This is a genomic window from Streptomyces sp. A1277 (assembly GCF_004795015.1).
Taxonomy (GTDB): domain Bacteria; phylum Actinomycetota; class Actinomycetes; order Streptomycetales; family Streptomycetaceae; genus Streptomyces.
The window spans coordinates 57318-114548 of sequence record NZ_SSBI01000003.1; the positions used below are offsets into that span (position 1 = coordinate 57318).

General features: G+C 72.6%; 51 protein-coding genes, 1 pseudogene and 1 riboswitch (2 of these 53 running past the window's edge). Of the genes and pseudogenes, 32 read left to right on the forward strand and 20 right to left on the reverse strand.

Going from position 1 to position 57231, the window contains the following annotated elements; all coding sequences use genetic code 11:
* On the reverse strand, positions 1-1192 hold the 5' portion of the coding sequence (locus E6R18_RS02960; RefSeq protein ID WP_136315248.1) for an AMP-dependent synthetase/ligase. Its footprint begins 605 nt before the window's first position; the window shows 1192 of its 1797 coding nt (coding positions 1-1192); it begins with the start codon at positions 1190-1192; the stop codon falls past the left edge of the window.
* Positions 1193-1469: 277 nt separating this feature from the next.
* Here E6R18_RS02960 and E6R18_RS02965 point away from each other — a divergent pair, with 277 nt between their 5' ends.
* From E6R18_RS02965 to E6R18_RS02990, 6 genes are all read left to right on the forward strand, one after another.
* The gene (locus E6R18_RS02965; protein ID WP_136315249.1) at positions 1470-2276 is read left to right on the forward strand and encodes a metallophosphoesterase; all 807 of its coding nucleotides are present in this window, start codon (positions 1470-1472) and stop codon (positions 2274-2276) included.
* A 117-nt stretch (positions 2277-2393) separates the two neighbouring features.
* The gene (locus E6R18_RS02970; protein ID WP_018518637.1) at positions 2394-2843 is read left to right on the forward strand and encodes an SRPBCC family protein; all 450 of its coding nucleotides are present in this window, start codon (positions 2394-2396) and stop codon (positions 2841-2843) included.
* Between the two features lie 4 nt (positions 2844-2847).
* Positions 2848-4056, forward strand: a complete 1209-nt coding sequence (locus E6R18_RS02975; RefSeq protein WP_136315250.1) for an ArsA-related P-loop ATPase — start codon at positions 2848-2850, stop codon at positions 4054-4056.
* Between the two features lie 80 nt (positions 4057-4136).
* Positions 4137-4595: a DUF5304 domain-containing protein gene (locus tag E6R18_RS02980; RefSeq protein ID WP_136315251.1), complete on the forward strand. Its 459-nt coding sequence runs from the start codon at positions 4137-4139 to the stop codon at positions 4593-4595.
* Positions 4596-4668: 73 nt separating this feature from the next.
* Entirely contained in the window at positions 4669-5610 is a 942-nt protein-coding gene (locus tag E6R18_RS02985) for an ROK family glucokinase (RefSeq protein WP_136315252.1), read from the forward strand.
* A 79-nt stretch (positions 5611-5689) separates the two neighbouring features.
* Positions 5690-6451: an endonuclease/exonuclease/phosphatase family protein gene (locus E6R18_RS02990; protein WP_136315253.1), complete on the forward strand. Its 762-nt coding sequence runs from the start codon at positions 5690-5692 to the stop codon at positions 6449-6451.
* A 10-nt stretch (positions 6452-6461) separates the two neighbouring features.
* On the opposite strand, the gene E6R18_RS02995 is transcribed toward E6R18_RS02990, so the two are convergent.
* Both E6R18_RS02995 and E6R18_RS03000 read right to left on the reverse strand, forming a co-directional pair.
* On the reverse strand, positions 6462-7124 hold the full coding sequence (locus E6R18_RS02995; RefSeq protein ID WP_136315254.1) for a hypothetical protein: 663 nt from the start codon (positions 7122-7124) through the stop codon (positions 6462-6464).
* Entirely contained in the window at positions 7117-7893 is a 777-nt protein-coding gene (locus E6R18_RS03000; protein WP_136315255.1) for an alpha/beta fold hydrolase, read from the reverse strand. The genes E6R18_RS02995 and E6R18_RS03000 overlap by 8 nt, the downstream gene beginning before the upstream one ends.
* Before the next feature lie 193 nt (positions 7894-8086).
* Between E6R18_RS03000 and E6R18_RS03005 the strand changes: the two genes are divergently transcribed.
* From E6R18_RS03005 to E6R18_RS03020, 4 genes are all read left to right on the forward strand, one after another.
* Positions 8087-8839, forward strand: coding sequence for a lysophospholipid acyltransferase family protein (locus E6R18_RS03005; RefSeq protein ID WP_240799575.1), 753 nt, complete (start codon positions 8087-8089; stop codon positions 8837-8839).
* Between the two features lie 36 nt (positions 8840-8875).
* Positions 8876-10108, forward strand: a complete 1233-nt coding sequence (locus tag E6R18_RS03010; protein ID WP_136315256.1) for a DUF5931 domain-containing protein — start codon at positions 8876-8878, stop codon at positions 10106-10108.
* Positions 10105-10797 (forward strand): response regulator transcription factor, encoded by a 693-nt coding sequence (locus E6R18_RS03015; protein WP_136315257.1) that lies wholly within the window; start codon positions 10105-10107, stop codon positions 10795-10797. The genes E6R18_RS03010 and E6R18_RS03015 overlap by 4 nt, the downstream gene beginning before the upstream one ends.
* 69 nt (positions 10798-10866) lie before the next feature.
* Positions 10867-11871 (forward strand): 2-hydroxyacid dehydrogenase, encoded by a 1005-nt coding sequence (locus E6R18_RS03020; RefSeq protein WP_136315258.1) that lies wholly within the window; start codon positions 10867-10869, stop codon positions 11869-11871.
* A 31-nt stretch (positions 11872-11902) separates the two neighbouring features.
* Here the strand turns inward: E6R18_RS03020 and E6R18_RS03025 are convergent, their stop codons facing one another.
* Positions 11903-13771: an anthranilate synthase family protein gene (locus tag E6R18_RS03025; RefSeq protein WP_136315259.1), complete on the reverse strand. Its 1869-nt coding sequence runs from the start codon at positions 13769-13771 to the stop codon at positions 11903-11905.
* A 250-nt stretch (positions 13772-14021) separates the two neighbouring features.
* Entirely contained in the window at positions 14022-16802 is a 2781-nt protein-coding gene (locus E6R18_RS03035; RefSeq protein WP_206308201.1) for an N-acetylmuramoyl-L-alanine amidase, read from the reverse strand.
* 151 nt (positions 16803-16953) lie between these two features.
* Here E6R18_RS03035 and E6R18_RS03040 point away from each other — a divergent pair, with 151 nt between their 5' ends.
* Entirely contained in the window at positions 16954-18306 is a 1353-nt protein-coding gene (locus tag E6R18_RS03040; RefSeq protein WP_136315261.1) for a 3-deoxy-7-phosphoheptulonate synthase class II, read from the forward strand.
* A 171-nt stretch (positions 18307-18477) separates the two neighbouring features.
* Complete coding sequence (locus E6R18_RS03045) at positions 18478-18738, forward strand: (2Fe-2S)-binding protein (protein WP_136315262.1); 261 nt, start codon at positions 18478-18480, stop codon at positions 18736-18738.
* A gap of 25 nt (positions 18739-18763) precedes the next feature.
* Here the strand turns inward: E6R18_RS03045 and bfr are convergent, their stop codons facing one another.
* Positions 18764-19243: a bacterioferritin gene (bfr, locus tag E6R18_RS03050; protein ID WP_136207094.1), complete on the reverse strand. Its 480-nt coding sequence runs from the start codon at positions 19241-19243 to the stop codon at positions 18764-18766.
* Between the two features lie 154 nt (positions 19244-19397).
* On the opposite strand from bfr, the gene E6R18_RS03055 reads away from it, so the two are divergent.
* On the forward strand, positions 19398-20030 hold the full coding sequence (locus E6R18_RS03055) for a sulfite oxidase-like oxidoreductase (protein WP_136315263.1): 633 nt from the start codon (positions 19398-19400) through the stop codon (positions 20028-20030).
* Here the strand turns inward: E6R18_RS03055 and E6R18_RS03060 are convergent.
* From E6R18_RS03060 to thiO, 5 genes are all read right to left on the reverse strand, one after another.
* Positions 19994-20965, reverse strand: coding sequence for a deoxyribonuclease IV (locus tag E6R18_RS03060; RefSeq protein WP_240799576.1), 972 nt, complete (start codon positions 20963-20965; stop codon positions 19994-19996). The two genes, E6R18_RS03055 and E6R18_RS03060, sit on opposite strands and share 37 nt — an antisense overlap.
* Before the next feature lie 6 nt (positions 20966-20971).
* Positions 20972-22918, reverse strand: coding sequence for a Stk1 family PASTA domain-containing Ser/Thr kinase (pknB, locus tag E6R18_RS03065; protein ID WP_136315264.1), 1947 nt, complete (start codon positions 22916-22918; stop codon positions 20972-20974).
* A gap of 171 nt (positions 22919-23089) precedes the next feature.
* Positions 23090-23884: a thiazole synthase gene (locus tag E6R18_RS03070; protein WP_136315265.1), complete on the reverse strand. Its 795-nt coding sequence runs from the start codon at positions 23882-23884 to the stop codon at positions 23090-23092.
* Between the two features lie 2 nt (positions 23885-23886).
* Positions 23887-24105: a sulfur carrier protein ThiS gene (gene thiS, locus E6R18_RS03075; protein ID WP_136315266.1), complete on the reverse strand. Its 219-nt coding sequence runs from the start codon at positions 24103-24105 to the stop codon at positions 23887-23889.
* Positions 24102-25280, reverse strand: a complete 1179-nt coding sequence (thiO, locus tag E6R18_RS03080; protein WP_136315267.1) for a glycine oxidase ThiO — start codon at positions 25278-25280, stop codon at positions 24102-24104. Before thiO ends, thiS begins: the two co-directional genes overlap by 4 nt.
* A riboswitch (TPP riboswitch) is annotated at positions 25278-25389 on the reverse strand. (Overlaps the previous gene by 3 nt.)
* 100 nt (positions 25390-25489) lie before the next feature.
* Between thiO and E6R18_RS03085 the strand changes: the two genes are divergently transcribed.
* From E6R18_RS03085 to E6R18_RS03105, 5 genes are all read left to right on the forward strand, one after another.
* A complete protein-coding gene (locus E6R18_RS03085) occupies positions 25490-26791 on the forward strand; it encodes an FAD-dependent oxidoreductase (protein ID WP_136315268.1) in 1302 nt (433 codons plus the stop codon).
* A gap of 65 nt (positions 26792-26856) precedes the next feature.
* Positions 26857-27222 carry an Rv2175c family DNA-binding protein gene (locus E6R18_RS03090; protein ID WP_018555504.1) on the forward strand — a complete coding sequence of 122 codons (366 nt, stop codon included), beginning with the start codon at positions 26857-26859 and terminating at the stop codon, positions 27220-27222.
* Positions 27223-27326: 104 nt separating this feature from the next.
* Positions 27327-27980 (forward strand): thiamine phosphate synthase, encoded by a 654-nt coding sequence (gene thiE, locus E6R18_RS03095; protein WP_136315269.1) that lies wholly within the window; start codon positions 27327-27329, stop codon positions 27978-27980.
* 128 nt (positions 27981-28108) lie between these two features.
* Positions 28109-29026, forward strand: a complete 918-nt coding sequence (gene metF / locus E6R18_RS03100) for a methylenetetrahydrofolate reductase [NAD(P)H] (RefSeq protein ID WP_136315270.1) — start codon at positions 28109-28111, stop codon at positions 29024-29026.
* 50 nt (positions 29027-29076) lie between these two features.
* Complete coding sequence (locus E6R18_RS03105; protein WP_136315271.1) at positions 29077-29946, forward strand: hypothetical protein; 870 nt, start codon at positions 29077-29079, stop codon at positions 29944-29946.
* A 19-nt stretch (positions 29947-29965) separates the two neighbouring features.
* On the opposite strand, the gene E6R18_RS03110 is transcribed toward E6R18_RS03105, so the two are convergent.
* The 5 genes from E6R18_RS03110 to E6R18_RS03130 form a co-directional block, all read right to left on the reverse strand.
* Complete coding sequence (locus tag E6R18_RS03110; RefSeq protein ID WP_240799577.1) at positions 29966-31483, reverse strand: NAD(P)/FAD-dependent oxidoreductase; 1518 nt, start codon at positions 31481-31483, stop codon at positions 29966-29968.
* Positions 31484-31521: 38 nt separating this feature from the next.
* Positions 31522-32139, reverse strand: coding sequence for a DUF4126 domain-containing protein (locus E6R18_RS03115; protein WP_206308202.1), 618 nt, complete (start codon positions 32137-32139; stop codon positions 31522-31524).
* 355 nt (positions 32140-32494) lie between these two features.
* Positions 32495-33106 (reverse strand): TetR/AcrR family transcriptional regulator, encoded by a 612-nt coding sequence (locus E6R18_RS03120; RefSeq protein WP_136315273.1) that lies wholly within the window; start codon positions 33104-33106, stop codon positions 32495-32497.
* Between the two features lie 29 nt (positions 33107-33135).
* A complete protein-coding gene (locus tag E6R18_RS03125; RefSeq protein WP_136315274.1) occupies positions 33136-35223 on the reverse strand; it encodes a YhgE/Pip domain-containing protein in 2088 nt (695 codons plus the stop codon).
* Positions 35195-36013, reverse strand: coding sequence for an ATP-binding cassette domain-containing protein (locus E6R18_RS03130; protein WP_136315275.1), 819 nt, complete (start codon positions 36011-36013; stop codon positions 35195-35197). The genes E6R18_RS03125 and E6R18_RS03130 overlap by 29 nt, the downstream gene beginning before the upstream one ends.
* Before the next feature lie 178 nt (positions 36014-36191).
* Here E6R18_RS03130 and E6R18_RS03135 point away from each other — a divergent pair, with 178 nt between their 5' ends.
* The 3 genes from E6R18_RS03135 to E6R18_RS03145 all read left to right on the forward strand — a co-directional run bounded on the left by E6R18_RS03135 (position 36192) and on the right by E6R18_RS03145 (position 38261).
* Complete coding sequence (locus E6R18_RS03135; protein WP_136315276.1) at positions 36192-36719, forward strand: SAV_6107 family HEPN domain-containing protein; 528 nt, start codon at positions 36192-36194, stop codon at positions 36717-36719.
* Between the two features lie 99 nt (positions 36720-36818).
* A complete protein-coding gene (locus tag E6R18_RS03140) occupies positions 36819-37577 on the forward strand; it encodes a methyltransferase (RefSeq protein WP_136315277.1) in 759 nt (252 codons plus the stop codon).
* A gap of 285 nt (positions 37578-37862) precedes the next feature.
* Complete coding sequence (locus E6R18_RS03145) at positions 37863-38261, forward strand: DUF3040 domain-containing protein (protein ID WP_136315278.1); 399 nt, start codon at positions 37863-37865, stop codon at positions 38259-38261.
* Between the two features lie 169 nt (positions 38262-38430).
* Here E6R18_RS03145 and E6R18_RS03150 read toward each other — a convergent pair whose 3' ends face one another.
* From E6R18_RS03150 to E6R18_RS03165, 4 genes are all read right to left on the reverse strand, one after another.
* Complete coding sequence (locus E6R18_RS03150) at positions 38431-40713, reverse strand: DUF3488 and transglutaminase-like domain-containing protein (RefSeq protein WP_136315279.1); 2283 nt, start codon at positions 40711-40713, stop codon at positions 38431-38433.
* Between the two features lie 10 nt (positions 40714-40723).
* Complete coding sequence (locus E6R18_RS03155; RefSeq protein ID WP_136315280.1) at positions 40724-42085, reverse strand: DUF58 domain-containing protein; 1362 nt, start codon at positions 42083-42085, stop codon at positions 40724-40726.
* Positions 42085-43134, reverse strand: coding sequence for a MoxR family ATPase (locus E6R18_RS03160; protein WP_136315281.1), 1050 nt, complete (start codon positions 43132-43134; stop codon positions 42085-42087). The genes E6R18_RS03155 and E6R18_RS03160 overlap by 1 nt, the downstream gene beginning before the upstream one ends.
* A 274-nt stretch (positions 43135-43408) precedes the next feature.
* The gene (locus E6R18_RS03165) at positions 43409-43957 is read right to left on the reverse strand and encodes a carbonic anhydrase (protein ID WP_136315282.1); all 549 of its coding nucleotides are present in this window, start codon (positions 43955-43957) and stop codon (positions 43409-43411) included.
* 378 nt (positions 43958-44335) lie between these two features.
* Between E6R18_RS03165 and rsmH the strand changes: the two genes are divergently transcribed.
* The 11 genes and pseudogenes from rsmH to ftsZ all read left to right on the forward strand — a co-directional run.
* Positions 44336-45301: a 16S rRNA (cytosine(1402)-N(4))-methyltransferase RsmH gene (gene rsmH, locus E6R18_RS03170; protein ID WP_136315283.1), complete on the forward strand. Its 966-nt coding sequence runs from the start codon at positions 44336-44338 to the stop codon at positions 45299-45301.
* Between the two features lie 97 nt (positions 45302-45398).
* Positions 45399-45902 carry a cell division protein FtsL gene (locus E6R18_RS03175; RefSeq protein ID WP_136315403.1) on the forward strand — a complete coding sequence of 168 codons (504 nt, stop codon included), beginning with the start codon at positions 45399-45401 and terminating at the stop codon, positions 45900-45902.
* A 4-nt stretch (positions 45903-45906) separates the two neighbouring features.
* Positions 45907-47839 (forward strand): annotated as a pseudogene (locus E6R18_RS03180) (penicillin-binding protein 2).
* Between the two features lie 164 nt (positions 47840-48003).
* Positions 48004-49575, forward strand: coding sequence for a UDP-N-acetylmuramoyl-L-alanyl-D-glutamate--2,6-diaminopimelate ligase (locus E6R18_RS03185; RefSeq protein WP_206308208.1), 1572 nt, complete (start codon positions 48004-48006; stop codon positions 49573-49575).
* 4 nt (positions 49576-49579) lie between these two features.
* Positions 49580-50986, forward strand: a complete 1407-nt coding sequence (gene murF, locus E6R18_RS03190) for a UDP-N-acetylmuramoyl-tripeptide--D-alanyl-D-alanine ligase (protein WP_136315286.1) — start codon at positions 49580-49582, stop codon at positions 50984-50986.
* Positions 50983-52053, forward strand: coding sequence for a phospho-N-acetylmuramoyl-pentapeptide-transferase (gene mraY, locus E6R18_RS03195; protein WP_136315287.1), 1071 nt, complete (start codon positions 50983-50985; stop codon positions 52051-52053). Before murF ends, mraY begins: the two co-directional genes overlap by 4 nt.
* On the forward strand, positions 52050-53477 hold the full coding sequence (murD, locus tag E6R18_RS03200; protein WP_136315404.1) for a UDP-N-acetylmuramoyl-L-alanine--D-glutamate ligase: 1428 nt from the start codon (positions 52050-52052) through the stop codon (positions 53475-53477). Before mraY ends, murD begins: the two co-directional genes overlap by 4 nt.
* A 112-nt stretch (positions 53478-53589) precedes the next feature.
* Positions 53590-54921, forward strand: a complete 1332-nt coding sequence (gene ftsW, locus E6R18_RS03205) for a putative lipid II flippase FtsW (RefSeq protein ID WP_136315288.1) — start codon at positions 53590-53592, stop codon at positions 54919-54921.
* 6 nt (positions 54922-54927) lie between these two features.
* Positions 54928-56022, forward strand: a complete 1095-nt coding sequence (gene murG, locus E6R18_RS03210; protein ID WP_136315289.1) for an undecaprenyldiphospho-muramoylpentapeptide beta-N-acetylglucosaminyltransferase — start codon at positions 54928-54930, stop codon at positions 56020-56022.
* Positions 56023-56073: 51 nt separating this feature from the next.
* Positions 56074-56868 (forward strand): FtsQ-type POTRA domain-containing protein, encoded by a 795-nt coding sequence (locus tag E6R18_RS03215; RefSeq protein ID WP_136315290.1) that lies wholly within the window; start codon positions 56074-56076, stop codon positions 56866-56868.
* Positions 56869-57144: 276 nt separating this feature from the next.
* A protein-coding gene (ftsZ, locus tag E6R18_RS03220; RefSeq protein ID WP_136315291.1) for a cell division protein FtsZ crosses the window boundary here: on the forward strand, positions 57145-57231 show its beginning. It continues 1131 nt past the right edge of the window; 87 of the gene's 1218 nt are visible here — the first part of the coding sequence; the start codon lies at positions 57145-57147; its stop codon lies off the right edge, out of view.

The following is a 57231-nucleotide window of genomic DNA, read 5'->3' on the forward strand; positions in this document are numbered from 1 at the left end:
GGCCGACCGTACCGATCTTCTGCCGGTCCCAGGGGTTGAAGGCGGTCGCCGCGCAGGTCTCGGTCAGGCCGTAGCCCTCCAGGACGGTGAAGCCGATGCCCCGGTAGAAGTGGCCAAGACGCTCGCCGAGCGGGGCGCCGCCGGAGATCGCGTACTCGCCGCGCCCGCCGAGCACCGCCCGCAGCTTGCCGTAGACCAGCCGGTCGAAGACCTTGTGCCTGACCTTCAGGCCGATCGACGGGCCCTGCGGGGTGCCCAGCGCGCGGCTGTAGGCGATCGCCGTGTTCGCGGCCCGGTCGAAGATCTTGCCCTTGCCGTCGGCCTGCGCCTTGGCGCGCGCCGCGTTGTAGACCTTCTCGAAGACGCGCGGCACACCGAGGACCAGGGTCGGCCGGAACGCGGCCAGTTCGTCGGTGAGGTTCTTGATGTCCGGGACGCAGCCGAGCTTGATCGGGGCCATCACCGAGGCCACCTCGACCAGGCGTCCGAAGACGTGGGCGGCGGGCAGGAAGAGCAGGACGGAGCACTCGCCGGTCCGGAACAGGGGCTTGAGCCGCTCCACCACGTTGCCGCACTCCGCGAAGAAGCTGCGGTGCGTCAGCACACAGCCCTTGGGGCGGCCCGTGGTGCCCGAGGTGTAGACGATGGTCGCCGGGTCGTCCGCCTTGGCCGCCGCGCTGCGCAGGTCCACGGTCTCCTCGGAGACCTCCGCGCCCTGCGTCCGGAGCGCGTCGACGGCGCCCTTCTCGATCTGCCAGACGTGGCGCAGCAGGGGCAGCCGGTCGCGCACGGAGGCGACGGCGTCGGCGTGCGCGTCGCTCTCCACCAGCACCGCGACGGCCCCCGAGTCGCCGAGGATCCACTGCACCTGCTCGGGGGAGCTGGTCTCGTAGACCGGGACGGTGACCGCGCCCGCGCTCCAGATCGCGAAGTCCAGCAGCACCCACTCGTAACGGGTACGCGACATCAGGGCCACCCGGTCACCGGGCTCGACGCCCGCCGCGATCAGGCCCTTGGCGGCCGTCCGGACCTCGGCCAGGAACTGCGTGGCGGTGACGTCGGTCCAGACACCGGCCACTTTGCGGCTCATCACCGCGACATCGGGATGCTGAGCGGCATTGCGGCGGATGAGATCCGTCAGGTTGCCGTCCGAGGGAACCTCGTACAGGGCCGGAAGGCTGAACTCGCGCAAGACTGCTGCTCCTCATCGGGCTCCGGTGCCACGACTCTGTGTGATGCACCGGCGCGGTCCAAGATGGCGGGTGCTCAGTGGGGTGAGCACGACTGGACTGCCCGGACGTTACCCACCAGTACTCGATTCCGGATAGGGGGGTCCGGCCAGATGTCTTATGCGTCACACATATCGGTCGTCCTTTCGCGCACAGTAGTCCACCCGTGCACACACCCGGAAGTAACCGCAGGTCCGGGGCCTCTACCCAGGTGAGAGCGGTCGTCCTAGGCTGATCTTCATGCGAGCAGGAGACAACAGCCGGGGGGCCGCCGCCGGGCGGCGCACCCGCGTTCACGTGGTCAGCGACGTACACGGCAACACGGAGGCGCTGGCCCGCGCCGGGGAGGGCGCGGACGCCCTGATCTGCCTCGGTGACCTGGTCCTCTTCCTCGACTACGCCGACCATTCGCGCGGCATCTTCCCCGACCTCTTCGGCGTCGGGAACGCCGACCGGATCGTCGCCCTGCGCACCGAGCGCCGCTTCGACGAGGCCCGCGACTTCGGCCGCGCCCTGTGGCAGGGCATGGACCGCGACGCCGCGATCACCGGGGCGGTGCGCAAGCAGTACGCCGAGATGTTCGCCGCGCTGCCCACCCCGACGTACGCCACCTACGGCAACGTCGACATCCCCGCCCTGTGGCCCGAGTACGCCGGCCCCGGCACCACCGTCCTGGACGGCGAGCGCGTCGAGATCGGCGGCCGCGTCTTCGGCTTCGTCGGCGGCGGCCTGCGCACCCCGATGCGCACCCCGCACGAGATCGACGACGAGGAGTACGCCGCCAAGATCGAGGCGATCGGCGAGGTGGACGTGGTCTGCACCCACATCCCGCCCGAGGTGCCGGAGCTGGTCTACGACACCGTCGCGCGCCGCTTCGAGCGCGGCAGCCGGGCCCTGCTCGACGCCATCCGCCGCACCCGCCCGCGCTACGCGCTTTTCGGCCACGTCCACCAGCCGCTGGCCCGGCGGATGCGGATCGGCGCCACCGAGTGCGTGAACGTCGGCCACTTCGCCTCCACCGGCCGGCCCTGGGCGCTGGAGTGGTGAGGGTCCGCCCCGGCATCGCGGGCCGGGCCCTGGGACGGGCCGCCGGGTACACGCGATAGCCTTCTGGCGGCAGGCTTCTGCCGATGGACCGGTACACCGCACTGGAGGGCCACAGCGATGGCTGAACACACCAGCTCGAGCATCACGATCGAGGCGGCGCCGGCCGACGTCATGGGTGTGATCGCCGACTTCGAGCGCTATCCGGAATGGACCGGAGAGGTCAAGGAGGCCGAGGTCCTCGGCACCGACGAGCGCGGCCGCGCCGAGAAGGTCCGCCTCGTCCTGGACGCCGGCGCGATCAAGGACGACCACACCCTCGCCTACACCTGGATCGGCGACTACGAGGTCAGCTGGACCCTGGTCAAGTCGCAGATGCTCCGCGCCATCGACGGCTCCTACGCGCTCGCGCCGCTCGGCGACGGCGACCGCACCGAGGTCACCTACCGGCTCACCGTCGACGTCAAGATCCCGATGCTCGGCATGATCAAGCGCAAGGCGGAGAAGGTCATCATCGACCGAGCGCTGGCCGGTCTCAAGAAGCGCGTCGAGTCCGTCCCGAAGGGCTGAGCCCGTGCGTACGGTCCTGGTCACCGGACCCGGCGGAGCCGGCCGTACCACGCTCGCCGCGGCGACCGCGCTGGCCGCCGCCCGCGACGGCGCCCGCACCCTGCTGATCTCCGCCGACCCCGTACCCGGCTTCCCCACCGCCACCGCGCCCACCCGGGTCACCGAGGGCCTGTGGTCCGTCCGGCTCGACTCCGGCGCCCACTTCCGCAGCGAACTGACCGCCCTCCAGCAGCAGTTGTCCGGGATGCTCGAACTGCTCGGCGGCAACCCGCTGGACGGCGAGGAGCTGACCGAACTCCCCGGCAGCGCCGAACTCGCCCTCCTGCACGCGCTGCGCCGCGCCGCCCACGGCGACTGGTCCCGCGAGGCGTACGACCTCCTCGTCGTCGACCTGCCGCCCCTGCGCGAGGCCCTCGCCCTGCTCGTCCTGCCCGAGCAGCTGCGCCGCTACCTGCGCCGGCTGCTGCCCCAGGAGCGCCAGGCGGCCCGCGCCCTGCGCCCGATGCTGGCCCAGCTGGCCGGCGTGCCCATGCCCGCCCAGTGGCTGTACGAGGCCGCCGCCCGGCGCGACGCCGAGCTGGCCCAGGTCCAGGCGCTGGTCGAGGACCGCGCCACCACCCTCCGGCTGGTCGCCGAACCGGGTCCGGCCGCCGAGGACGCCCTGCGCACCGCCCGCACCGGACTCGCCCTGCACGGGCTGCGCACCGACGCGCTGGTGGCCAACCGGGTGCTCCCCGGCGACTCCCCCGACCCGTTCTTCGCCGCGCTCGCCGCCCAGCAGGAGAAGGTCATCGGCCGCTGGGGCGAGGAGGGGCCCGCCCCGGTCCGGGTGGCGCACCTCGGCCGCGACCCGCAGGGCCCCGGCGACCTCCTGGCCCTCGCCGGGCCGGACGGCGCGCTGACCGTCTCCCGTACCGGCCACGAGTCGGGCAGGGCCGAGGACCCCTGGTGGATCGAGGAGGCCGGCGCCCCGGAGGAAGCGGACGGGGGCGGGGTACTCGTCTGGTGCCTGCCGCTGCCCGGCGCGGCCAAGAAGGACCTCCAGCTGGTCCGGCGCGGCGGCGAACTCCTGCTGACCGTCGGCCCTTTCCACCGCATCGTCCCGCTGGAGCCCGCGCTGCGCCGCTGCACCGTCACCGGCGCCGCGCTCACCGACGGGGTGCTGCGGGTCCGTTTCACGCCCGACCCCGCGCTGTGGCCCCGGACGGGCTGAAGGCCGTACCACCGTTCGGGTACCGTCGAAGGTACGTGTCCGGAATGCCGGGCCGGCCGTCCCTGCCGCAGGAGTCCGCCATGAGCGAAGCCACCGATCGTCCCGCCGACGACGACGCGTGGGCCCATGCCTGCGCCGAGGACCTGGCCGCCGAGAAGGCCCGCCGCCGCGCCGCGTACGGGCCGCCGCCCGGCTCCGCCGCCGAGGAGCTGCGCAAACTGGTGGACGCGGTCGCCGACAAGCTCGGATCGCTCCAGACGCCCCTGCTCGGCCTCGCCGCCCAGGGCGCCGTGCAGCAGGTCATCCAGCAGGCCAAGGCCGCCGTGGAGCCCGTGATCGAGCGCAATCCGGACGTTTTCGATCACATCGCGGCAGCCGGCAGCGAACTGCTCGCCGCCTACCGCTCGGCGGTCCAGGGCCAGGAAGGCCGCTGGACCCAGGGCGCGGGGGACCCCGCAGGCACCGAAAAGAAGGCGGATGACCCCGCCGACCCCCGCGACGAGGGGTCCGGAGCCGGCGAACACATCGACCTGGACTGACCGGCGCCGACAGGACGGGGCCCGGCCTCGGGTACGGTTGGCTCAGCGGGGCTCGACCGAAACTGAGGGATTCATGGGACTCACCATCGGCGTCGATATCGGCGGCACGAAGATCGCAGCTGGAGTGGTCGACGAAGAGGGCCAGATCCTCTCGACCTTCAAGGTGCCGACCCCGCCGACGGCCGAAGGCATCGTGGACGCGATCGCGGCGGCGGTGTCCGGCGCGAGCGAGGGGCACCCGGTCGAGGCGGTCGGCATCGGCGCGGCCGGATACGTCGACGACAAGCGGGCCACGGTGCTCTTCGCACCCAACATCAACTGGCGCCACGAGCCGCTCAAGGACAAGGTCGAGCAGCGCGTCGGCCTCCCCGTCGTCGTCGAGAACGACGCCAACGCGGCGGCCTGGGGCGAATACCGCTTCGGCGCCGGCCAGGGCCACGACGACGTCATCTGCATCACGCTGGGCACCGGCCTCGGCGGCGGCGTCATCATCGGCAACAAGCTGCGCCGCGGACGCTTCGGCGTGGCCGCCGAGTTCGGCCACATCCGGGTCGTCCCGGACGGTCTGCTCTGCGGCTGCGGCAGCCAGGGCTGCTGGGAGCAGTACGCCTCCGGCCGCGCCCTCGTGCGGTACGCGAAGCAGCGCGCCAACGCCACCCCGGAGAACGCCACGATCCTGCTGGCGCTCGGTGACGGCACCGTCGAGGGCATCGAGGGCAAGCACATCAGCGAGGCCGCCCGCCAGGGCTGCCCGGTGGCCGTCGACTCGTTCCGCGAGCTGGCCCGCTGGGCCGGCGCCGGACTGGCCGACCTCGCCTCGCTGTTCGACCCGTCCGCGTTCATCGTCGGCGGCGGCGTCTCGGACGAGGGCGAACTCGTCCTCGACCCGATCCGCAAGTCGTTCCGACGCTGGCTGATCGGCGGCGAGTGGCGCCCGCACGCCCAGGTGCTCGCGGCCCAACTGGGCGGCAAGGCAGGGCTCGTCGGCGCGGCGGACCTGGCCCGCCAGGGCTGAGCCGCCGGCACACACCGAAACGCCGGACGCCCGTCGTGCCCCCTCGGGGGACGGCGGGCGTCCGCCGTATCGTGAGGGCATGGCCACGATGTCGCTGCCCGATTCCCGCACCGAGCAGGACGGCACCGCCGTCATCAGGGTGCTCAGCTACAACATCCGGTCGATGCGCGACGACCGCGCGGCCCTCGCCCGGGTCATCCGCGCCTGCGCCCCCGATCTGGTCCTGGTCCAGGAGGCGCCGCGGTTCTTCCGCTGGCGCAAGTACGCCGCCCGGCTCGCCGCCGCCACCGACCTGGTGGTACTCGGCGGGGGCGCCACCGCCGCCGGGCCGCTGCTGCTGTGCTCGCTGCGGGCCACGGTGGAGCGCACCGAGGACGTCCTGCTGCCGCGCACCCCGGGGCTGCACCGGCGGGGTTTCGCCACCGCCGTCGTCCGGTTCGCGGGCGCCCGGCTCGGGGTGGCGAGCTGCCACCTGAGCCTCCAGCGGCAGGAGCGGCTGGCCCAGGCGGAGCGGCTGGTGGAGACCGTGGAGGCGCTGGGCGTGGAGCACGCCGTGGTCGCCGGCGACCTCAACGACGTACCCAGCGGGCGGGCCTTCCGGAAGCTGGCCGGGCGCTACCAGGACTGCTGGGAGGCGCGGCCGCAGGGCGGCGAGTACACCTTCCCCGCGCACGACCCGCGCCGGCGGCTCGACGCCGTCTTCGCGACCGACGGCGTCGAGGTGCTCGGCTGCGGGGTCCCGAGCGGGCTCCCCGGCGTACTCGCCACCGACCTGCGGGCCGCGACCGACCACCTGCCGGTGCTGGCCGCGCTCCGGGTGCCGGCGGCGCGGGCCGTCTGAACCGGCCGGCTCAGACCACCGCGCCGCGGCCGGGGTCGTCGTCGTCCTCGTCGTCGGACTCCATCCGCGCCACCAGCGTCACGAATCCGCCCAGGAAGCCGCCGACGCAGACCGTCGTCAGCCACCAGGTCATCTCCCAGGACAGCAGCACCGCGAGCAGCATCAGCACCGGCCCGCCGACCACCGCGAGCCAGGCGAACTTCGCCGTGACGTCGGCCTCCGGCAGCGGCGGCGGCTCCGGCGGCACGAAGTGCCCCTCGTCCCCGCTGCCCTCGGCGTCGGGATCGGCCGGTGTGAAGTCGCGCGGGCCGACGCCGGGCGCGAACACCACGGAGCTGCCGAGCGGCCGGTCCGGCTCCGGCTTGGGCGGCTTCTTGCCGAAACCCTTGTCCGGGTCCAGGGCGGTCAGCGGCCCGTCGTCCGGCAGCGCCAGGTCCTCGATCGAACGGAACGGCCGGGAGCCCGGCGGGTCCGGCGGCTCCTGGCCGTACCCCGCGACGATGGCCCGCCAGGCGGCCTCCTCGTCCAGTTGCTTCTCCCCCTCGCCGCCGGCCGCCGGGGCCGGGGCGTCGGGCACCGCGGCACCGCCGTCGTCGGGGACGGCCGCCCCCTCGGCGGGGAGCGGCTCGCGCTCCTCCTCGCTGCCCGCGCGTTCCGCGTCGTGCTCAGCCACCGGACGTGCTCCCCTTCTTCCCGGTCGGAGCGAGGCGGCCGATGAACGCATGGCTCTCGTCGAAGATCCGCTTCGCATCATGGTCCAACGTCGCCACGTGGTAGCTCTGTTCCAGCAGGACCTCCCGGACATCCGTCGAGGAGACCCGGCTCAGGATGCGGGCCGAGTCGGCGGGTGACACCACGTGGTCCTGCGGGCTGTGCAGCAGCAGGAGCGGCTGGGTGACCTGCGGCAGTTCGCCGTCGACCAGCCGGAAGAACCTGCGCACCGAGTGAGCCGCGTGCAGCGGGACCCGGTCGTAGCCCACCTCCTTCGAGCCCTCCAGCGCGATGTCGCTGACCAGCCCCTTCGTCGTCGGCACCAGATGGCGGACCACCGGCAGCGCGTGCGCCGAGAGGCCGTGCACCTTGTTGGCCGGGTTGACCAGGACCAGGCCGCTGACCGCGTCCCCGTGCTTCGCCGCCAGCCGCAGCGCCAGCGCGCCGCCCATGGACAGCCCGAAGACGAACACCCGCTCGCAGCGCTCCAGCAGTCCGCGCAGCTCCCGGTCCACCTCCGCGTACCAGTCCTGCCACCCGGTCACCTGCATGTCCTGCCAGCGGGTGCCGTGCCCGGGCAGCAGCGGGAGCGAGACCGTGAGACCGCGCTCGGCCAGATACCCGGCCCAGGGGCGCAGCGACTGCGGGGTACCGGTGAATCCGTGACAGAGGAGGACGCCGACCTCTCCGCCCTCGTGGCGGAACGGCTCGGCTCCGGGAAGGACCGGCACCGGGGTCTCCTGTTCGTGAGGCTCGCGGGGAGCGAAAGGGGGGAGTGCGCAAGGATTACTTCACCGTACGCGACCGGGCCGACACCGACCAGGGCCGTCACCGGCCGAGGCGCGGGCACCCCGCACGTGCCGGGAGGGAAGAGGAGGCACATCGGGTTAAGGTCTGTCGGACAGCACACAGGAGGCAACCGAGTTGATCTACGGCGCTATGAAGTTCTCCATCGGCGGCTCTCTGAAGCTCGCCTTCAGGCCGTGGGTGGAGGGCCTGGAGAACATCCCCGCGCGCGGGCCCGCGATCCTCGCCAGCAACCACCTGTCGTTCTCCGACTCCTTCTTCCTGCCGGCCGTCCTGGACCGCAAGGTCACCTTCATCGCGAAGGCCGAGTACTTCACCGCGCCCGGCGTCAAGGGCAGGCTCACCGCCGCGTTCTTCAAGGGCGTCGGCCAGCTCCCCGTGGACCGCTCCGGCGCGCGCGGCGCCGGCGAGGCGGCGATCCGGGCGGGCATCCAGGTCATCGAGAGCGGCGGCCTCTTCGGCATCTACCCCGAGGGCACCCGGTCGCCCGACGGCCGGCTCTACCGGGGCAAGCCCGGCGGGCTCGCCCGGGTCGCGCTCGCCACCGGGGCGCCGGTCATCCCCGTCGCGATGATCGACACGGAGAAGATCCAGCCGCCCGGCCAGGTGATGCCCAAGCTGATGCGCCCGGGCATCCGCATCGGCAAGCCACTCGACTTCAGCCGCTACCACGGCATGGAGGGCGACCGCTTCATCCTGCGCTCGGTCACCGACGAGGTGATGTACGAGATCATGAAGCTCTCGGGCCAGGAGTACGTCGACATCTACGCGACCGCCGCCAAGCGGCAGATCGCCGACGAGGCCAAGCGGCGGGCCGAGGCGGCGAAGAAGACGCCGTCGGGCACGGAAGCGGACCACGACGGCGCCTGACGGCGCGGCGGTCCGCCGGGGGTGGGGGAGAACAGCATGGTCAAGCGCGTACGCGTGGTACGGATGTCGGTCGAGCAGCCGCTGTGGCGCGCCCTGACGGCGTACCGCGTCCTGACGATGCTCTACGCGGTCCTGCTCGCCGCCTTCGCCCGGCACGACTACGAGCGGCCCTGGATAGCGATCACCTTCCTGTCGCTGATGGTCCTCTGGACGCTGGTCACCCTGCCCAAGGTGGGCAGCGCCGCCGCCTGCACCAAGCGCTTCCTCGGCGCGGACCTGGCCATCGCCCTCACCGGCATCATCGTCACCCCGCTCGCCGACCTCCAGGCCCAGCACGTCGACGGGCCGACCCTGCCGTCCATCTGGACCGCCGGTTCCGTCCTGGCCTTCGCGATCAAGGGCGGCTGGCGCTGGGCCGGCTTCGCCTCCAGCCTCGTCGCCGTCGCCAACCTCATCGAGCGCGGCGAGCCCAGCCGCGACACCCTGCACAACGTGATGCTGGTCTGGGTCGCCTCCATCGCCATCGGATACGTCGTGGAGGTGGCCCGCGCCAGTGAGCGCACCCTCGCCCGCGCCCTGGAGATCGAGGCCGCCACCCGCGAACGGGAACGGCTGGCCCGGGACATCCACGACGGCGTGCTCCAGGTCCTCGCGATGGTGCAGCGGCGGGGCGCCGCGCTCGGCGGGGAGGCGGCGGAGCTGGGCCGGATGGCCGGGGAGCAGGAGGTCGCCCTGCGCACCCTGGTCTCCAGCGGCCTGGTCCCCCCGACCCGGGTCTCCGAGGACGCCTCCGAGGGCGCCGTCGTACGGACCGTCGACACGGACGACGACGAGCCGGGCGACGCGGACGGCGGCGAGCGGGATCTGCGTACGCTCCTCACCCCGCACGCCGGCTCCCGGGTCAGCTTCGCGGAGCCCGGCGCCCCGGTGCTGCTCCCGGCCCCGGCGGCCGCGGAACTGGCGGCGGCCGTCGGCGCGGCCCTGGACAATGTCCGGGTGCACGCGGGGGAGGGCGCCCAGGCGTGGATCCTGCTGGAGGACTGGCCGGACGAGGTGATCGTGACGGTCCGGGACGACGGCCCAGGCATCCCGGAGGGGCGCCTCGCGCAGGCCGAGGGCGAGGGACGGCTCGGCGTCGCCCTGTCGATCCGCGGGCGGCTGCGCGACCTGGGCGGCACGGCAGAACTGATCTCGGTGCCCGGCCAGGGCACCGAGGTCGAATTGAAGGTTCCGAAGGTTTCACGGGGGAAGGCGGGTTCGGTCCGATGAGCGCGACACACGAAGAGGGCACCGGGCAGCGGGCGATCAGGGTGATGGTGGTCGACGACCATCCGATGTGGCGCGACGCCGTGGCCCGCGACCTCGCCGAGGCCGGCTTCGACGTGGTGGCGACCGCCGGCGACGGGCCGCAGGCCGTCCGCCGGGCCGGTGCCGTCACGCCCGACGTCCTGGTCCTCGACCTCAACCTGCCCGGCATGCCCGGGGTCCAGGTCTGCAAGACCCTCGTCGGCGCGCAGCCCGGGCTGCGGGTGCTGGTCCTCTCGGCCAGCGGTGAGCACGCCGACGTCCTGGAGGCGGTCAAGTCCGGCGCCACCGGCTATCTGATGAAGTCGGCGAGCACCCAGGAGCTGACCGACGCAGTCCGCCGCACCGCCGCCGGCGACGCGGTCTTCACGCCGGGCCTCGCCGGTCTGGTGCTCGGCGAGTACCGCAGGCTCGCCTCCGAACCGGCACCGGTCGCCTCCGACGAGCCGAAGGCCCCCGAACTCACCGACCGGGAGACCGAGGTGCTGCGGCTGGTCGCCAAGGGGCTCTCGTACAAGCAGATCGCCGAACGGCTCGTCATCTCGCACCGCACCGTCCAGAACCACGTCCAGAACACCCTGGGCAAGCTCCAGCTGCACAACCGGGTCGAGCTGGTGCGGTACGCCATAGAGCGCGGCCTGGACGACGCCTGAGCGGCACGGCGGGGCACTCCGCCGTATATTCGCGGTGACCGGCCACGCGCAGAGAGCAGGGGAGACGTCGTGGAGATCCTGGCCTTCGGAGTGCAGTCCGACGAGAAGCCGCTGATCGAGAAGGCATTCGCCGGCAAGCACGACGTCCGGTGCCTGGACGTCTTCCTGAACCGGGACACCGCGCCCATCGCGGCCGGCTACGAGATCATCTCCACCAGCGTCAACGCCGACCTGGGCGGCGGCGTGCTGCAGACCCTCGCGGCCGGCGGCACGCAGATGATCGCCCAGCGCTCCACCGGCTTCAACAACATCGACCTGGACGTCGCCGAGCGCCTCGCCCTGCGCGTCTCCCGGGTCTCCTACTACTCCCCTTACTCGGTCGCCGAGTTCGCCTGGACGCTCGCCATGGCGGTCAACCGCCGGGTGATCCGGGCCGCCGGACGCACCCGCGACTTCGACTTCCGGCTCGACGGGCTCCTCGGCCGCGACATGCACGGCCGCACGGCCGGCGTCATCGGCACGGGCAAGATCGGCGAGGCGTTCACCCGGATCGCCCGCGGCTTCGGCATGAAGCTGCTCGGCTGGGACGTCGCCGAGAACCCGGCCTGCGTCGAACTCGGCATGCGCTACGTCGACAAGGAGCAGCTGCTCGCCGAGTCCGACCTGATCAGCCTGCACGTGCCGCTGCTGCCCTCGACCCACCACCTCATCGACGAGGCCGCGCTCGCCCGGATGAAGGACGACGCGATCCTGGTCAACTCCAGCCGGGGCGGCCTCGTCGACACCTCGGCCCTGGTCGGTGAGCTGCGCGCGGGCCGGTTCCTGGGCGTCGGGCTCGACGTGTACGAGGCGGAGGCCGGGCTCTTCTTCCTCGACAAGTCCCTGGAGGGCGTGGACGACGACACCCTGGCCCGGCTCGTCACCTTCCCGAACGTCATCGTCACCTCGCACCAGGCGTACTACACCGAGGACGCGGTGGGCCAGATCATCGACGCCACCGTGCGGAACGTCGACGACTACCTGGCCGGCCGCCACGGCGACAACGTCCTGGTGCCCGCGCGCCCCGGGCCCTGACCCCGCCCGGCCAGGACCCGGGGGCCGCGCCTCAGCCGTGCACCGGCAGCCCCGCCAGCAGCTCCGACACGATCGCCGACCCGCGCAGCGTCAGCACCGACTCCGGGTGGAACTGCACCGAGGCGAAACCGCCCCCGCGCAGCGCGTGCAGCTCCCCGCTCGCCGCGTCCCGGCTCGCCTCGATGCCCCGCGCCGCCAGCCCGGCCGCCCCCGAGTCGTCGCAGCGCGCGGTGAAGCTGTTGTAGAAGCCGACCGTCTCCGGCCGCCCGAACAGATCGATACGGGTCTGCGCACCCTGGTACGGCACCGCCTTGCGGACGATCTCCAGGCCCAGTTCCGCCGCGATCAGCTCATGGCCCAGGCACACCCCGAGCAGCCCGTGCCGGTGCTCCCGCACCAGCTCGGCGGCCATCGCCCGCAGCAGCCGCATCTTCGGGTCGGCCGCGTCACCCGGATTCCCGGGGCCGGGGCCGAGCACCACGGGCCCCTCGTGCGCCCGCACCGCTTCGCGCAGCCCCGGCTCGTCGTAGCGGCGCACGGTGACGTCGAGCCCCGAGGCACGCAGCAGGTGCCCCAGCATCGCCGTGAACGTGTCCTCCCCGTCCACCACCAGTGCATGGCCCAGGTGTTCGGCGGTGCGCTCCTGCATCCGCAGCCAGAACGGGGCGAGCCCGTCCCGCCGGGCGTCCAGAGCGGCCCGCACCCGCGGATCGGCGGCCAGCCGGGGCCGCTCCCGCTCCGAGTCGGGCCGGGCCGGCCGCACGCCCAGCGCGGCCAGCACCCCGGCCGCCTTCGCATGGGTCTCGGCGACCTCGCCGTCCGGGTCGGAGTGGCGCACCAGCGTCGCCCCGACGGGCACGCGCAGCCCGCCGTCGGCCGCGATGTCGGCGGTGCGGATCAGGATCGGCGAGTCCAGGGTCTGCGTGCCGTCCGGCGCCCGGCGCAGCAGGGCCAGCGCGCCCGCGTAGTAGCCGCGCCCGCCGGCCTCGTACCGCTCGATGACCCGGCAGGCGTTCTGCACGGGGGAGCCGGTGACGGTCGCCGCGAACATGGTCTCCTTCAGCACCTCGCGTACGTCCAGCGAGGAGCGCCCGCGCAACTCGTACTCGGTGTGCGCGAGATGGGCCATCTCCTTGAGGCGGGGGCCGATCACCACCCCGCCCATGTCGCCGACCGTGCACATCATCTTCAGCTCCTCGTCGACCACCATGGAGAGCTCCTCGGTCTCCTTGCGGTCGCCGAGGAAGGCGAGCAGGTCCTCGGCGGTCGGCCCCTCGACGGGGTAGCGGTAGGTGCCGCTGATCGGATTCATCACGACGGTCCCGCCGGACATCCGCACATGCACCTCGGGGCTCGCGCCGACCAGCGTCCTGGTCCCGGTGTGCACGACGAACGTCCAGTACGCCCCGCGCTCCCCGGCCAGCAGCCGCCGGAACAGGGCCAGCGCGTCCGCCCGGCCGAACCCCTCGATCCGTCCCCGGAACGTCCGCCGGATCACGAAGTTCGCGCCCTCGCCCCGGCCGATCTCGTCCTCGATGACCCGCCGCACGGTCCCGGCGTACTCCTCGTCGCTGACGTCGAACTCCCCGTCCGCCACGTGGACTTCATGGCGCGGAAGCCGCTCCAGTGCCTCGTCGAGGGGCAGGGTGTACGACTCGTCGGCGACCAGGACGGACAGCGGTGTGCCGTCGTCGCGTACGTCGAAGCCGCGTTCCGCGATCTGCCGGAACGGCACCAGCGCCAGCGAGGGCCGCTCACCGACGGGGATCTCGGCGAGCCGGTCCGCCTCGTGCACCCGGCCGATCAGCACCTCGACGGTGTCGTGGTCGTGGCCGGGGGTGCGGCGGCGCAGCAGGGCGAAGGGCGGGCAGTCGTCGCTCAGGAGTCTGTCGATGCTCATGGGGTTCGGTTCCTTCCAGGGGGATCAGCTGGGAGGAACGGCCCGCGGACACGGAAAAGGCCGCCCCTCGGGCGGCCTCTGCGTCAGTGTGTACGCGCGATCAGTGGGCCGCCGGATGAGCGGTCCACCACCAGTTGCGGGTCGAGTGCGCGAACATGCCCCGTACCCTAACCCACGCCGGACGGTGGCGGGGCCCTTTCCCACCCGGCCGGATGGGAAAGGGCCCCGCGCGCACAGGACGTGCTGTCGGCTAGAACAGCATGTCGTAGATCTGCCAGCCGTTCCCGACCTGCGACTTCGTCGCGAACGGAGCCGTCACCTTGCCGGTGGAGTGGTAGAACCAGAAATCTCCGGCCGCGTCCACGCCGACCAGGTCGCCCCGGCCGTCACGGTCCAGGTCGCTCGGGCCGAGCAGCAGCTTGTACTTGCCCCAGCCGGTACCGATCTTGACCCGCTTGTCGTACGGGGCCGAGGCCGAGCCGGTGCCCGTGTAGATCCACAGCGTCCCGGACTTGTCCCGGGCCACGAAGTCCGCCTTGCCGTCGCCGTTGAGGTCGCCGGTGGAGACGATCTGGTCGTAGATCTGCCAGCCGGTGCCGATCTTGGCCTTGGGGGCGAAGGGCTTCTCCGGGGTGCCCGTGCCCTTGTAGAAGTAGATGTCGCCGGCGGCGTTGCGGGCGATCAGGTCGGCCTTGCCGTCACCGTCGAGGTCGCGCATGCCGGTCAGGCTGTCGTACTGGTTCCAGCCGCTGCCGGTCTTGAGCCGGGCCATGTACGGCTTGTCCGGGTTGCCGCTGCCCCGGTAGTACCAGAGCACGCCGTCCTTGTCGCGGGCCACGAAGTCGCCCGTGCCGTCCGCCCGCAGCGCGGTCATGGCGGTCATCGCCGTGTAGCTGCCCCAGCCGTAGCCGGCCTGGTAGCGGCGGTAGTACGGCGAGGAGGCGCTGCCGGTGCCCTGGTACTGCCAGATGCGTCCGGCGCTGTCCCGGCCGATCATGTCGTACCGGTCGGTCCCGGCGTCCGGTGCGACGCTCGTGGAGGTCTGGACGTCGCTCGCCTTCACCCACGCCATGCGGTGGTTGTAGCGGATCGGAAGGTAGCCGGCGGAGCCGACGACGTTGCGCTGGGCGGAGCCGAACCAGTCGTCGCCCTTCACCTCGGCGCCGGCCAGCGTGTACGCCTGGCCCGCGGGCAGCGTGTACTTCGTCAGGTAGTCCGGGTTGTCCGTCGGGGCCTCCAGGCCCGCGGCGTCGTAGGCGGCGGTCTCCGGGTAGGAGCGCCCGTAGATCCGGACCGTCACCCCGGCCTTGGCCTTCACCACGCGCGGGGCAGCGGCGAGCGGCACGGTGTACTGGCCGCCGGGGTTGTAGAACCAGGCTTTCTTCCCGCCGTACCAGATCGCCGTCCAGTCGCCCTTCGCCTCGGCGACGACATAGGTGTCGCCCGCGCGGACCTTGTCGGACCAGTTCGAGCCCTCGCTCCACAGCGCCGAGAAGTAGGGGTCGGTCAGCGTGGACGCCGTCGTGGACGGCGAGGTGTAGAGGTAGCCGAAGTTGGCCGGCCGCGCGGTGACCGCCTTGGTGCCGTACGTCAGCTTCGGCTGGTTGGCCGTGGTGAACGGCGGCACCACGCGCACCAGCTGGCCCGCCTTGACCGGGCCGCCGGCGCCGCTCGCGCCCGTCGGGGCCCCCATCAGGCCCATGAAGTGGTTCCAGTCCCAGAACGGGCCCGGGTCCCAGTGCGTCCCCGAGATGTTCCGGTCCAGCTGAACGGGCACCTCGTCGTGGCCGATGATGTGCTCACGGTCCAGCGGGATGCCGTACTTGTCGGCCAGGAACTTCACCAGCGCCGCGGTCGACTCGTACTGCGACTCGCTGTACCAGCTGCCCTCCTTGATGGCGTAGCCCTCGTGCTCCACGCCGATGGAGTGCATGTTCAGGGTCCAGTTGCCCGCGTGCCACGCCAGGTCCTTGTTCTCGACCATCTGCGTGACCAGCCCGTCCGAGGCGCGCACCAGGTAGTTCGCGCTCGCGGCCGAGTCCGGGTTCGTGAGCGTGGCGAGCGAGCTCGCGTAGTCGCCCTCGGTGTCGTGGATCACGATCTGCCGGATGTCGACGCCCTGCGCGGGCCGCACGGCGGGGGTGTAGCCGCGCTTGCCCGTGCTCGACGTCTTGGCCTGCACGAAGTCGCAGTTCAGACCGGACGGGCACTCCGGCGTGGGAGCCGCGGCGGTGCTCGCGAAGCTCGCGGCGAGCGGCACGTTCGCCGGCTTGACCGGCTGGACGGAGGGGGCGGCGGGCAGCGAGACCTGCTGGCCGTCCTGGGTGAGCGCGCTCTCGCCCGTGCGGATCGACTCGAAGACGCGCTTCGCGAAGAGGTCGGCGCCCTTCTTGTCCGGGGACTGGCTGAACCGCGCCACCGCCGGATACCACTGGGAGGCGTCGTCCGACAGCGAGCCCTTCGCCTCGCGCTGGTACTCGGCGAGCAGGGCCGCGCCCGCGCGGATGCTGTCCTCGGTGTCGTCGCGGACCGACGTCGTGTCCGTGTCGATCAGCTCGGCGGCCTTGTCCAGCGTGTGCAGCCGGGGGTCGGAGGTGTCGACCGTCTTCTTCGGCAGCGAGCGCAGCGCCTTCGCGGCGTCGAAGGTCTTCTCGATCTCCGGCCGGCCGCTCATGTTCATGTGCGCCAGACGTTCCTCGTCGTCCGGCTGCTCCACGTCCTTGGGCGACACACTGGTCAGCCCCATGACGTTGTACGCCCCGCTGGTGCTCGGCTCGCCGTCGTGGCTCTCCCACCGCGTCTGCCGGTACGAGACCGCCATCAGCACGCTCTGCGGCACGTCGAACTCGCGGGCCGCGTCCTCGAACTGGGCCTGGAGCACCGCGGACGCCGAGACCGGCCCGGCGCCCGTGGACGCGGGGTCCTGGGAGGCCATCGCCAGGGTGCCGATCGTCGCGGTGGCGACGACAGCGGCACCGGCGCCGAACAGCAGCCGTCTCTTCCCGAGGTCCCTACGGTGATTCCGCTTCAAGTCCCCACCCCTGTTGTCCACTTGTCCAACGCTGAAAAACGTGAGGCTAGCAGGCCCCGCCGCCGGGCCCGGCGGCGGCCGCGCCGAGACGTCCGTCTCAGTCATTGAGCAACCGGAAAAGCAGGGGGCGCGACCCCGTAATGTGGGATCCGTGACCGTGAACGCCAATACCTCCGTCGCCGGTGGCAACACCTGGCGAGACCTTCCCGCGGCGCAGCAGCCCGAGTACCCCGACTCCGAGGCCCTGCGCGATGCACTCGCGGACCTCGCGTCGTATCCGCCGCTCGTCTTCGCAGGCGAGTGCGACCAGCTGCGTGCCCGTATGGGAGCCGTCGCCAAGGGCGAGGCGTTCCTGTTGCAGGGCGGCGACTGCGCCGAGGCATTCGACGGCGTGTCGGCCGAGCACATCCGGGCCAAGCTGAAGACGCTGCTCCAGATGAGCGCCGTCCTGACCTACGCGGCCTCCGTGCCCGTCGTCAAGGTCGGCCGGATCGCCGGTCAGTACTCCAAGCCGCGCTCCAAGCCGACCGAGACCCGCGACGGCGTGACCCTGCCGACCTACCGCGGCGACTCCGTCAACGGCTTCGCCTTCACCGAGGCCGACCGGATCCCCGACCCGGAGCGGCTGAAGCGGATGTACCACGCCTCCGCCTCCACGCTGAACCTCGTGCGCGCCTTCACCACCGGCGGCTACGCCGACCTGCGCCAGGTGCACGCCTGGAACCAGGACTTCGTGAAGTCGTCCCCCTCGGGCCAGCGCTACGAGGCCCTGGCCCGCGAGATCGACAACGCGCTGAACTTCATGAAGGCGTGCGGCACCGACCCGGCCGAGTTCAAGGCCGTCGAGTTCTACGCCTCGCACGAGGCGCTGCTGCTGGACTACGAGACGGCGCTGACCCGCACCGACTCGCGCACCGGCCAGCTGTACGACACCTCGGGCCACATGGTGTGGATCGGTGAGCGCACCCGCCAGATGGACGGGGCGCACATCGAGTTCGCCTCGAAGATCCGCAACCCCATCGGCATCAAGCTCGGCCCGACGACCACCGTGGACGAGGCCCTCGGCTACATCGAGCGCCTCGACCCCGAGCGCGAGCCCGGCCGGCTGACCTTCATCGTCCGGATGGGCGCCGACAAGGTCCGCGACAAGCTGCCCGAGCTGGTCGAGAAGGTCACCGCCTCCGGCGCCACCGTGGCCTGGGTGACCGACCCGATGCACGGCAACACCTTCGAGGCCGCCTCCGGCCACAAGACGCGCCGCTTCGACGACGTCCTGGACGAGGTGAAGGGCTTCTTCGAGGTGCACAAGGGCCTCGGTACGCACCCGGGCGGCATCCACGTCGAGCTGACCGGTGACGACGTCACCGAGTGCGTCGGCGGCGGCCACGAGATCTTCGTGGACGACCTCCACCAGCGCTACGAGACGGCCTGCGACCCCCGGCTCAACCGCAGCCAGTCGCTCGACCTGGCGTTCCTGGTCGCCGAGATGTACCGCGACCAGTAGGCGTCGCCTCGGGCAGCACCCGTACGACTGTGGGGCACGGATCGAATGTGATCCGTGCCCCACAGGGCGTTCCCGGGCTTTTACCGCCCCGGGGCGGCGGGTAAGGTTAGGTTAGCCTCACCGATCATCGGGGCGGCGCCCACGATCCGTCCCCGCCGGGAGGTGAACCGCATGTACGTCTGCTCGTGCTTCGGCGTTACGGAGCAGCAGGTCAAGGACCATGCGGCCGCCGGGGCCCGCACGCCCCGCCAGATCGCCTCCGCCTCCAAGGCGGGCACCGACTGCGGCGGCTGCGTCCGTACCATTCAGGCGATGCTCGGCCGGGGCTCCTGCCCGCGCCGCGAGCTCCTCGACAGCAAGCAGACGCCCGCCGCCGCCGCTGGTTCCGCGCCCGTCTCCGACCCGGCGGCGGCTTTTCCCGAAGCCGCCTGAGCGCGGCGCCGGCCTCCGGGGCCGGTCAGCTGTCCGGCTGCTCGATCAGCTGGGCGATGTACAGCGGCTCACCGAGCTTCTCGACCAGGTCCAGCTGCGTGTCGAGGTAGTCGATGTGGTGCTCCTCGTCCGCGAGGATCGACTCGAAGATGTTCGCCGAGGTGATGTCGCCCTTGTTGCGCATCAGCTCGATACCGCGCTTGAGACGGTCGATCGCCTCCACCTCGATCTGCCGGTCCGCCTGGAACATCTCGGTGACCGTCTGGCCGACACGCACGTGGAAGAGCCGCTGATAGTTCGGCAGGCCGTCGAGAAAGAGAATGCGGTCGGTCAGGATCTCGGCGTGCTTCATCTCGTCGAAGGACTCCGCGCGCGTGTATTTCGCGAGCTTCGTCCAGCCGAAGTTGTCCTGCATCTTCGCGTGCAGGAAGTACTGGTTGATGGCAGTCAATTCGGCGGTCAGCTGTTCGTTGAGGAACTCGATGACCTCGGGGTCGCCCTGCATCGCAGAGGCTCCTTCCAACCGGTGAACTGGGCACGTTGGCCGCATCCTCGCATCGCGCCCGTTGGCCGTCCAGTAAGTGCACGCTTAGTGCGAGTTGCCCCAATCGGCCCGGCCCTGGTCACGACCACCCCCGCCTGTCTGTCACCATGGAGTCATGGGTCAGCCGGAAAGCCGGGAACACCGCGCATCAGAGCAGTCCGAGCTTCCGCCGGGCCAGCGACTGCAGCGCGGATGGCCGGTCACCCATTACGGACCGGTGCCCAAGTTCAAACCCGACCGCTGGGAGTTCCGCGTTTTCGGCGCCACGGCCGACGGCGAGAAGCACTGCTGGAACCACGAGGAATTCTCGGCGCTGCCGTTCTCCACGGTCGTCGCCGATCTGCATTGCGTGACGAAATTCAGCATGCTCGGCGCCGAATGGGGCGGCGTGCTCGCCCGCGACGTCGTGGCTCTCGCGCCGCCCGCCCCTCAGGTCACCCATGTGATGGTGTGGGCCGAGTACGGATTCAGTTCGAATCTCCGGCTGGACGACTTCGCCTCCGAGCGGGCCGTGTTCGCCACCCACAAGGGCGGCGAACTGCTGACCGCCGAGCACGGCTTCCCCCTCCGGCTCGTCGTCCCGCACCTGTACGCCTGGAAGGGTCCCAAGTGGGTCCGGGGCGTCGAGTACATGACGGTCGACCGCCGGGGCTTCTGGGAGGAGCGCGGCTACCACAACGTCGGCGACCCCTGGAAGGAACAGCGCTACTCCTACCAGGAGGAGCCCGGGGACGGCCCCGAGCTCTGACCGCCCGGGCTCTGACCGCCCGGGCGCAGCGCCCGCGCCCCCGCCCGGTCAGCCCTCGCCCGGTCAGCCCCCGTCGCGCAGCGCCCGTCGCGCAGCGCCTGGAGCCGGGCCACGTCGGTGGCGTGCCCCTCCTTGCCGCCCGGGGTCTCGATGACCAGCGCGACGCCCTCGGTCGCGGGGTGCGTGAACAGCTCGCGGAACGGCTCCTCGCCGATGTGACCCGCCCCGATGTTCTCGTGCCGGTCCTTGTGGGCGCCGGCCACGTCCTTGGAGTCGTTGGCGTGGATCAGCTTCAGCCTGCCCTCGCCGACCGTCTCCACCAGCAGGTCCAGCGTCTCCTTCATGCCGCCGGGGCCCGCGAGGTCGTGCCCCGCCGCGAAGATGTGGCAGGTGTCCAGGCAGACGCCGAGCTTCGGGTGGGCGTCCAGCGCATCGAAGTACGGGCCGAAGTCCCAGGTCCGCGAGCAGAGCGAGGAGCCCTGGCCCGCGGTCGACTCCAGCAGCAGGAACGGGTCGTCGTCGTGCGTCAGCTCGTCCAGCAACGGTCGCAGGTACGTACGCACCTGGGCCAGGGCCTCCTCGCGGGGCCGCCCGCCGGTGGCCGAGCCGGTGTGCACCACGACGCCCAGGGCGCCGATCTCGCGGGCCCGGCGCAGCGAGTGGCGCAGCGACTCAACGGACCGCTCCACCGTGGCCGGCGTGTGCGAGCCGAAGTTGATCAGGTACGGGGCGTGCACGTACGCCGGTATGGAGGCGGCGGCGCACTCGGCGCGGAACAGCGCGTCCTGCGCCGGGTTGCCGGTCGGGGTGGCCCAGCCGCGCGGGTTGGCGACGAAGACCTGGACGGCCTCCGCGCCCATCTCGCGGGCGTAGGAGAGGCCGACCTCGGCGAGGCCGCCGGCCACCGGCACATGGCCGCCGACAGGGTTGCGCATACGGATCTACAGTCCCTTGGTCTTGATGGTGATGGTGCTGCCCTCGGGGGCCTTGTCGCCGCCGTCCACGGACTGGCTCGCGATCTTGTCGCTGAAGGAGAGGAACGGGCGGTCGACCTTGACCTCGAAGCCCGCCGCCTCCAGCTCGCCGCGGGCGTCGTCCGCGTCCTTGCCGGTGACGTCCGGCACCTCGATCATCCGGGGCCCGTCGGACACGGTCAGCGTGACGGTGTCGCCCTCGGCCGCCTCGGTGCCCTCGGCCGGCGACTGGCGGGCGACATCGCCCTTGTCCTCGGGCGAGTGCACCCGGCCGGGCGCGACCTCGGCCTTCAGCCCCTCGTCGGCCAGCGCGTCGGTGGCGTCCTCGACGGAGAGCCCGGTGACGTCGGGGACGTCCACGGGGCTGCCCTTGGAGACCACGAGCGCGACCGCCGAGTCCGGATGGCGCTCGGTGCCCGCCTCGGGGTCCGTGCGCACCACCTCGCCGGCCGCCACGTCGTCGCTGAACTCCTTGGTGACCATGCCGGGGAGCAGGCCCGCCTTCTTCAGCTGCCGCTTGGCGTCGGCCAGGCGGATGCCCTCGACGTCGGGCACCTCCACGATCTCCGGCCCGCGCGAGACGACGAGCGCGACCGAGCCGTTGTCCCTGATCCGCGCGCCCGACTTCGGGTCGCTGCTGATCACCTTGCCCCGGTCGACGGTGTCGCTGTAGGCGCGCTCGACGCCCTTCACGTCGAGACCGCTGTCCGAGAGCCGCTGCCGGGCGGTCTTCTCGGTCTGGCCGAGCAGTGAGGGGACCTTGGTGAACTGCCCCGAGTTGATGTACCAGACGCCGCCGCCGACGCCCAGGACCAGCAGCACCGCGAGGACCGCCGCGATCAGGCCGCGCCGGGGTCCGCCGCGCAGCCCGGTCCGGCGGGGCGGCAGCGGGTCCTCCGGGGGCGGGGGCATCTCCAGCCGGTCGGTGTGGTGGGCGGTGCCCAGCTCCTGCGGGAGGACCCGGGGGAGCACCGTCGTACGCGCGTCGGTCTTCTCGGTGTCCCCGCCCGCCTCGGCCTCGTCCCGCGCCCCGGTGCGGGCCTGCGGGGGTACGGCGTCGAGCTGCGCGTCCGTGAGGGCGTCGCGCGCCCCGCGGGCCTCGGCGAGCAGCGCCACCGCGTCGAACGGGCGGGCCTCCGGGTCCCGGGCGGTGGCGCTCGCCACCAGCTCGTCCAGTTCGGGGGCGAGCCCGGGGACGGCGGCGGACGGGGGCGCCACGTCCTCGTTCAGGTGCTGGTAGATGATCTGGGCGGCCGAATCGCCGTCACGCGGCTTGTCGCCGGTCAGCATCTCGTACAGCACCACACCGCAGGCGTACACGTCGGCGCGGGTGTCGGCCGTGCCGTGCTCGATCTGCTCGGGGGCGAGGTAGGAGACGGTGCCGAGGATCGTCCCGGTGGTGTTCGTCACCGCGTCCACGGCCCTGACCAGGCCGAAGTCGGCGACCTTGACCCGGCCGTCGTCCCCGATCAGCACGTTCTCCGGCTTCATGTCGCGGTGCACGAAGCCCGCCCGGTGCGCCGCGCCGAGCGCCGCGAGCACCGACTCCAGGATGTCCAGCGCGGCCCTCGGCCGGAGCGCGCCGCGCTCGCTCAGCACATCGCGCAGCGTGCACCCGGCGACGTACTCCATGGCCAGGTAGACGTACTGCCCCTGGGCGCCCTGGTCGAAGACCGCGACGACGTTGGGGTGGGCGAGGTGCGCCACCGACTTGGCCTCGCGGATGAAGCGCTCGACGAACGAGGCGTCGGTCGCGAGCGCCGGGTGCATCACCTTGAGGGCGAGCACCCGGTCGAGCCGGGTGTCCATGGCCCGGTAGACCGTGGCCATGCCGCCCACGGCGATGCGGGCATCGACGCGGTAGCGGCCGTCGAGCAGCTGCCCGACGAGGGGGTCCTGGAGGGTCGTATCCACCATGCGAGTCTACGAGCCGCCACCGACACGCCCGACGGTCCGGGGCGAACCCGGCGCCGGACTGGAGCCGAGCCGTGACAGGGACATGCGGGCCGCGGGCCGGAATCCCGGGTTCCCGCGGTCCGGCGGCCCCTCTCAGAACGCCGGCCGCTCTCAGAACGCCGGCCGCTCTCAGAACGCCGGCCGCTCCGGATCGAGCACCGCACGCCCCGCCACCGGCGACGACGCCTCCGCGAAGTGGCGGCGCGGGATGCGCCCGGCGCGGTACGCGAGGCGTCCGCCCTGAACCGCGTGCCGCATCGCGGCGGCCATCAGCTCGGGCTCCTGGGCGCGGGTCACCGCCGAAGCGAGCATCACGGCCGCGCAGCCCAGTTCCATGGCGAGCGCCGCGTCCGACGCGGTCCCGGCGCCCGCGTCCAGGATCACGGGGACCCGGGCCTGCTCGGTGATCAGCTGGAAGTTGTGCGGGTTGCGGATGCCCAGGCCCGAGCCGATGGGGGAGCCGAGCGGCATGACCGCCGCGCACCCCACGTCCTCCAGCTTCCGGGCGAGGACCGGGTCGTCGTTGGTGTACGGCAGCACGGTGAAACCGTCGTCCACCAGCGTCTCGGCGGCGTCCAGCAGCTCGACCGGGTCGGGCAGCAGGGTGCGCTCGTCGGCCACCACCTCCAGCTTGACCCAGTCGGTCCCGAGCGCCTCGCGGGCCAGCCGGGCGGTGAGCACGGCCTCGCCGGCCGTGTAGCAGCCGGCCGTGTTCGGCAGCACCCGGATGGAGAGCTTCTCCAGTACGGAGAGCACGGAGCCCTGCACGGTCGGGTCGAGGCGGCGCATCGCGACGGTGGTCAGCTCGGTGCCGGACGCGGTCAGGGACCGCTCCAGCACGTCCAGGCTGGGCGCCCCGCCGGTCCCCATGATCAGCCGGGAGGTGAAGTCGGTGCCGCCGAGGGTGAAGAGGTCGTCGGACACGGTCAGCCTCCCTGGACCGCGGTCAGGACCTCGACCCGGTCGCCGTCGGTGAGCGCGGCGGCGGGCCACTGCCCGCGCGGCACCACGGTCTCGTTGAGGGCGGCCGCCACGCCGGTCGGCGCCCCGGTCAGGGTCGCGACGAGGGCGTCCAGGGTGGTGCCCGCGGCGACGGCGACCGGCTCGCCGTTGACGGACACGGTTAGCGGGGTGGACTCGGTCATGCGGGCTGCTCCTGGGGTGCGGGTGCGGCGGGTGAGAACCGGGCGGGGGAGAAGGGGCGGGCCGCCTCGGGCAGCTCGCCGTCGGCCAGCAGCGACGCCATGGCGTCTCCGGTGACGGGGGTGAGCAGCACGCCGTTGCGGTGGTGGCCGGTGGCGAGGTGGAGGCCGGGCAGCGCGGTGCGGCCGAGCAGCGGGGCGTTGTCGGGGGAGGCGGGGCGCAGGCCGGCCCGGGTCTCGGTGAGCGGCAGCTCGGTGATGCCGGGCACCAGCTCGTGGGCGTCGCGCAGCAGCTCGTAGACCCCGCCGGCCGTGACGGTGGTGTCCCAGCCCATCTCCTCGCTGGTGGCGCCGACGACCAGCTCGCCGTTCTCGCGTGGTACGAGATAGACGTGGCTGCCCCGGACGACCGCCCGCACGGTGCGCGAGAGGAAGGGGGCGTACGCCGGGGGCACGGTCAGCCGCAGGACCTGGCCCTTCACCGGGCGGACCGGCGGCTGGACGTGGGCGGGCACCCCGGCGAGCCGGCCGCTCAGGCTGCCGGCGGCGAGCACGACCTGATCGGCGGCCACCTGGGTACCGTCGTCCAGGACGGCGCCGGTGGCCCGGTCGGCGGCCACCGAGAGGCGGTCGGCCCGGTGGCGGTGGAAGACGACGCCGGCCCGTTCGCAGGCCGTGAGCAGTGCGGCGGCCAGCCGGCGCGGGTCGACCTGGTGGTCGCCGTCCACCCGCAGACCCCCGCGCACGCCCGGCGCGAGCATCGGCTCCAGGCGGCGGCACTCGCGCCCGGTCAGCCACTCCGACTCCAGCCCGGAGCGGCGTTGCAGCTCGTGGAGTTCGCGCAGATGGGCGCGGTCGTCGGCGTCCAGCGCGACGGCCAGGGTGCCGCAGGCGCGGAAGCCGATGTCCTGTCCGCTCGCCGCCTCCAGCTCGGCCGTGAACGACGGATAGCGCCGGGCCGAGGCGAGGTTGAGCCCGAGCAGCATCTCCTCGCCGTAGTGCAGCTCGGTGACGGCGGCCAGCATCCCGGCCGCCACCCGGGCCGCTCCGCCGCCCGGCTCGGGATCGGCGAGCGCGGTGGACAGGCCGCGCTGTGCGGCCCGCCAAGCGGTGACCAGGCCGATGATGCCGCCCCCGATGACGAGGACGTCGGACCCGTCGGTGCGATGGGTGCGCATGGGCGTCCAGCCCCTCCCTTCGCCGGCATGACCCGGATCAGGTTCGTACGGTCGGAGGCCGCCAGCCTCCCTCTCAGCCCGGTGCGTCCGGGCTCCCGCGAGTGTCTTACGGTGGCCACCCTAACGACCTCGCCCGCGGAGCGGGCAGGGAGGGCGGTGGCTGCGGCCACCACTTTCCTGACGCCCCGTCAGATGCGTAAGGTGGACAGGTGAGCGAGCAGCAGCGGGCCGAGCGGCCCGACGAGCGGACGGAGCGCCGGGTCGTCATCGCCGGCGCGGGCATGGCGGGCGTGCAGACCGCGGTCGCCCTGCGGGAACAGGGCTTCACCGGGCCCGTCACCCTGATCGGCGCCGAACCCCACCGGCCCTACGACCGGCCCCCGCTGTCCAAGGCGGTGCTGCTCGGCAAGGCCGAGGAGTCCGCCTTCGACATCGACTTCGAAGGGCTCGGCATCGCCCTGCGCCTGGGCTGCGAGGTGACCGGGGTGCGCACCGGCGCCCACGAACTGGACACCTCGGCGGGCCCGGTCCCCTACGACGTCCTGGTCCTCGCCACCGGCGCCGAACCCGTCGCCCTGCCCGGCTCGGACGGGGTGCCCGGCGTCCATCTCCTGCGCACCCTGGACGACGCGGCCCGGCTGCGCCCCGTCCTCGCGGCGGGCCACGCCGTCGTGGTCGTCGGCGCCGGCTGGATCGGCGCCGAATTCGCCACCGCCGCCCGCGCCGCCGGCTGCGCGGTCACCGTCGTCGAGGCCGCCGACCGCCCCCTGGCCGGCGCGCTGCCCGCCGAGGTCACCGCCCCGATGGCCGCCTGGTACGAGGAGAGCGGCGCCCGGCTCCTCACCGGGGCCCGGGTGGCCCGCGTCGAGCCCGGCGCGGTGGTCCTCGCAGACGGCCGCACCCTGCCCGCCGACGCGGTCGTCGTCGGCATCGGCGCCCGGCCCGCCACCGGCTGGCTCGCGGACTCCGGGATCGCGCTCGGCCCCGAAGGATCGGTGACCGCCGACGCGGCGCTGCGCACCTCGCAGCCCGATGTGTACGCGGTCGGCGACTGCGCCTCCTTCCCCTCCGCCCGCTACGGCACCCGCCTGGTCGTCCACCACTGGGATAACGCCCTCCAGGGCCCCCGGACCGCCGCCGCCCACATCGCGGAACAGGGCGGGGCGCCGGCGGCCGACGGCGCGGAACAGGGCGGGGCGCAGGCGGCCGACGGCGCGGCGGAGATCCCGCCCTACGACCCCGTGCCCTACTTCTGGTCCGAGCAGTTCGGCCGGTTCGTCCAGTACGCGGGCCACCACGCGGACGCCGACACCCTGCTGTGGCGCGGCGACCCGGCCGATCCCGCCTGGTCGGTGTGCTGGCTGCGGGGCGGCGTCCTGGCCGCCGTGCTCGCCGTCGGCCGGCCGCGCGACCTGGCCCAGGGGCGCCGGCTCATCGAGGCGGGGGCCCGGCTCGATACGGAACGGGCCGGCGACCCGTCCGTACCGCTGAAGTCGGCGGTGCTGCCGTGAGCGCGCGCCCCTGAAGGGCCGCGTCCGGGTTTCCGCTGTCAGTCCGGGATGGCAGGCTTGTCCCCGTGACCGAGATTGACGCAAAGATCGATGCACTCGTCCCCGCCTGGCTCCACCTGCCCGACATCGCGGAAATGCTCGATGTCGAGGTGACGCGTGTGCGGCAGCTGGTCAAGGAGGGCCAGCTCATCGCCGTACGCCGTGGGGAGAACCGGGCGCTCCAGGTGCCGGCCGCCTTCATCGACGGCAGCCGGGTGGTCAAGGGCCTCTCCGGGACCCTGACGCTCCTGAAGGACGACGGCTACTCCGACGAGGAGATGCTCGAATGGCTCTTCACCCCCGACCCGACCCTGCCCGGCACCCCCGCGCAGGCACTGAGTGAGAATCGCGGCACGGAGGTGAAGCGCCGCGCCCAGGCGCTCGCCGTCTGACCGACCGCAGTACCGGGAACGCGGGCCGCACCGCACGGGCGGCCCGCGTTCCCGCGCCGCACCACCGATCCGCCGCCATCGCCTTCCCCGGGGGGAACCGCACCATGTCCACGCCTCGCGCGACACTGTCCGATGCCCGGCTCTACCTGTGCACGGACGCCCGCAGGCGCCAGGGCGACCTTTCCGAGTTCCTCGACGCGGTGCTCTCGGGCGGGGTGGACATCGTCCAGCTGCGCGACAAGGGCATGGAGGCGGCCGAGGAGCTCGACCACCTCGCCGTCCTCGCCGACGCCTGCAAGCGCCACGGCAAGCTCCTCGCGGTCAACGACCGGGCGGACGTCGCCCACGCCATCGGCTCGGACGTGCTGCACCTGGGCCAGGGCGACCTTCCGGTGCCCGCCGCCCGCGCGGTCATCGGCCCGGACGCGGTCATCGGCCGCTCCACGCACGCCGAGCCCGAGGTCGACGCGGCCGTCGCCGAGCCCGGCGTCGACTACTTCTGCACCGGCCCCTGCTGGCCCACCCCGACCAAGCCCGGGCGGCACGCCCCCGGGCTGGACCTCGTGCGCTACGCGGCCTCGCTCGCCCCCGCCCGCCCGTGGTTCGCCATCGGCGGGATCGACGCGGACAACCTTGACCAGGTGCTGGACGCCGGAGCCCGCCGGATCGTCGTCGTACGGGCCCTCACCGAGGCGTCCGATCCGGGCGCCGCCGCCGCTGAACTGGCACGCAGGGTCCGCGAGCGCGCCGGGGCCTGACGGGACGGTCGCGTCCGGAACGGCGGGTCTGGGACAGATCTGTCCGAAGGGTGGACAAGAATCAGTCAATTCCGGCAAATGTCCCCGGTTCGGTTGGGAGGCCGCTCCGCCCTGGTTAACCTGCCGGTATGGCCCTTGGCACACCCTCCACCAGGACAGATCACGCGCGCACCGTGCGTGAGATGCTCGCGACCGGCGAGACCTCGTACTCGTTCGAGTTCTGGGCGCCCAAGACCGAGAAGGGCGAGCGCAACCTGTGGAACGCGCTGCGCCGGGTCGAGGCGGTCGGGCCGAGCTTCGTCTCCGTGACGTACGGGGCCGGCGGCTCCACCCGCGCCGGGACGGTGAAGGCCACCCAGGACATCGCCGCCGAATCCACGCTCACCCCGGTCGCCCACCTCACGGCGGTCAACCACTCCGTCGCCGAACTGCGCAACATGGTCGGCCAGTACGCGGACGCCGGCATCCGGAACATCCTCGCCGTGCGCGGGGACCCGCCGGGCGATCCGATGGGCCCGTGGGTCGAGCACCCGCAGGGCGTGAAGTACGCGGCCGACCTGGTCCGGCTGATCAAGGAGGCCGGCGACTTCTGCGTCGGCGTCGCGGCGTTCCCCGAGAGGCACCCGCGCTCCGCCGACTGGGACACCGACGTCCGGTACTTCGTGGACAAGTGCCGCGCGGGCGCCGACTACGCGATCACACAGATGTTCTTCGACCCGGAGGCGTATCTGCGGATGCGTGACCGGGTGGTCGCCGCGGGTTGCGACACCCCGATCATCCCCGAGGTCATGCCGGTCACCAGCGTCCGGCAGTTGGAGCGATTCGCCCAGCTCAGCAACGCGACGCTGCCCGCCGAGCTGAAAGAGCGCATCCTCGCCGCCAAGGACGACCCCGCGGCTGTACGCTCCATTGGCATCGACTTCGCAACGCGGTTCTGCGCGAAGCTGCTGTCCGAGGGTGTGCCCGGACTGCACTTCATCACGTTGAACAACTCGACTGCGACGCTCGAGATCTACGAGAATCTCGGACTGCACAAGCAGTCGTGACCGGCCGTACCCGCCACCACCCGGGGCGGTGGCCGTAGAAGGGGGCGGGCATGGGCTGGACGGTCCTCTACATCGCGTTCGGTGTCGTCGCGCTGTGGCTGCTCGGCGAGGTACTGCTGCAGTACAAGGCCCGGCTCCGCTGGCGTCTGCTCGCCTTCACCGGCTTCCTCGGTGTGGTCATCGGCGTGCTGATGCCGTCCGTGCCCGTCATCGCCCTCGGCGCGGTGGCCTTCGCCACCGGCCAGACCTACGTCACGCTCTCGTTCCGCAAGGGCTTCTCGACCGGCTGGGCGGTAGGGGGCAAGCCCGGGGAGAGCCGCCGCCGGCGCGGCGGAGGCGACCGCAAGCCCACGCTGGAGGTCTCCGGCCTGGAGGCGGAGCACGAGGGCGACGCCCCGATGGCCCCGCCGTCCGCCGCCGCGGTCTACGAGACGGAGCCGATGCCCGAGGACACCGGGCAGTACGGCGTCTGCACCGCGCAGCCGCAGCAGCCGCAGCAGCCGCAGCAGGAACCCCAGGCCGCACCGCAGTACGACGCGTACGACCCCTACGCCGGCCACCCGGCCCACCAGCCGCAGCCCCAGGGCCAGGACACCTACGCCGGGGCCGGCCCGTACGACTACGGCACGGACCAGCAGCAGTACGCCGCCTACTCCGACCCGTACATCGGCACCACCGCGAGCACCCCGCAGTACGGCACCTACGACGGCTACGGGAACTACGACGCCTACGGCGACCAGCAGCAGCACCCCGGGGCGTACGCGCAGTCCGAGACGTACGGCTCGGAGACCCCGCCGGGCGGTGTCTGGGTGCCGCAGCAGCGCGAGAGCGAGCAGTACCCGGCGGAGCAGCCCGCCGCCCGGCCGGCCCCGTACCCCAACGGCTACGACACCGGCTACAACGACCAGTACCGCTACTGACGGCTCGTCGGCCGACGGGTCACTGCGACCCGCGGAAGCCGTCCCCCTCGACCACGGTCCCCGCGACCAGCGCCCCGGACATGCCCGCGTGCGCCAGGCCACCGCCCGGATGCGACCAGCCGCCCGCCAGCAACAGCCCAGGCAGCCGGGTGCGGTTGGCGGCGTGGAGGAACCCGCCCCCGGCACCCGCCAGCGCCGGTGCGGGAACGGCGCCGCCCTCCGCGCCCGTGTCCGCGGCCGTCTCGACGGGCGTCCGCACCCACGTGTGCAGCACCCGCTCGCGCAGACCCGGCACGGCCGCGCCCGCCGCGTCGATCAGCGTGTCCGCGTACCGCGCGCGCAGCGCCTCGTCCGTCCAGTCCACCGGGCCGTGCGGGGCGACCGTCGCCGTCAGCGTCACCGCCTCGTGCGCCGCGTCGGGTCGGGTCGAGGGGTCGTCAGGGCGCAGCACGGTCACCGTGGGGTGCGCGGCGGTCCGGCCCCCGAACACCGCCGCGCGCTCGGCCGCCCCGTCCGCCGGATGCACCACCGTCCGGTGCACGGCGTCCGCCGGCCGGCCCCCGCGCAGCGCCAGCAGGACCACGAACCGGCCGGCCGCACCGGCACCGCCCGCCCTCGGCTGCACCGTCACATCGCCCTCGTCCCACAGCTCCTGACCCGGCACCAGGTCCGGGCGCGGCCGTGCGCCCAGCACCACGCGGTCGGCCTCCGCGACCGTCCCGTCCGCCAGCTCCACCCCCGCCGCCCGGCCGTCCTTCTCCACGACCCGGGCCACCTCGGCTCCGAAGGCGAACTCCACCTTCCGCGCCAGGCACCGCTCGTACACCGCCCGCGCCAGCGCGCGCATGCCGCCCATGACGTACCAGCTGCCGAACGTCTCCTCCATGTACGGCAGGAGGGCCGCGCTCGCCGGGGCGCGCAGGGGGTCCAGGCCGTAGCCGAGCGCGTATCCGTCGAGCAGGGCCGCCAGCCGGGGGTCCGCCAGCTCCCAGGCGCCGATCTCCGCCACCGTCCCCGCCCGCCGGGCCGGGCGCAGCAGCCGCCGCCGCTCCTCGGCCGGATACGGATCGCGGGCCAGCACCTGCCAGTCGGGGCGCAGCGGCTCCTCCAGGAGCGGCCGGCGGGAGCGGTCCCAGGCATCCCGGGCCCGGTCGAGGAAGGCCCCCCACTTCGTGCCCGCCCCGCCGCCGAGCGCGGCGTCCAGGGCGGCGACGGTCCCGGCACGCGACGCGTTCGGCAGGGACACCGCGGTCCCGTCAGCGAAGACATGACGGCTCGCCGGGTCCACCTGGGCCAGCGTGACGCACCGCTCCAGCGGCTCCTTGCCGGTCTTCACGAACAGGTCCCGGTAGACCGCGGGGAGATGGAGCAGACCGGGCCCGGTGTCGAACGCGAAGCCCTCATCGGCGTGCCGGCCGAGCGAGCCGCCGTACGTCTGCGACCGCTCGTACACCGTCACCCGGTGGCCTGCCACGGCCAGCCGGGCCGCCGCCGCCATCGCGCCCATCCCGGCGCCGATCACCGCAATTCGTGCCATGGATGCGACCTTAACGGCCGCCACCGGCAGCCCGGCCGTCAGGTCGGCGGCCAGAAGGCAGCCGCCCGGGCCTGCCGCTTCTCCTCGCGGCGCTGCGCCCTGCGGCGCAGGAACCGGCGGATGCGGGAGGCCAGGAAGACCAGTATCACCACGCCGAGCAACAGCAGCGTCCCGGCGATGGCCGCCGCGATCCACGGGTGGAATATCGCGAAGGTGACGACCCCGGCGACGCCCAGGTCCTCGGCCGCGCTCAGCGCGATGTTGCTGAACGGCTCGGGGGAGGTGTTGACCGCCATCCGCGTACCGGCCTTCACCAGATGGCTCACCAGCGCGGTGGAACCCCCGATGGCACCGGCCGCGATCTGGGGCAGCGAACCGCTCTCCCCCGCCAGCAGCGCCGCCACGACCGCGCCCGCCACCGGTCTGACGACGGTGTGCACCGAGTCCCAGACCGTGTCGACGTACGGGATCTTGTCCGCGACCACCTCGAAGAGGAAGAGCACGGCGACGACCACGAGCACGTCGGTGCGCTGGAGCGAGGCGGGCACCTCGTCGCTGACGCCGGTCGCGCCGAAGACGCCGAGCAGGAGGACCACCGCGTACGCGTTGATCCCGCTCGCCCAGCCGCTTGTGAACACCAGGGGGAGTACGGACACGGACGCGATCGTAGCGAGGAGGTCGGACATCGCGGCAGGGCCCGGACGCCCAGCTCTGAGTACCCGTACTCAGAAGCCGGGATGAGTAGCCGCACGGATGGGCCGCGACCTGTCCGAACGGCAGAGTGGTCGCCACGGAAGGGGCACTGCCCCGGCACCCGCCGGCACGGGGCGGCGGTACCGGAGCGGCACTCCCTTCCGAACGGGGGTGCGCGGCGGAGGACTCGGGACCACGGGGGACACGGGGTCACGGGGGAAGGTCCTGCGGCAGCACGGAAGGCGCCGGTCGGGCGGGCTCGGAAGGATCGGGCCCCGCCGGACCGGCGCCTTCGTGCGCACGAGGGGGCGGGCGGCCTCAGTGGCCGCTGACGCGGCCGCGCAGCAGCAGGGACAGTGCCGAGTGCACGTCGTCGATCGAGCGCTCCGGCTGGAACGCCTGCCAGTCCAGCGCCGCCACCAGCACCATCCCGACCAGCGCCGCCGCCGTCAGCGGCACGTCGATCTCCTCGCTCAGCTCACCGCTCGCCACGCCTTCCGCGATGACGCCCTCCACCACGGCGACGGCGTCGCGGCGCACCACCAGCAGGGTGGACTGCCAGGCACGGTTGGTGCGCCACAGCTCGGCCACGTACAGCTGGGTGAAGGCGGGATAGCGGTCGATGAAGACCAGACCGGCCCGGATCATGGCGTCCAGCGCCTCGACCCGGCTGCCGCCGCGCGCACCGGTCTCCTCGGCCGCCGTCCGCAGGGACGCGGTGAGCAGCCCGACGCCGTGGCGCAGCAGCTCCTCGAAGAGCTCGGTCTTGCTCTTGAAGTTGTAGTAGACCGTGCCCTTCGCGACCCCGGCGCGGTCGGCGATCTCGTCCACCGTGGTCGCCGAGAAGCCCTTCTCGGCGATGAGGGTGACGGCCGCTTCGTAGAGCTTCTGCCGGGTGGCCTGGCGGCGCGTGCTGCTACTGCTTTCCATGCTCCTGATTCTCACAGGTCCGGGCAGGCTCACAGGCTCAGCTCCGGATGCAGCCGCTCCAGCGTCCACATCTGCTTGCGGCGCGCGGACAGCGCGGTCAGCGCGAGCGCCCCGGTGGTGAAGGCCACGAGGACCGCGCAGCCCTGCCAGACCGGGCCCGGTCCGCCGCCCGTGATCAGCCGGCGCAGCCCCTCGACGACATAGCTCATCGGCAGGTAGGGGTGGATCGCGTTGAAGAAGCCCGGACTGGTCTGTACGGGGTACGTGCCGCCTGCCGAGGTCAGCTGGAGCATCAGCAGCGCGAGGACGAGGATGCGCCCCGCCGCCCCGAAGCAGGCGTTCAGCCACTGCACGATCGCCGCGAAGCAGCAGGTGACCAGGGCCAGGAATCCGAGCGTCCCGGCGGTGTGCGCCATCCGCAGGCCCGGCCCCAGGTACAGGACGCTCATCAGCGCGGCCACCTGGAGCAGCCCGACCGCGGCCACCGGCAGCCAGCCCGCGAGGGCGATCCGCCGGGCCGGTGCCCCGGCGGCCAGGGCGCGCCGGCTGAGCGGCTGGATCAGCATGTACGCCACCATCGCGCCGACCCAGAGCGAGAGCGGGATGAAGTAGGGCGCGAAGCCGGTGCCGTAGTTGGGGGCGGGGTGCAGCGACTGGGAGGCCAGCCGCACCGGGTCGGCCATGACCTCAGTACGGGCGTCGCGGTCCTTCTTGCCGTAGTCGGGGATCTTGTCGACGCCGTCGCCGAGGCCCTGGGCGAGCGTGGCGGAGCCGTCGCTGAGCCGGACCATCCCCTTGTCCAGGCTCGTCGCGCCCTTGTCGAGCTTGCCGACGCCGGTTTTCAGGTCGGCCGAACCGGTCTTGGCCGTGGCCAGCCCGGTGTGCAGCCGGTCCGCGCCCTTGGCGACCTTGTGGGCGCCGGTGTTGAGCGCGTTGACCTTCTTGACGGCGGCTTCCAGGTCCTCGTCCAGGTGCGGGGAGCGCGCGGCGAGGGCCTTCGCCTGCTTCTCCAGGGTGGTCAGCTGGGTGCGCAGCTTCTTGAGGTCGCCGTTCTGGTTCTCGACCAGGGCGTTCACGTCGTCGGCCACGGCCGCGACATCGGCCGCCGCCGTCACGGCACGCTTGAGCGGCGGGCACACGGCGGGGTCGGGGTCCGGCTGCTCCTCGCACCGGGTGCGGTGGACCTCGGCGAGGTCGTCGGCGGCGGTGTGCGCGGCGCTCGCGGCGGTGGGCGCGGCCTTCACGAGCAGGTCGAGGTTGTCGCGCACGGTCTTGGAGGAGTCGGCGACGAGCCGGGCGGTGTCCCCGATGGCCTTGCCGTTGTCCTTCAGGAACGGGCGTACGTCGGCGGCGACCCCGTTGACCTTGTCGGCCAGCAGCTGGGTGCCGTCGGCGACCTGGCGCGAGCCGGTCTCCAGGTCGCCCGCGCCCTTGTCCAGCTTCACGATGCCGCCGGCCAGCTCGCTGCTGCCGGACTTCGCGTCCTTCAGCCCGTCCGCGAGGTCCTTCGAGCCCTTCTTCGCCCTGCCGATCCCGCTCTCGAGGTCGGCGGCGCCCTTGGCGGCCTTCGCCGTCTGGTCGTGGAGGTCGGAGAAGCTGATGAAGATCCGGTCGAGGAATCCGCGCGAGGCGTTGGCCGACGCGGCCGTGCGGACCTCGGAGAACACCGTCCGGGAGATCTGCCCGACGATGTAGTTGTTCGCGTCGTTGGTACGCACCTGGAGCGCGCCGGTCTCGGGGGAGTCGCCCGCGCTGGAGGCGATGCGCTCGCTGAAGTCGGAGGGCATGCGCAGCGAGAGGTAGTACGTGCCGTCCTCGACGCCCCTGTCCGCATCGGCGGCGCTCACCTCGTGCCAGGCGAAGACCTTGGAGTCGAGCAGCTTGCCGGTGATCTCGTCGCCCGCGGCGATGCGCCTGCCGTCGGCGGTGGCGCCCTTGTCGTCGTTGACCAGGGCGACCGGGATGCGGTCCAGGCGGCCGTACGGGTCCCAGAAGGACCACAGGTACAGGGCGCCGTAGAGCAGCGGGAGCAGCAGCAGCGCGGCGAGGGCGGCGCGCGGCAGCCGCCCCCTGCCGAAGCGCCTCAGCTCAAGCGCGGCCAGTCTCGGCGAACGCATCGGCCGTCCCTTCCTCGTGCGTGGTCGTGACGGACTGCTCGGCCTTCGCCGGCCCTTCGGCGTCGGTGGTGGTGCCGGACGCGGTGTCCGTGCGCGCGGTGCCGGTGCGTACGGTGACGGCGTCCTCGGGGGCCTCGCTGCAGACGGCCAGCACGGTCGTGCCGGCGCCGGCCACGGAACGCAGCAGCTCCCAGGCCCCGGCCCGCTCGGCGTCGGACAGCTTGAGGTCGGCGTCGTCCACCGCGAGCAACCGGGGCCGCCCGATCAGCGCGAGGGCGACGGACAGCCGCAGCGCCTCCAGCCGCTCCAGGTCCCGTACGGCGGTCCGCTCGGCCTTCGGCAGCGTGGCCGGGTCGAGCCCGGCGGCGTCCAGTGCGGCGTCGATCCGGGCCCGCGCAGCGGCGGCCCGCTCCCGGGGCGACCGCAGCAGGGCACGCACGGAGCCGCCGTAGCGGCGCTGGAGCAGGACCCGCTCGCGCAGGTGCTCGGCGACCGTGAACGCCGGGTCGAGCTCACTGACCCCCGGCACCGGGCCCAGGGCCGCGACACCGCGTACGGCGGCGGCCCGGCGCGGCAGGGCGAGGCCCCCGGTCGAGGCTTCGCCCTCGGTGGGACGCATACGGCCGGTGAGGGCGAGCAGAAGACAGGTACGGCCGGAGCCGGACGGGCCCTCGACCGCGATCAGGGAGCCGGGCCCGGCGTCGAAGGTCACGTCGCGGAAGGCCCAGCCGCGCGGCCCTTCGAGCCCGAGGCCCTCGGCCCTGACGGCTGCCCCGTGCGGACTGTCCACGGAACCCCTCCCCTTCTGCGGACTTCTTTGAACTGACTGGTCAGTGCAAAAAGGTAGCCCGAACTCGCGATCGAAGCAAAAGCCCAGGTCAGCGACCGATCGAGGTCGATTGTCAGTGGGGGCCGTCACGATGGATACAGACGGCCACGAAGCCGTTACCGAGACAGGAGGTTCTGTCATGGCCCACTCGTCCGCAGCCGCCGCTCCGCGACGCCGCGCAGACGGCCCTGCTCCCTCACCGACCGGCCCGGCCCAGGATGTCCACCCCGTCGTCCGGCGCACCACCGCGCCGCCCGCCGCCCTCGATCTCCTCGCCCAGGCCCGCGCCGGCCTGGCGGAGGCAGCTGTTCTCGACGTGCCCAACGAGCGGTACGCCACCGCACACCTCGCGGCCCTGCGCACCGCAGCGGCCGTCCTCGCCGTCCGGGGACGCCCCGAGACCTCGCGCCGGCGCCGGGAGAGGATCCGCAGCGCCTGGGAGATCCTGCCGGAGCTGGCCCCCGAGCTCGCCGAGTGGAGCGCCCTCTTCGCCGCCGGCGCCGCCCGGCGGGCCCGCGCGGAGGCGGGGATACCCGGCGCGGCCGGCCGGCGGGACGCGGACGACCTGCTGCGGGACGCGGCGATGTTCCTGCGCCTGGTCGAGCGGCTGCTCGTGCTCCAGCCGGTGCTGCCGCAGCCCCGCGGGGAGCGGCCCGACGCGGGATGACGGCGGGGGCGGCGCCAGGCAATAGGGTGGACGGGACCTATCACCTGCGCTGTTCACGCTCCGCCCCCGCCGGCGGCCCGTGCCGAGGAGTCAACTGCCGTGTCGGACCAGCTGCGCCCCCGCGCCTCCCTCCGTACCGCTGTGGTCTGGGAGGTCCTCAAGGACGCCCTCGACCGCCGGGTCAAGGCGACCGGCAGGGACGCCCTGGACGTGCTGGACACCGGCGGCGGCACGGGCAATTTCGCCGTGCCCGTCGCCCGTCTGGGCCACCGGGTCACCGTCGTCGACCCCAGCCCCAACGCCCTGTTCGCGCTGGAGCGCCGGGCCGCCGAGGCCGGGGTCGCCGACCGGGTGCGCGGGGTGCAGGGCGACATCCTCGGCCTGTTCGACGTGGTGGAGCGCGGTGGCTACGACGCGGTGCTCTGCCACGGCGTCCTGGAGTACGTGGACGACCCCGCCGAGGGTGTGCGGCACGCGGTCGGGGCCCTGCGCCCGGCCGGCGCCCTGAGCCTGCTCGCCGCCGGGCTGGGCGGCGCCGTCCTGGCCCGCGCGCTCGCCGGCCACTTCACCGAGGCCAGGCACGCGCTCGGCGACCCGGAGGGGCGGTGGGGCGAGGGCGACCCGATGCCCCGGCGGTACACGGCCGAACAGCTCACCGGCCTGGTCGCCGGCGCCGACGTGGAGGTCGGCGCTGTCCACGGCGTCCGCGTCTTCGCCGACCTCGTCCCCGGCGTCCTGGTGGACACCGAGCCCGGTGCGATGGAGGCCCTGCTCAAGCTGGAGGCCGCCGCCGCCGAACTGCCCGCGTTCCACTCGGTGGCCACCCAGCTGCACGTCCTGGGCACCAAGCGCGGCTGAGACCCCCCGGGGGTTACCGGCGGCAGCGCGGTTGATCAGCGACGCAGCGGCAGACGGAGTACGCACCAGCAGCCCCGTTCGGGGTTCCGGCCCCGTATGATCGGGGTACACCATCCGGCATGACGGATCGGAGGTTGGGGAATCAACGCCTCAGCAGCTGAGCCGTCGTGGCGGCCCGGACTGGCTGATTGGCAATGAGGGCGGGTTTCACGGGGACGATTCCCTGCCTATCCTGGAAGGGCCGCAAACCGGCCGCCCCCCGCGGCCGACGACGAGGAGGACTCCGTGCCGCTCTCGGAGCACGAGCAGCGAATGCTCGAGCAAATGGAGCGAGCGCTGTACGCCGAAGATCCCAAGTTCGCGACAGCGCTCGAGGGAAGTGGGCTGCGTACGTACACCCGGCGACGGGTCTACCAGGCAGTCGCTGGCTTTCTGGTGGGTATCGCGCTCCTCATGGCCGGAATGGTCGCCCAGCAGATCTGGATCAGTGTGGTGGGCTTCCTCGTCATGCTGGGCTGCGCGGTGCTCGCGGTCACCGGTTGGCGCAAGGCACCCAAGCCGGGCGAACAACAGGCGGTGCGCACCGGCGGTGCGGGCGAGCGCCGGCAGTCCCGACAGCGCCGGTCCGTGATGAACCGGATCGAGCAGCGGTGGCAGCGCCGCCGTGACGAGCAGGGTCAGTAGACGCAGCAGACGTACACAGCGCTTATGCGTGAGGGGCGGTCGCGGACATCGCGACCGCCCCTCACGCGTGCGGTGGGGATACGGACTCGGTGAAGCGGCGGGACCGTGGGCGTGAAGCGGCGGGCCTTGAGCCGGGGCGGGGGCGATCCGCCCCGGCCCCGGCCCGGCCTCACCCCTCCTGGCGGGACGGCCGGCGGGTCCAGGCCGGGCGGGCCGGGCTGGGCCTCTCGTCCGCGGCGAGACCCGCCACCGGTCGCGGCTGCGGCGCGTACAGCACCTGCTCCACCGCCCCCGCGACCCGGTGCACCGCGTCCGCCGCGTCCGTGTCCAGCCGGCCCAGGCGCACCAGCCGCTCGGCGGCCCTGCGCGGGGTCTGCGCCTCGTCCGGCGGGATGCCGTGGTCCCACGCCGTGTCGGTGACCTCCCGCCACACCGCCAGCGTCCTCGCGGTCGTGTCGGCGGGGGTGCGTCCGGCCGAGGAGCCCAGCCTGCGGGCCCGCGCCCGCAGCCGCCAGCACATCGGCAACAGGGGCAGCAGCAGGACCAGCACGGCCGCCAGGACGATGCCGAGCACGGTGCCCGCAGGGGTCCCCGTGTCCGTCGGCGCCGCGGCCCCCGGCATCGCGCTCTGACCGCACTCGCCCTGCTTGCGCATCTGCGCCGGGCAGCTGTCCGACGCGGACGGGGCGGCCGCCGCCGGCACCGAGGCGTCCGCCTCCGGCCGGGCCGGGTCCGCCGTGTCACCGGTCGGAGCGTCGGGCAGGGTGTACGACGGGACCGAGCCACGCGTCGGCGTCGGCTCGAAGCGGGTCCAGCCGGTGCCCTCGAAGTACAGCTCGGGCCAGGCGTGCGCGTCCCGCAGCCCGACCGAGTACGAACCGTCCGACTGCGCGGTGCCCGGGGTGAAGCCCACCGCGACCCGGGCCGGAATCCCCAGCGTCCGGGCCATCGCGGCCATCGCGAACGAGAAGTGGACGCAGAAACCCTCCTTGTCCTTGAGGAAACGGGCGATCGCGGCGGTGCCCGTACCCGAACCGACCGAGGTGTCGTACGTGAACCCGCCGTCGGTGGAGAAGTAGTCCTGGAGCTTCACCGCCCGCTCGTAGGCGTTGCCCGCGCCCTTCGTGACCCGGTCGGCGGTCTCCGCGACCACCTTCGGCAGCGAATCGGGAACCTGGGTGTACTCGCGCAGCAGCTCAGCGGGGACCACGCCCGCACGGGCCAGCTGTTCCGACGTCGGCTGCACTTCGAGGCTGGTCACCGAGTACTGCGCGCCGCTGGTGGTCTCCCCGTCGTCCCCGACGAGCGTGCGGCCCTCCGGTTCGAAGCGCCACCGCCCGCCGACCCGGACCTCGGCCGCCGGATAGGGCAGCGGCAGATAGGTCTGCCGGTACGAGCCGGAGGCCGACACGGTCGTTCTGACCTCCGTGACCGTGACGGCGGGGGAGAGGCCGGCCGGCGTCGGGAACCGCTTCGGCACGTCCTGCAGCCGGCGCGTCGAGGCCCGCCACTCGTTGCCGTCGAACCGGTCCAGGGCCAGGATGCGCAGATAGAAGTCGCCCGGGCTGCCGGTGTTGGTGCGGTACGACATGACCTGCCGGTTCTCCGGCTGGTTGAGGTTGTCCTGCAGCGAGACCAGGGGGTTCACCGCGGAGATGGTGCCGCCCCCGCCTCCCTTGCCGCCCCCGCTGCCCGTACCCGTCAGCAGCCCGCTGTCGAGCGCGGGCAGCGCCGCCGGCACGACCAGCGCGATCCCGAGGGCCAGCGCGCCGATCCGCCGCCCCGTGCGCACCGGGGCGAGCGCCCGGCCGCCCGAGGCGTCGGCCCCGGCGGACGAACCGCCGCCCCGGGGTCTCGCAGCCCCCGCGAAGACCCGGCCCCACTGGGAGAGCCGGTCGCGCCCCTCGGCCAGCAGGAGCAGCAGATAACCGCAGCCGGCCAGCAGGAACCACAGCCAGTCCGTGCCGCCCTCCGAGAGCCCGGCGGCGACCGAGTAGAGCGCCAGCAGCGGCAGCCCCGCGGGCGCGGCGCTGCGGAACGTCACCGCCAGCGTCTCCACCGCGAGCCCGACCAGCAGCACACCGCCCACCAGCATCAGCCGGATGCCCGGGGTGGCCGGCGCCGGAATCGCGTACCGGCCGACATCGTCCGTACCGGCCGACAGCAGGTCCGCGAGCTGCCGCACCGACTGCGGCCCGGGCAGCACGCCCGCCAGGGCCTGCTCCCTCGCGAACGCCACCGTCAGCAGCACCAGCATGACCAGCGCCTGGGCGGCGACCGTCAGCAGCCGGGGCAGCACCCGCCGGCCCAGCGCGCCCACCCCGGACTGGACGGCCAGCAGGAACGCGGCCTGCACGAGCCAGTTGGCCGGGTCCACCAGTGGCAGCATCGAACAGGCCGCCATCAGCGTCGCCGCGAAGGCGCACAGCGCCAGCCGACCACGACCGCTCATGACCGCCCCCTCATGACCAACCCCCGGAGAATCCCGCCGTACCCGAACCGGCCGCCGCACCGTGGCGGCCCGCCTGCTGCCACAGCGCGGTCAGCTCGGCGCCGGGCTCCACCGGCACCACCGTCCACCCCGCTTCGCACAGCGGCCGCACCCGCTGCTCGGACGCCGCACGGGTGGCGGGCGATGTGCCGCTCACCCAGGCGTCGCCGTCCAGGACGAAGGCCACGCCCCCGCCGCTGCGCTGCCGTATCCGGGCCGCGACTGCGGCCTGCTCCTCGTCCAGATCGCCGAGGAAGGCGATCAGCAGCCCTTCGTCGCCGCCGCGCAGCACGTCGTACGCGTGGGTCAGGCCCCCGCCGTCGGAGTGCTCGACGACCGCGAGGGTGTCCATCATCAGCGCTGCGGAGTCCGCGGTGTCCTGGGTGGCGCCGGCGAAGCCGCCCCCGCCCTCGCCCGGCACCGCGTCGCCCGCGTCGGTGAGCAGCCGGACCGCGAAGCCGCGCTCCAGCATGTGCACCAGCGTGGAGGCCGCCCCGGAGACGGCCCACTCGAACGCGGAGTCAGGCCCCGTCCCCCGGTAGGCGGTCCGCCGGGTGTCGAGCAGGACCGTGCACCTGGCGCGCTGCGGCTGCTCCTCGCGGCGCACCATCAGCTCGCCGTAGCGCGCGGTGGAGCGCCAGTGGACGCGCCGCAGGTCGTCCCCGTAGCGGTAGCCGCGCGGGATCACGTCGTCCTCGCCGGCCAGCGCCAACGACCGCTGACGGCCCTCGCCGTACCCGGAGGTCTCGCCGGCCAGCCGCACCGGCGGCAGCACCTCGGTCCGGGGCACCACGACCAGGGTGTCGTAGGCGCTGAAGGAACGCGTCAGCTCGCACATGCCGAACGGGTCGCTCAGCCGAAGCTGCAGCGGGCCGAGCGGGTAGCGCCCGCGCAGGTCGGAGCGCACCCGGTAGGAGACCTCGCGCCGCCCGCCCGCCTCCACCCGGTCCAGCACGAACCGGGGGCGCGGGCCGAGCACGTACGGCACCCGGTCCTGGAGCATCAGCAGGCCCGTGGGAAGCCGCGAGATGTTGTCCATGCGCAGGTGGACGCGGGCCTCGGAACCGGCCGGGACCCGCGACGGGGAGAGCCGGCGGGTGCCCGCGACCCGGTAGCGGGTCCGGTGAAGCACCGTCACACACACCAGCGGCAGCACGGCGAGCAGCAGACCGACCCGCAGCAGGTCGCCCTGGCCCAGCGCGTAGGCGCAGATCGCCGCGGCGATCCCGGCCGCGAGGAAGGACCGCCCCCGGGTGGTCAGGCCGCCGAGCGCGGCCCGTACACCGCCCTTGTCGTCGCTGCCGTCCACCGCGACGGGCCCCGCCGCGGCCATCACGGCCGCCGGATGCCGGGCTGCTGCAGGCCGCCGTACACCGGGCCCGCCTGGGGGTGCGGGGCGGCGACGGCCGTGCCGCCCGAGGCCGTGGGCACCGGGGTCTGCTGAAGGATCTCCAGCACGACCTGTTCGGCGCTGCGGCGGTTCAGCTGGGCCTGCGCGGTGGGCAGCAGCCGGTGGGCGAGCACCGCCACGGCCAGGGCCTGCACATCGTCCGGCAGGCAGTAGTCCCGGCCGCTCAGCGCGGCGGACGCCTTGGCGGCGCGCAGCAGATGCAGCGTGGCGCGCGGCGAGGCACCGAGCCGGAGGTCCGGGTGGTGGCGGGTCGCCCCGACGAGCTGGACCGCGTACCTGCGGACGGCCTCGGCGACATGGACCGCGCGCACCGCGTCGATCAGTTTCACGATCTCGTGCGCGTGCGCCACCGGCTGGAGGTCGTCCAGCGGGGAGAGCCCGCCGTGCACGTCGAGCATCCGCAGCTCGGCCTCCGCCGTGGGATAGCCGATCGACACCCGGGCCATGAACCGGTCGCGCTGGGCCTCGGGCAGCGGATACGTGCCCTCCATCTCCACCGGGTTCTGCGTGGCCACCACCATGAAGGGGTCGGGCAGCTCGTAGGTGTGCCCGTCGATGGTGACCTGGCGCTCCTCCATCGACTCCAGCAGCGCGGACTGGGTCTTGGGCGAGGCGCGGTTGATCTCGTCACCGATCACGACCTGGGCGAAGATCGCGCCCGGCTTGAACTCGAAGTCGCGGCGCTGCTGGTCGTAGATCGACACCCCGGTGATGTCCGAGGGCAGCAGGTCGGGCGTGAACTGGATGCGGCGCACCGAGCAGTCGATGGACCTGGCCAGCGCCTTGGCCAGCATGGTCTTGCCGACGCCGGGGACGTCCTCGATCAGCAGGTGCCCCTCCGCGAGCAGCACGGTCAGCGAAAGCCGTACGACCTCCGGCTTGCCCTCGATCACGGCCTCCACCGACCTGCGCACCCGCTCGGCGGTGGTGGTCAGATCTGTGAGGCTCGCTCGATCGTCATAGGTCGTCACCCGGCCCTCCTCGGCCCTGCCCCACGCTCACCAGGAGCACGGGATTCCCCAGTCATGGGCCGGTGCCCTCGTGCGGCCCGGCCCTCCCCGAAATGCGGACACCGCGCCGGACGACGAGGTCCGACGGGGTGTCACTCACGCATTCTTGTTGCCGTTACCGCTTCGTGTCACTCGCCTGTGGACAACCAGGGGCGATATGTCGGATTGGGTGAGGATTTCGTCACCGGAAGGTGTTCATCCACCACCTTCCAGCGACCCCGGCCGGGCAGCCGGGTCAGGAAGCCGGAGCGATCTCGCGCAGCTTTCCGGTGGTCACGTCGAAGACAAAACCGCGCACGTCGTCGGTGTACTTCAGGAACGGCGAGGTGCGCGCGCGCTGCATCGACTGCCGCACGTCCTGGTCGGCGTCGGTGTAGGACTCCACGGCCCAGGACGGGCGCTGGCCGACCTCCATCTCCAACTCCTGGCGGAAGTCCTCCGTGATCGACTCCATGCCGCAGTTCGTGTGGTGGATCAGGATGATGCTGCGGGTGCCGAGGGCCCGCTGACTGATCGCCAGCGAACGGATGACGTCGTCGGTGACCACACCGCCCGCGTTGCGGATGGTGTGGCAGTCGCCCAGTGACAGGCCGAGGGCCTTGTGCAGGTCGAGCCGGGCGTCCATACAGGCGACCACGGCGACGCGGAGCACCGGCTTGGCGTCCATCCCGGGGTCCTTGAATTCTGCGGCGTAACGGCCGTTCGCCTCGACCAGGCGGTCGGTGACCGTGCCGTCGGCGGCGGAGGCGGAGGTTTCGGCGGGGGAGTACGCGGAAGTCGACATGGACAAGACGTTAGCCCCCGCCACACGCCCGGACGGGAGGGGGAAGCGGACAAAAAACGACAACAGTGCTTGTTGTGAGGTAATCCACAAGCCCGACCGCGGCGGTCCGTGCGGGTGAAAGCGCGGCGGCCGACGCGCTGCCGGGTTGATTGATCGGGAATCGATCGAGTGGCAGGGTGGACTAAAGTGACGGGAAGTTACCGACACCCTGCACATTTCGAACTTTTCCCCGTGTGCGCGGCGTACGTACGGCCCGGCCCTCTCCCGCTCGCCGGTCGGCTGACGCCCCTTCCCCGGCGCCGGCGGACCTCCCCTTCGCGAGCGGGCGGGGACCAGGCCGTACGTCCCGCCACCCGGGACCTGAGCCTGAGAGGGCGCATGAGCCAGACCCGACACGTCCCGGTGATGCTCCAGCGATGCCTGGACCTGTTGGCACCGGCTCTGGAGGTGCCCGGCCCCCAGCCCCCCGTGGTCGTCGACTGCACCCTCGGCCTCGGCGGCCACAGCGAGGCGCTCCTCGCCGCCTTCCCCACCGCCCGGCTGATCGCCCTGGACCGGGACAAGGAGGCCCTCAGGCTCTCCGGCGAACGGCTCGCCCCCTACGGCGGCCGCGCCACCCTGGTGCACGCCGTCTACGACGAACTGCCCGAGGTGCTCGACCGGCTCGGCGTCCCCAAGGTGCAGGGCGTCCTGTTCGACCTCGGCGTCTCCTCCATGCAACTGGACGAGGCCGACCGCGGCTTCGCGTACGCCCGCGACGCCCCGCTCGACATGCGCATGGACCAGACGACCGGCATCGGCGCCGCCGAGGTCCTCAACACCTACCCGCCGGGCGAGCTGGTGCGCATCCTGCGCGCGTACGGCGAGGAGAAGCAGGCCAAGCGGATCGTCTCGGCCGTCGTGCGCGAGCGCGAGAAGGAGCCCTTCACCAACAGCGCCCGGCTCGTCGAGCTGATCCGCGAAGCCCTGCCGCAGGCCGCCATGCGCACCGGCGGCAACCCCGCCAAGCGCACCTTCCAGGCCCTGCGCATCGAGGTCAACGGGGAGCTCACGGTGCTGGAGCGGGCCATTCCGGCCGCCGTCCGGAGCCTCGCGGTCGGCGGCCGCATCGCGGTCCTGTCGTACCAGTCGCTGGAGGACCGGCTGGTCAAGCAGGTCCTCGCGGCCGGCGCCGCCAACACCGCGCCGCCCGGCCTGCCCGTCGTCCCCGAGCGCTACCAGCCCCGGCTGAAGCTGCTCACCCGGGGCGCCGAACTCCCCACCGAGGAGGAGGTCGCCGAGAACCGGCGGGCCGCCCCCGCCCGGCTGCGCGGCGCCGAGCGCATCCGCGAGGACGAGCGGTGAGCGCCCGGCGCCCGGCCGTCCGCGCCGGGGACGGAGCGGTGCGGTGAGCAAACCGGCCGGGCAGCTCAAAGGACGCGCCGCACGGCTCACCCGGCTGATGCCCGCCGGGCCGAGCACCGCGGCCCGCACCCCGTTCGTCCTGCTGGTCGTCCTGCTCCTGGGCGGCGGCCTGATCACCCTGCTGCTGCTCAACTCCGCGCTCAACGAAGGCTCGTTCAGGCTGAGCGAGCTGAAGAAGCGGACCACCGAGCTCACCGACGAGCAGCAGGCCCTCCAGCGCGACGTCGACGCCTCCTCCGAGCCCGACGCCCTGGCGCGCCGGGCCCGCGAGCTGGGCATGGTCCCCGGCGGCAGCCCCGCCTTCCTCGACCCGGACGGCACGGTCCGCGGGGTGCCCACCAAGGCCCCGCCGGCCCCGGTCGCCGCACCGTCGCCGACCACCCCCGCGCCGGTCGTGCCGACGCCCGCCGGCCCGCCCGCGACCACCCCATCGGATGCCGCGGCCACCATCCCCGCGCCCGGCACCGCGGCGGCGGGCCCGGGCACGTCCACGGCCTCCGGCGCACCGGCGGCACAGCCCTCCACGAGCCCCGGCAGGTGACCGAGTGTCCCCCCAGCAACCACCGCGCCGCCGGGTCCCCGGCCCCGCGCGTCCCCGCAACGCCGCCGGACGGGCGGACACCGCGCGACCGCTCCGGCCGGCCGCTGCGGCTGGGCAGCCCGCGCCCGAGACTGCGGCTGGTCAGCCTCGCCCTGACGCTCGTCATGATCGCGTTCGTCGTCCGGCTCCTCCAGGTCCAGGCCGTCGACGCCCACGCGTACGCCGCGAAGGCCGAGGAGAACCGCTACCTGAGCTACACCGTCGCCGCGGAGCGCGGTGAGATCACCGACCGCGGCGGCATCGCGCTGGCCACCAGCGTCGACGCGTACGACATCACGGCCGACCCCAAGATGTTCACACCGGCCGACAGCAAGGCGCCCGACGCCCCCCAGCAGGCCGCCGCCCTCCTCGCGCCGATCCTCGGCGCCGACGCGGCCGACCTGACGAAGAAGCTCTCCCAGCCCAAGAGCCGCTACGCGGTCCTGGCCCGCAGGCAGACCCCGCAGGTCTGGAAGCAGATCAAGGACCTCAAGACCGCCTTCGCCGAGAAGGCCGCGAAGGACAAGGCGGCCGGCGGCGCCGGCGCCAACGTGCTGGCCGGCGTCTTCCAGGAGGCGACCACCAAGCGCGTCTACCCCAACGGCGCGCTGGCCGCCGGGATACTGGGTTACGTCAACGCCGAGGGCAAGGGCGCGGGCGGCCTCGAATCGCAGCTGGACAAGGAGCTCGCCGGCGAGGACGGCACGATCAAGTACGCCCAGTCCGGCGGCCGGCGGGTGCCCACCGCGGGCACCAAGGAGGTGCCGGCGGTCGCCGGCTCCGACATCGAGCTGACCATCGACCGCGACATCCAGTGGGCGGCCCAGAAGGCCATCTCCGACCAGGTCGAGAAGTCCAAGGCCGACCGCGGCTACGTCATCGTGCAGAACACCCGCACCGGTGAGGTCCTCGCCATGGCCAACGCCCCGGGCTTCGACCCCAACGACCTCTCCCAGGCCGACGCCGCCTCCCTGGGCAACGCGGCCCTCCAGGACGTCTACGAGCCCGGCTCCACCAGCAAGGTGATGTCCATGGCCGCCGTGCTGGAGGAGGGCGTCGCCACCCCCCGTACGCACGTCACGGTCCCCAACCGGCTGCACCGGGGCGACCGGCTCTTCAAGGACGACGTCGACCACGCCACCTGGTACCTCACGCTCAACGGCGTACTCGCCAAGTCCAGCAACATCGGCACCATCATGGCCACCGGGCAGCTGGGGAAGACGCAGGCCGAGTCGAACAAGGTGCTGTACTCCTATCTGAGGAAATTCGGAGTCGGTTCGCCCACCGGCCTCGGCTACCCCGGCGAGACCCCCGGCATCCTCGCCAAGCCGCAGGACTGGTCGACCTCGCAGCAGTTCACGATCCCGTTCGGCCAGGGGCTTTCCCTCAACGCCATGCAGGCCGCCTCGATCTACTCCACGATCGCCAACGGCGGGGTCCGGATCGAACCGAGCCTCGTACGCGGCACCAGGGGCGCCGACGGCCGCTTCACCCCGGCCGAGGCCCCCGAACAGACCAGGGTGGTCAGCGAGAAGACCGCCAAGACGCTCGCCACCATGCTGGAGTCGGTGGTCGACGACGAGGAGGGCACCGGAACGGCGGCCAAGATCCCCGGCTACCGGGTCGCGGGCAAGACGGGTACGGCCAACCGGGTCGATCCGGTACGCGGCGGCTACCACGGCTACACCGCCTCCTTCGCCGGCTTCGCACCCGCCGACGACCCCCAGATCACCGTCTACTGCGCGATCCAGAACCCCACCAAGGGCAGTCACTTCGGCGGCCAGACCTGCGGCCCCATCTACAAGCAGGTCATGGAATTCGCCCTCAAGACGCTCCAGACCCCCCCGTCCGGCAGCGAGCCGGCCAGGCTGCCGGTGTCCTTCAAACCCGGCGAGTGAACTCGCGGAGACCACCAGTGACAACCATCACCCCCGATCCCGGGAACCGGAACGGGAACCCCCGCACCCCGGCCCCCTCACTTCGCGAGAGGCCCGGTGCGCCCGGTACGCTCACCGCCGTGCCCCACGCTGAACAGTCCCGAACGACCCAGAAGGACGCGCCTGTGAACTACCCGGGAGCGCCCCGCCCGGATCGGCTGCGGCCGACCTCCCTCGGAGAGCTGGCGGCCCGTCTGGGAGCCGAACCGCCGGGCACCGGCGACGTCACCGGCATCACCCACGACTCCCGCGCCGTACGCCCCGGAGACCTGTACGCGGCCCTGCCGGGCGCCCGGCTGCACGGCGCCGACTTCGCCGCCCAGGCGGCCGGCCTCGGCGCTGCGGCCATCCTCACCGACCCGTCCGGCGCCGAGCGCGCCCGGGCCACCGGGATCCCGGTGCTGGTCACCGACGACCCGCGCGGCCGAATGGGTGAGCTGGCTGCCGAGATCTACGGCCGCCCCGGCACCGGTCTCCTGCAGATCGGCATCACCGGCACCTCCGGCAAGACCACCACCGCCTACCTCGTGGAGGGCGGCTTCCGCGGCGCCGGACGCAGCACCGGCCTCATCGGCACGGTGGAGATGCGCATCGGCGACGAGCGCATCAAGTCCGAACGCACCACGCCGGAAGCCACCGACCTGCAGGCCCTGTTCGCCGTCATGCGCGAACGCGGCGTGGACGCCGTCACCATGGAGGTCTCCAGCCACGCCCTGGTGCTCGGCCGGGTCGACGGCTGCGTCTTCGACGTCGCCGTCTTCAACAACCTCAGCCCGGAGCACATGGAGTTCCACTCCGGCATGGAGGACTACTTCCAGGCCAAGGCGCGGCTGTTCACCCCGCAGCGCAGCAGGCGGGGCGTCGTCAACCACGACGACGAGTACGGCCGCAGGCTCGTCACCGAGGCGTCCGTGCCCATCACCACCTTCTCCGCCGAGGGCCACCCGGACGCCGACTGGCGCGCCGAGGACGTCGTCGTCGGCCAGCTCGGCTCCACCTTCACCGTCGTCGGCCCCAAGGGCGAGCGGGCCAACGCCAAGGCCCCGCTGCCCGGCCCGTTCAACGTCGCCAACACCCTGGCCGCCATCGTCACCCTCGCCGTCGCCGGCATCGACCCGCAGACCGCGGCCGACGGCGTCGCGTCCGTGCCCGGGGTGCCCGGACGGCTGGAGCGCGTCGACGCCGGACAGCCCTACCTCGCGCTCGTCGACTACGCGCACAAGACCGACGCGGTCGAGTCCGTGCTGCGCTCCCTGCGCAAGGTCACCAAGGGCAAGCTGCACATCGTCCTCGGCTGCGGCGGCGACCGCGACACCACCAAGCGCGGCCCGATGGGCGCCGCCGCGGCCCGGCTCGCCGACACCGCCGTGCTCACCTCCGACAACCCCCGTTCCGAGGACCCGCTCGGCATCCTCGCCGCCATGCTCGCCGGCGCCGCCGAGGTGCCCGTCCACGAGCGCGGTGACGTCCTGGTCGACGCCGACCGGGCCGCGGCCGTCGCCGCCGTCGTCGGCCGCGCCGAGCCCGGCGACACCGTGCTCATCGCCGGCAAGGGCCACGAGCAGGGCCAGGACGTCCACGGCGTCGTCCGCCCCTTCGACGACCGGGTGGTCCTGCGCGCGGCCATCGAGCGGTCCCTGGGACACGAGAGCGCCACCCCCCGTGCCGCCACCCACGAGAACAACAGTCAGGGATGACCAAGTGATCGCCCTTTCCCTCGCCGAGATCGCCGAAATCGTCGGCGGGCAGACGCACGACATACCGGATCAGGCAGCAACCGTCAGCGGGCCGGTCGTCATCGACTCCCGGAAAGTGACCCCGGGCTGTCTCTTCGTCGCCTTCGCCGGTGAACGCGCCGACGGCCACGACTACGCCGAGCGCGCCGTCGAGGCGGGCGCGGCCCTCGTCCTGGCCACCCGCCCCGTCGGTGTGCCCGCGATCGTCGTGGACGACGTGGTGGCGGCCCTCGGCGCGCTCTCCCGCGCCGTCGTCGCCCGCCTCGGCGCCACCGTCGTCGCCCTCACCGGCTCCGCGGGCAAGACCTCCACCAAGGACCTCATCGCCCAGCTCCTGGAGCGCAAGGGGCCCACCGTCTACCCGGAGGGCAACCTCAACAACGAGATCGGCCTGCCGCTCACCGCGCTGCGCGCCACCGACGAGACCCAGCACCTGGTCCTCGAAATGGGTGCCCGCTACATCGGCGACATCCGCTATCTCACCGGACTCGTCCCGCCGCGCATCGGCCTCGTGCTCAACGTCGGCAGCGCGCACATCGGCGAGTTCGGCGGCAAGGAGCAGATCGCGCAGGCCAAGGGCGAGATGGTCGAGTCGCTGCCCGAGGACGGAGTCGCCGTGCTCAACGCCGACGACCCCCTCGTACGCGCCATGGCCTCCCGCACCAAGGCCCGCGTGGTGCTCTTCGGTGAAGGCGCGGATGCGGACGTACGGGGTGAGAACGTCCACCTCACCGACGACGGACGCCCCGCGTTCCGCCTCCACACACCCACCGGGTGCAGCGATGTGACCATGCGCCTGTACGGTGAGCACCACGTGTCGAACGCGCTCGCCGCGGCCGCCGTCGCCCATGAGCTGGGCCTGTCCGCAGACGAGATCGCCGAAGCGCTCTCCGATGCGGGCACCCTCTCCCGCTGGCGCATGGAGGTCACCGAGCGTCCGGACGGCGTGACGTTCGTCAATGACGCCTACAACGCCAACCCCGAATCCATGAAGGCCGCGCTGCGCGCGCTGGCCGCCATGGGGAAGGGGCGTCGTACGTGGGCGGTGCTCGGCCTGATGGCCGAGCTCGGCGGCGCCTCGCTCGCCGAGCACGACGCGGTCGGACGGCTCGCCGTCCGGCTCAACGTCAGCAAGCTCGTCGCGGTCGGGGGCAGAGAAGCCTCCTGGCTGCAACTGGGCGCATACAACGAGGGTTCGTGGGGTGAGGAGTCGGTGCACGTGTCCGACGCACAGGCTGCCGTCGACCTGTTGCGCAGGGAACTGCGCCCGGGAGACGTCGTGCTGGTGAAGGCGTCCCGGTCGGTCGGCCTGGAGCAGGTCGTAACGGCACTGCTGGAGAACGCGACCGAGGGCGAGGTCGCGGGCCGATGAGGCAGATCCTCTTCGCGGGAGCCATCGGGCTCTTCCTGACCCTGGTCGGCACTCCGCTGCTGATCAAGCTCCTGGCCCGCAAGGGATACGGGCAGTTCATCCGGGACGACGGGCCGCGCACGCACGGTTCCAAGAAGGGCACGCCCACGATGGGCGGTATCGCCTTCATCCTGGCGACGCTCATCGCGTACTTCCTGGCGAAGGTGATCACCGGCGAGGAGATGCGCTTCTCCGGTGTGCTGGTCCTCTTCCTGATGGCCGGCATGGGTCTCGTCGGCTTCCTCGACGACTACATCAAGATCGTCAAGCAGCGCTCGCTCGGTCTGCGGGCCAAGGCGAAGATGGCCGGCCAGCTGATAGTCGGGATCGCCTTCGCGGTGCTCTCGCTCCAGTTCGCCGACGCCCGGGGCAACACCCCGGCGTCCACCAAGCTCTCCTTCGTCGAGGACTTCGGCTGGTCCATCGGCCCGGTGATCTTCGTCGTCTGGGCCCTGTTCATGATTCTCGCCATGTCCAACGGCGTGAACCTGACGGACGGTCTGGACGGCCTCGCCACCGGTGCGTCGGTGATGGTCTTCGGCGCGTACACCTTCATCGGGCTCTGGCAGTTCCAGGAGTCCTGCGCCAACGCCAACACCCTCACCAACCCGAGCGCCTGTTTCGAAGTGCGCGATCCACTCGACCTCGCGGTCGTCGCCTCCGCGCTGATGGGCTCCTGCTTCGGCTTCCTGTGGTGGAACACCTCCCCGGCCAAGATCTTCATGGGGGACACCGGCTCGCTCGCCCTCGGCGGCGCGCTCGCGGGCCTCGCGATCTGCTCGCGCACCGAGTTCCTGATGGCGGTGCTCGGCGGCCTCTTCGTGATGATCACGATGTCCGTCGTCATCCAGGTCGGCTCGTTCAAGATGACCGGCAAGCGCGTCTTTCGCATGGCGCCGCTCCAGCACCACTTCGAACTCAAGGGGTGGTCCGAAGTCCTTGTCGTGGTCCGCTTCTGGATCATCCAGGGCATGTGCGTGATCGTCGGACTCGGCCTCTTCTACGCAGGATGGGCAGCCAAGAAGTGAGCAACGTGGACTGGCAGGGCAAGCACGTCACGGTCGCCGGGCTCGGAGTCTCCGGAATCCCGGCGGCCCGGGTGCTGCACGGCCTCGGCGCCGTCGTCACCGTCGTCAACGACGGGGACGACGAGCGCTCGCGCGCCCAGGCGGCCGAGCTGGAGGCGCGGGGCATCACCGTGCGCCTCGGCGACGGCGACACCCTGCCCGCGTCCACCGAACTCGTCGTCACCGCCCCCGGCTGGAAGCCCGGCAAGCCGCTGTTCGCCGCGGCCGCCGACGCGGGCGTCCCGGTCTGGGGCGACGTCGAACTCGCCTGGCGGCTGCGCGGGCTGGACGGCAGGCAACCAGCACCCTGGCTCGCGGTCACCGGCACCAACGGCAAGACCACGACCGTACGGATGCTCGCCTCCATCCTGGAGGCGGCCGGGCTGCGCACCGCCGCCGTCGGCAACATCGGCGTCTCCCTCCTGGACGCCGTGGCCGGCGAACAGACCTACGACGTGCTCGCCGTCGAACTCTCCAGCTACCAGCTGCACTGGGCGCCCTCGCTGCGCGCCCACTCCGCCGCCGTGCTCAACCTGGCCCCCGACCACCTCGACTGGCACGGCTCCATGGAGGCGTACGCCGCCGACAAGGGCCGGATCTACGAGGGCAGCCGGGTCGCCTGCGTGTACAACGCCGCCGACCCCGCCACCGAGGACCTGGTGCGCGAGGCGGACGTCGAGGAGGGCTGCCGGGCCATCGGCTTCACCCTCGCCACCCCCGGACCCTCGCAGCTCGGCGTGGTCGACGGCATCCTCGTGGACCGGGCCTTCGTGGCCAACCGGCAGAAGCAGGCCCAGGAGCTCGCCGAGGTCGCCGACGTCAACCCGCCGGCCCCGCACAACATCGCCAACGCCCTGGCCGCCGCCGCCCTGGCCCGCGCCTTCGGCGTCGAGCCCGCCGCCGTGCGCGACGGGCTGCGCAACTTCCGCCCCGACCCGCACCGCATCGAGCACGTCGCGGACGTCGACCGGGTCGCGTACGTGGACGACTCCAAGGCCACCAACACGCACGCCGCCGAAGCCTCCCTCGCCGCCTACGACTCCATCGTCTGGATCGCCGGCGGCCTGGCCAAGGGCGCCACGTTCGACGAGCTGGTGACCGGCTGCGCCAAGCGCCTGCGGGGCGTCGTACTGATGGGCGCGGACCGGGCCCTGATCCGCGAAGCCCTCGCGCGACACGCCCCCGAGGTCCCGGTGGTCGACCTCGACCGGACCGACACTGGGGCGATGTCCGAGGCGGTCCGCGAGGCGGCACGGCTCGCCCGGCCGGGAGACACCGTACTGATGGCCCCGGCCTGCGCCTCCATGGACATGTTCGTCAACTACAACAAGCGGGGCGAGGCATTCGCGGACGCCGTCCGCGCACGCGCCGCCGAGAGCGCCTGACGGGCCCGGCCGCCGCGCCGCACCGTCCCGGGCCACCGGGGCGCGTACGGCGGTGCCGGGGCGGTGCCCCGGCACCGTGGCCCCGGGCACGAGCAGTGGAGGGGACAGGGACATGCCGGCCGAAGAGAGCGTGCGCGTACGGCCCGCCAAGGCGCGGCGCCCCGCGGCGGTGCGCGTCCGGAGCACGGGCGGCCCCCGCAGCCCCCGCGGCGGCGGTGCGCGGCGGCTGTACGAGCGGGCACGCCGGGCCTGGGACCGCCCGCTGACGGCGTACTACGTGATCCTGGGCGCCGGACTGCTGATCACCGTGCTCGGCCTGGTGATGGTCTACTCCGCCTCGATGATCAAGGCCCTGGAACTCGGCAAGCCGGGCACCTACTTCTTCCGCAAGCAGTTCCTGGCCGCCGTGATCGGGGCCGGGCTGATGGCGATCGCCGCCCGGATGCCGGTCAAGCTGCACCGGGCGCTGGCCTACCCGCTGCTCATGGGCGCCGTCTTCCTGATGGTGCTGGTCCAGGTGCCGGGGATAGGGATGTCGGTCAACGGCAACCGCAACTGGCTCTACCTGGGCGGCCCCTTCCAGCTCCAGCCCAGCGAGTTCGGCAAGCTGGCCCTCGTGCTGTGGGGGGCCGACCTGCTCGCCCGCAAACAGGACAAGCGGCTGCTGACCCAGTGGAAGCACATGCTCGTGCCGCTGGTCCCGGTCGCCTTCATGCTGCTCGGGCTGATCATGCTCGGCGGCGACATGGGCACTGCGATCATTCTCACGGCCATCCTCTTCGGGCTGCTCTGGCTGGCCGGTGCGCCGACCCGGCTGTTCGCCGGAGTGCTCGCCACCGCAGGGCTCATCGGCTTCCTGCTGATCAAGACCAGCCCCAACCGCATGTCCCGGCTGGACTGCATGGGAGCCAACGAACCCGGCCCCGGCGGCTCGTGCTGGCAGGCCGTGCACGGTATCTATGCTCTGGCGTCGGGCGGATGGTTCGGATCGGGGCTCGGTGCGAGTGTGGAAAAATGGGGTCAACTTCCAGAACCCCACACCGACTTCATCTTCGCCATCACCGGGGAGGAACTGGGGTTGGCGGGGACGCTGTCGGTACTCGCCCTCTTCGCGGCTCTAGGCTATGCGGGTATCCGCGTGGCGGGACGCACGGAGGACCCCTTCGTGAGGTACGCAGCGGGAGGTGTGACCACCTGGATCACGGCGCAGGCCGTGATCAACATCGGTGCGGTGCTCGGCCTGCTGCCGATCGCCGGTGTCCCGCTCCCGCTGTTCTCCTACGGGGGGTCGGCCCTGCTGCCGACCATGTTCGCCGTCGGGCTGCTGATCGCGTTCGCGCGGGACGAGCCCGCCGCGAAGGCGGCCCTGGCCGTGCGGAGGCCCGGGGTGAGATGGAAGACGATGAGACGGCGCGTCAAGAAGCGTTCGTCCGGAGAGCGGTGAATTTCGGTGCATGTCGTACTCGCCGGCGGGGGGACCGCCGGCCACATCGAGCCCGCGCTTGCCCTCGCAGACGCCCTGCGCAGGCAGGACCCGAGCGTGGGGATCACCGCTCTCGGCACGGAGCGCGGACTCGAGACCAGGCTCGTACCCGAGCGGGGGTACGAACTCGCCCTGATCCCGGCCGTACCGCTGCCGCGCAAGCCGACCCCCGAACTCATCACCGTCCCGGGCCGGCTGCGCGGCACCATCAAGGCCGCCGAGCAGATCCTCGAACGCACCGGGGCCGACTGCGTGGTCGGCTTCGGCGGCTACGTCGCCCTGCCCGGCTACCTGGCCGCCAAGCGCGCCGGCGTCCCGATCGTGGTCCACGAGGCCAACGCCCGCCCCGGCCTGGCCAACAAGATCGGCTCGCGGTACGCGCACGGCGTCGCCGTCTCCACGCCCGACAGCAAGCTGCGCGGCGCCCGCTACATCGGCATCCCGCTGCGCCGCACCATCGCCACCCTCGACCGGGCCCGGGTCCGCCCGGAGGCGCGTGCCGCGTTCGGCCTTGACCCCAACCTGCCCACGCTGCTGGTCTCGGGCGGCTCGCAGGGCGCCCGCCACCTCAACGAGGTGGTCCAGCGGGTCGCGCCGCTGCTCCAGCGCTCCGGCATCCAGATCCTGCACGTGGTCGGCCCGAAGAACGAATTGCCGCGCGTGGACAACATGCCCGGAATGCCCCCCTACATCCCGGTACCGTACGTGGACCGGATGGATCTCGCGTACGCCGCGGCCGACATGATGCTCTGCCGCGCGGGCGCGATGACCGTCGCCGAACTCTCCGCCGTCGGGCTGCCCGCCGCCTACGTCCCGTTGCCCATCGGCAACGGCGAACAGCGGCTGAACGCCCAGCCGGTGGTCAATGCCGGCGGCGGCCTGCTGGTGGACGACGCCGCGCTCACCCCCGAGTGGGTGCAGGGCAACGTCCTCCCGGTGCTGTCCGATCCGCACCGGTTGTATGAAATGTCCCGCGCCGCCGCCGAGTTCGGCCGCCGGGATGCCGACGATCTGCTGGTCGGCATGGTGTACGAGGCGATTGCCGCACGCCGTAACGCGTGAGGCGGGCGGGTCCGGGGGCGGTGGCCCCCGGACCCGGCATAAGGAGCGAGCGTGGCCGGACCGACGACCGCCCAGCGCGGTGCAGGGAAGCAGGAGGACGCCCCGGACCGGCCGCCGCGCCCACGCCCCGAGGGGCGCCGCATGCCCCGGCGCAGGCTGCTGATCCTGATCGCCGCGGCCGTGCTGCTGCTCGGCTCCGGCGTCGTCTGGGCGCTCTACGGCTCCTCCTGGCTCAGGGTCGAACAGGTCAGGATCACGGGTGTCCGGGTGCTGACGCCGGCCCAGGTGGAGAACGCGGCCGACGTGCCGATGGGCACCCCGCTGGTTTCCGTGGACACCGGCGCGATCGAGAAGAGGTTGCGCCAGAAGTTGCCTCGTATCGACTCGGTGGATGTCGTACGGTCATGGCCGCACGGCATCGGACTTAAAGTGACCGAGCGAAAGCCGGTCCTATTGGTGAAAAAGGGCGCAAAGTTCATTGAAGTGGACGCCGAAGGCGTGCGTTTCGCCACGGTGGACAAGGCGCCCGGGCGCGTGCCTCTGCTGGAAACGGCCACCGGCCGGTCCGCGAGCCTGCGCCGTTTCGGGTCCGACCGGCTGGTGCGGGAAGCGGTCCGGGTCGCGGGCGATCTCCCGGGCGGCGTCGCGCAGGACACCCGGGTCGTACGGGTCGCCTCGTACGACGCCATCTCGCTGGAGCTCACCGGGGACCGCACGGTGGACTGGGGAAGCGGTGAACGGGGCGCGGTGAAGGCGAGAGTTCTCACCGCTCTCATGAAAGCCGCCCCCAAAGCGGGACACTTCGACGTGAGTGCACCCACCGCACCCGCGGTGTCGGGTAGTTGACGCACATTTGGCCTGGCCAGCACCCTGGTTGGTCAGCGCTACGGGTGATCACATAGGGTGAAAAGAAAAACGGGAGGTTCGGCGTGTTCGTTGAACGGGCGCCACTTGTCGACTTAGTGTCCTGTTCGGAAGAGTCCATGAAGCAGACACACTGGTAACCCTAAACTTCAACGTTAGGGTTTGGGTCGGCGTTCGGACCGTCCCAATCGGCATCCGTCGTCGCGGCGGGATCACCGCCAAGCGACGACACGTAACTCGAGGCGAGAGGCCTTCGACGTGGCAGCACCGCAGAACTACCTCGCAGTCATCAAGGTCATCGGTGTCGGCGGCGGTGGTGTCAATGCCATCAACCGAATGATCGAG

Bases quoted from the DNA above. Each gene is read 5' to 3' on its own strand.
- E6R18_RS02965 (WP_136315249.1), top strand. From the start codon at position 1,470: ATGCGAGCAGGAGACAACAGCCGGGGGGCCGCCGCCGGGCGGCGCACC.
- E6R18_RS02970 (WP_018518637.1), top strand. From the start codon at position 2,394: ATGGCTGAACACACCAGCTCGAGCATCACGATCGAGGCGGCGCCGGCC.
- E6R18_RS02980 (WP_136315251.1), top strand. From the start codon at position 4,137: ATGAGCGAAGCCACCGATCGTCCCGCCGACGACGACGCGTGGGCCCAT.
- E6R18_RS02985 (WP_136315252.1), top strand. From the start codon at position 4,669: ATGGGACTCACCATCGGCGTCGATATCGGCGGCACGAAGATCGCAGCT.
- E6R18_RS02990 (WP_136315253.1), top strand. From the start codon at position 5,690: ATGGCCACGATGTCGCTGCCCGATTCCCGCACCGAGCAGGACGGCACC.
- E6R18_RS03010 (WP_136315256.1), top strand. From the start codon at position 8,876: ATGGTCAAGCGCGTACGCGTGGTACGGATGTCGGTCGAGCAGCCGCTG.
- E6R18_RS03015 (WP_136315257.1), top strand. From the start codon at position 10,105: ATGAGCGCGACACACGAAGAGGGCACCGGGCAGCGGGCGATCAGGGTG.
- E6R18_RS03025 (WP_136315259.1), bottom strand. From the start codon at position 13,771: ATGAGCATCGACAGACTCCTGAGCGACGACTGCCCGCCCTTCGCCCTG.
- E6R18_RS03045 (WP_136315262.1), top strand. From the start codon at position 18,478: ATGTACGTCTGCTCGTGCTTCGGCGTTACGGAGCAGCAGGTCAAGGAC.
- bfr (WP_136207094.1), bottom strand. From the start codon at position 19,243: ATGCAGGGCGACCCCGAGGTCATCGAGTTCCTCAACGAACAGCTGACC.
- E6R18_RS03055 (WP_136315263.1), top strand. From the start codon at position 19,398: ATGGGTCAGCCGGAAAGCCGGGAACACCGCGCATCAGAGCAGTCCGAG.
- E6R18_RS03060 (WP_240799576.1), bottom strand. From the start codon at position 20,965: ATGCGCAACCCTGTCGGCGGCCATGTGCCGGTGGCCGGCGGCCTCGCC.
- thiS (WP_136315266.1), bottom strand. From the start codon at position 24,105: ATGACCGAGTCCACCCCGCTAACCGTGTCCGTCAACGGCGAGCCGGTC.
- thiO (WP_136315267.1), bottom strand. From the start codon at position 25,280: ATGCGCACCCATCGCACCGACGGGTCCGACGTCCTCGTCATCGGGGGC.
- thiE (WP_136315269.1), top strand. From the start codon at position 27,327: ATGTCCACGCCTCGCGCGACACTGTCCGATGCCCGGCTCTACCTGTGC.
- metF (WP_136315270.1), top strand. From the start codon at position 28,109: ATGGCCCTTGGCACACCCTCCACCAGGACAGATCACGCGCGCACCGTG.
- E6R18_RS03105 (WP_136315271.1), top strand. From the start codon at position 29,077: ATGGGCTGGACGGTCCTCTACATCGCGTTCGGTGTCGTCGCGCTGTGG.
- E6R18_RS03110 (WP_240799577.1), bottom strand. From the start codon at position 31,483: ATGGCACGAATTGCGGTGATCGGCGCCGGGATGGGCGCGATGGCGGCG.
- E6R18_RS03120 (WP_136315273.1), bottom strand. From the start codon at position 33,106: ATGGAAAGCAGTAGCAGCACGCGCCGCCAGGCCACCCGGCAGAAGCTC.
- E6R18_RS03125 (WP_136315274.1), bottom strand. From the start codon at position 35,223: ATGCGTTCGCCGAGACTGGCCGCGCTTGAGCTGAGGCGCTTCGGCAGG.
- E6R18_RS03135 (WP_136315276.1), top strand. From the start codon at position 36,192: ATGGCCCACTCGTCCGCAGCCGCCGCTCCGCGACGCCGCGCAGACGGC.
- E6R18_RS03150 (WP_136315279.1), bottom strand. From the start codon at position 40,713: ATGAGCGGTCGTGGTCGGCTGGCGCTGTGCGCCTTCGCGGCGACGCTG.
- E6R18_RS03155 (WP_136315280.1), bottom strand. From the start codon at position 42,085: ATGGCCGCGGCGGGGCCCGTCGCGGTGGACGGCAGCGACGACAAGGGC.
- E6R18_RS03165 (WP_136315282.1), bottom strand. From the start codon at position 43,957: ATGTCGACTTCCGCGTACTCCCCCGCCGAAACCTCCGCCTCCGCCGCC.
- rsmH (WP_136315283.1), top strand. From the start codon at position 44,336: ATGAGCCAGACCCGACACGTCCCGGTGATGCTCCAGCGATGCCTGGAC.
- E6R18_RS03175 (WP_136315403.1), top strand. From the start codon at position 45,399: ATGCCCGCCGGGCCGAGCACCGCGGCCCGCACCCCGTTCGTCCTGCTG.
- mraY (WP_136315287.1), top strand. From the start codon at position 50,983: ATGAGGCAGATCCTCTTCGCGGGAGCCATCGGGCTCTTCCTGACCCTG.
- ftsW (WP_136315288.1), top strand. From the start codon at position 53,590: ATGCCGGCCGAAGAGAGCGTGCGCGTACGGCCCGCCAAGGCGCGGCGC.